Here is a 55,099-nt window from a genome sequence, read left to right as displayed (position 1 = left end):
CGGGTGCTGGAGCATGGGCTGCACTTCTGGTTCGGCTGCTACGACAACGCCTGGTCCATGCTGCGCGACGTCTACGAGGAATGGGAGAAGCCCGCGGGCTGCCCCTTCCAGACCGGGCTCGACGCCTTCGACGCGCAGGACTTCACCCCGCTCTGGACCCAGCAGGCGGACGGCAGCTGGGGCTTCTGGAACGTGACCTGGCCCACCAATGACGAACATCGCGGCAACGGGCAGGTCGAGCTGTCGATCCGGGGGATGCTGAGCGAGCTTGCGAGCCTGTTGAAGCTGATCCTCAAGAAGAGCGGGCGGGAGGATCACCCGGCCCACGCGACGCTCGACCGGCTGGAGGAGGATCTGCTGGCCGAGGGCGCGGCGCAGCGCCATCACGAGAGCTTCACCGATGTGCAGAACGCCTTCACCCCGCATCACGAGAAGAGCCTGCCGATGGGCAATCTCTTCCGCGACGTGCTGCATATCGGTGCGGCCTTCGCCGCCGGGATCGTCTGGGACGTGCTGGTCCGGCGCAAGTCGCTGGACGCGCTGAACGCCGTGGAGTTCCGCGAGTGGCTGAAGTCCCATGGCGGGAACGCGGCGATCGTCGATGGCTCCTCGGTCGTGCGGGCGATCTACGATTGCTGCTTCTGGTACCAGGAGGGGAGCCACGCGAAGCCCTCGGTCGGGACGGGGACGGCGGTGCGGGTGATCCTGCGGATCGTGACCACCTACAAGGGCCACGTCATGTACACGCTGAAGGCCGGGATGGCCGAGGCGGTGGTGGCCCCGATGTACGACGTGCTGCGCGCGCGGGGCATGAAGGTCCACTTCTTCCACAAGACGACTGGCCTGCATCTCGACGCGGACGGCAAGGGGATCGAGCGGATCACGTTGGCGAAGCAGGCGGTGACGCCCAACGGCTACGAGGCGACCACGGTGGTGGACGGCGTGCCGACCTGGCCGGTGGAGCCTTACTGGGACCAGCTCGAGAACGGCGCGGCGCTGAAGGCGGCGGGTGTGGATTTCGAGAACCACTGGTCCCCCCCCTACCCGACCGAGGATGTGGTGCTGACCCGTGGCACGGATTTCGATCACGTGGTGCTCGGCATCTCGATGGGCGGGTACAAGCCGCTCAATGATGCCGAGCCGAGCCTTGCGCAGGAGCTGATCGACGCGGGCGGACCGTTCGCGCGGATGGTCGAGGGGATCGGGCTGGTCCCGACGCTCGCGGCCCAGGTCTGGCTGCCCGAGACGACGGAGCAGCTCGGCTGGGACGCGCGGCCCGCGACGGTGGGCGGGCCGGAGGCCTATGACATCTGGGCCGACATGAGCCAGCTCAACGGGGTCGAGGGCGGCTCGGGCTCGGTTCACTACTTCTGCGGCGCCTATGCGACGACGGCCTACCGCGAACCGGCCTCGGCCGGCGACACGCAGAGCGCCGCGCTCGCCGATGTCACCGCGCAGTTCGGCGACTGGGTCGCGGCGAACGGCACGGTGAACTGGTGCGGGCGCGCTGCCGGGCCCGTCCCGCCGAACGAGAGCTATATCCGCGCAAACATCGACCCCGCCGAATGCTGCGTCGGCTCGGGCGTGGGCGAGGTCTCGCTCCGGCTCTCAGCCGACGAGACCGGCTTCGACAACCTCGTGCTCGCGGGCTGCTACGTGCGCACGGGTCTCAACACGACCTGCGTGGAATCCGCCGTGATGAGCGGGATGCAGGCGAGCCGCGCGATCTCGGGCTTCCCCGAGACCGTGCTGGGCGAACACTATCTTTGAGGACGGATGACATGACCGATGTGAGCAAGCTGCCGAAATACGTGGACCGGCTGGGGCATGGGGAGATCTGCTTTCCCCAGCCGCTGCAACTGAAGGGCACGACCTCCTACGCGTTTGCCGTCGCGGCGGACCGGGACGCGGTGCAGGCTTTCGTCGACAGCCAGCTCAACGCGGCCTGCGCGCCGGAGCTGCGCTACACCACCGTCACCGACACGGTGCTGCTGACCTATCTGGAGGTGGACGCCGCAACCTCGCTGAGCCAGACCATCGGGATCCAGGGGGACCGCGAGTGCATGTTCTGGGTGCCGCTGTGGGAATGGCGGGAGGGGCACACCTTCCCCCGGCTGACCTTCTGGGTGCCCTACCTGCTGATCAACGTGGACACCGGGCTGGTGGTCGGCCGCGAGATCTGGGGCTACCGCAAGGCCATCGGCGAGATTGACCTGCCCGCGACCGGGGAGAGCACGTGGGTCGCGCGCACGACGATCTTCCCCGAGTTCTCGGACACGCAGCGGGCCGTTGAGGGCGCGGAGCTCATCAAGGTGACCGCGGACGCACCGGTCGGCCGGCTGGAGACGGATTTCGAGGACATCAAGGGCCTGATCGCCACGCTCAAGGGCCAGATGCGCCATGGCGAGGGGCTGTGGGAGACGGTGGTGGAGGGCGCTGCCTTCCTCTGGGATCTCGGCAAGCTCGCCCATGACTTCATCGTGCCGGTGGTCAATATCAAGCAGTTCCGAGCGGCGGAGGACTGGACCCGCGCCTGCTACCAGGCGATCTGCGAGAGCCCCGCGCATCTCGATGCGGTGCATGGGGGCGGGCTCATGCCGGGGCGCTACCACTGCTCGGTCTTCGACTGTGCATCGCACCAGATCATCAAGGACCTCGGGCTGAAGGGTGAGATTAAGGACGGGTGGCTGACCACGGAGGCGCGGTTCGCGTTCTGGGTGAACTTCGACTTTACGACGCTGAACGGGAAGACGCTGTGGCAGGCGATGGGGTAACGGGCGCTCCGTGGCAGAGAGGGCCGCGCCCGACCTGGAGGGCGCTTAAGGGACCGTGGTTCGACGTGGTCGCCCTCAAGCATCCAGGTCGCTTGCTCGATGAACGGCATCTCCTACGCGCCCTCCTGGGGGAGGGTGATCCGGCTTCCCGGAAACTGTCCAGCGGACAGTTTCGCCGGATCGCGGGCGGAGCCCCGGGCGGGCGCGGCCCGGCCTATCAGCCGGGCGAACCACCATCCCCTCCTCCCGCGGGGGGGATGGTTAGGGAGGGGGGGCAGCCCCGCGCAGGGCACTCACTTAAAGCAGTTACCGCCCCGGACTTGATCCGGGGCCTTGCGGACCGGAGTGCATTGCTACGCAGCGGTCCCGGCTCCGCGGCCGGGACGGTAGAGAGGGGTTCACGGTCGGGCTTGACCCGGCCATCTCGCAATCGCGGAGATCCTCGGGTCGAGCCCGAGGATGACGGGTCCGAAAACCAACGTCACGCAGAACCAACCTGACTAAAGCTCAAACTACACCCAGCTTCGCCGCCAGTGCGTCCCCGGCGGTCTTGCCGGACTCGATGGCGGCCTCGGCCGAGCCACCGTTGATCGAGCTCAGCGTCCAGTCTCCGGCAAGGCTCATGTTCGCCACACCGTCCCAGTCGGGCGGCAGGCGGTCCTGCACGGTGCCGGGGGGCGTCCTAACGTAGAGCTCGGAGGGCGCGATGTTGACGTGGTCGTAGGCGGTGACCACCGCACTCTCGTCGAAGACCCCATTCTGCACAAGCGCGGGCCACGGACCCGCGGCATGGGCGTTAAGCCACGCCTTCGTGTCCGCCTGCCCCGCCGCATTCGCGGCCTCCTGCACCTGCGGGTCCTGCGTCCCGGGGGGCGGCAGGTCGGGCAGCGGGGTGACGCTGACGAGGTACTGGCAGCTCATCGCCTCGGGCATCGGCCAGTCCTCGTCCTTCAGAAGGTGGCTCATGTCGGCCCAGGTGCCGAGCGCGGGGGCGTAGGCGCCCGACACCGTGTCGGGCTGGCTCCACCCCGCCGCGCGCGTGGGCCGGTCGAACCAGAGCTGGGCCGAATGCGTGGCGACCGACGCGCCAGCCAGCGTTGAGACCATCCGGGTCCAGTCGGCATTGTCGAGGCCGGTGACGAGGTGCTGCGCCGCCGCGGGCGGGATCGCGAGCACCACATGGTCGAAATCGGTCCCGGCTTCCAGCACCTCCTCGCCGACATGGGTGGTGTCCCACGGGTTCTCGAAGTCGGCGCGGGGGGTGTCCGGGGCAAGGCGATCCCAGATCGGCTCGGATGGCCAGCAGTCGAGGCCCTTCACCCGGATGAAGGGGTCGTAGGTGGTGCCTGCGGGCCGGGCCTGCACCTGCATCTTCACGCGGGCAACGGCGCCGTTCTCGACCTCGATCGCGGTGATGCGGCGGAAGAGGCGGATCTCGCCGCCCGCCTGCTCCACGCATTTGACGAGCGGGGTGAAGATCGTGTCGCCCATGCCCGCATTCATCCGCCACATCGGCGCGCCGCGATAACCGCCGACGAGATCGAGGATCAGCTTGAGACAGGCGCCCGCCGCGATGTCGGCGGTGCCCGGTCCGGTCCCCTCCCCGTCGCGATAGGCGAAGGCGAGGTCGTAGATGACGCGAACGCTCTCCGACCAGGCAGCGGTCTCGCTCGCCCCATGGGAGATCAGCCAGACGCGGAAGTCGTGGCCGTTGATCGCATTCCAGGCGTTCCAGCCATGGGGCAGGATGTCGGTGAAGTAACCGCGCAGCACCGCGCCGCCGATCTCCAGGAGGTCGTAGAGGACATGGAGGCCCAGCGCAGCCTCCGCCCGCAGCTCCTTCAACCGGTCGAGGAAGGAGCCGAGCGCCTTCGGTTCGGCATCGAGATGCGAGTGGAGTTCGGTGAGGCCGTGGGCGGCGGAGTGATGGCGGAGCAGCCCGAGGATCCGCTGCGGCGCGCCGCGCAGATCTTCCTCCGTCCCCTGCCATGGCACGCCGGGCCAGCGCGGCATGGGCAGGGTGAAGTGCCGCCAGTCGCCACTGCCGCCATTGTCGGGCGAGACCCAGAGCGTCACGTCGTGCTGCGGTGTGAAGGCGTCGGCGACCGACGGGTAGACCCCGTCCGCCGCGCCGCCAAGCCGGCCATAGGCTTGATCCAGCAGGGAAAACGCGGTGCGGTAGAAGCCGAGGAAGATGTGCAGCCCATGCTCCTCGATCCGCATGGAGTGGGCGGCGTTGCGTCCGCTGGCACCTTTGCCGCCGATGCGCCAACCTTGGCTCACCACCGTCACGTCGAAAGCCGCCTGCCGCGCCGGATCGGCCGTCAGCGCATAAGCGGCGGCCATTCCGCCGCAGCCTCCACCCAGAATGAGTACCCGCGTTTTGCTTGCGTCGCCCATGGCCCTGCCCTACCAATCTGCACCCTGCACGAGTTAAAGCGTGCCGCGACACACCTGAACAGTGCGCTTTCGCACGTTCCGCAGCGCCGGAGGCCGTTGCCGATGACCACCCGACCCGATCTTGCCACGCGGCTTGCCTCGATCCCCTTGCTGGAGCCGTTGTCGGACGACACGCGCAAGCGGCTCGCGATGCGGGCGGACCCGGTGAAGGTGCAGCGCGGTGCGCTCGTCGTGCAGCACCAGGAGGTGAGCGACGACGTCTATTTCGTGCTGTCGGGCGAGCTGACCGCGATCCTGATCTCGGGGCGCGGGCGGGAATTCGCGCTTGGGGAGATCAAGGCAGGGCAGTATTTCGGAGAGATCGCGGCCTTCTCCGACGGGGAGCGGTCGGCGACGATCTATGCGCGGACCGATGCGGAGCTGGTGCGGGTGCCAGGCAAGGCGTTCCGCACCCTCGTGGAGGAGGAGCCCCATGTCGCGCGCACGCTGATCGTCGACATGGTCGGGCGCATCCGGCAGCTCACCCAGCGCAGCTTCGAGCTGACGGCGTTCAAGCTCGCCGATCGGCTGGCGCTGTTCCTGTTGCGCGCTGGGCTGGAGGCCGGAGTGTTCGAGGCGGGCGGCGAGCTTAAGCCGGCGCCCACCCATGCCAACATCGCGGCACGGGTCGGTGCGAACCGGGAGGCGGTGAGCCGGGAGCTGAGTGCCTTGGGCCAACAGGGCGTCATCGCCACGCGCCGCGCTGCCATCACCTTTCTGGACCCGGAGGCCCTTCTGGCACTGGCGCGCGACGCGGACGAGGCCTGAGAGCCCCTTGGAGGGTCGCCGGGACGCAGGCGGGGGGCCGACCCACGTCCCGACTGAGCCGCCGGATCCGAAACGTCTCTCGGGCGACGGCCTGGCGTTGAAAGGGGCGAGCCGACCTGCGAGGTGGTTCTGCAGAAACCTGGCCCACAACCGAGCCCGCCTGCTTCCTCACGCAGTGGGACTGCCGTGATCCGCTCCTTTCGACACCAACGTGATGCCGCGATTCGGGGGATCGGTTCCGTGCGCTAGCGCACCAAAGGCTCAGGTTCCGTAGCGGGACAGGAAGGTGCGCACCGCCTCGTCGGCAATCCGGTCGAGCTCGGTCACCGGAACCGCCGCCTCGAGGCCGAGGATGCGGGGCAGGAAGTGCTTGGCATGGCAGAGCTCGGCGAACTGACCGGCCGCCAGCTCCGGATCGTCGATGGCAAGCTCACCCCGGGCGATGCCGGCCTTCAGCACCTCGATGAGGCTGTCCATCATCAGGCCGGGACCGGATTCGTAGAAGCGGCGGGCAAGCTCCGGGAAACGCGTGACCTCGCCCACGCAGGTGCGGAAGACCTGCAGCGCGATGTCGGTGTCGAGGAAGCGGACGAAGTCGCGGGCGATGCGGGTCAGCACCTCCTCGCTCGGCCCGTCTGCGCGGCTGGGGGAGAAGGTCGCCTCGGCCTGGCGGCGGCACTCCTCGGCGATGACCTCGCTGAAGAGGAGGCGCTTGTCGGGAAAGTAGCTGTAGAGCGTCGCCTTCGAGACACCGGCGGCGCGGGCGATGTCATCGACGCTCGCCCCCTCGAAGCCCTGCTCCAGAAAGATCAGGCGCGCACCGTCGAGCACCTGCTCGTACTTGCGGCCCTTGCGGGTGGGCTGGCTCTGGGTGGACGGCGCGGCGGCGTTGGCCATGTTCGCTCCCGAACGGTCGTGTAATCGGACGATACCGTTCAGTTCACTTGTGTCAATTCTCCCCTCCGCGCCGGTGATTTGCGCGGAGGGAAGGTCCGCGGCGCTCAATCTTCCGCTTCGTTCTTTTCGAGGGCGAGGCCGCCGAGGCTGCGCGTGCCGCACTCCGCCCCGCGGATGCCCATCTGCATCTCGAGCTGGGTGCACTGGACCGTGGGCTCCGGGTCCGGATTGCGGGTGGTCTGCTGCTGCGCGAGTGCAGGCATGGCGAGGGTCGCGGCGAGGGCGGCAATCAGGAACGTCTTGAGGGTCATGTCTTGGTCCTCCGATAAATGAACCGAACCGTTCAGTTCATGACCAGCCGTATAAACCAAACGGTTCAGTTCACCAAATCGACACTGCGTTTCCGCAAGTGAACCAATCGGTTCAGTTCAGACCGCCTCGATGGCGAGCGCGACCCCCTGCCCCACGCCGACGCACATGGTCGCCAGCGCCTTGCCGCCGCCGCGGGCCTGCAGCTCCAGCGCCGCGGTTCCGGCGAGGCGCGCGCCGGACATGCCGAGCGGATGGCCCAGCGCGATGGCCCCGCCGTTGGGGTTCACGTGGGGCGCGTCGTCCGGCAGGCCGAGATCGCGCAGTACGGCGAGGGCTTGGGCGGCAAAGGCCTCGTTCAGCTCGATCACGTCGAAACCGGCGGGTGTAAAGTCGAGCTGCGCGCAGAGCTTGCGCGTCGCGGGCACCGGTCCGATCCCCATCACCGCGGGCCGCACCCCGGCCGAGGCGCTGCCGAGGATCCGGGCGATCGGCCTGAGGCCATGGCGCTCTACCGCTTGCCCCGACGCGATGAGGAGGGCCGCCGCGCCGTCATTGACGCCGCTCGCATTGCCCGCGGTGACGGAGCCGCCCTCGCGGAACGGCGTGGGCAGCGTGCCGAGTTTCTCCAGCGTGGTCGCGCGGGGATGCTCGTCGCTCTCCACCACGATCGGATCGCCCCGGCGCTGCGGGATCTCGACCGCCACGATCTCTTGGCCCAGCCGCCCGTTCGCCTGCGCTGCCGCCACCCGCTCCTGCGAGCGCAGGGCGAAGGCATCCTGGTCAGCGCGGGAAACCTGATGCTCGGCCGCGACATTCTCCGCCGTCTCGGGCATCGAGTCGGTGCCGTACTGCTTCGCGAGCGCCTTGTTAATGAAGCGCCAGCCGATGGTGGTGTCGTGGATCTCCGCATGGCGGGAGAAGGCGGTCTCAGGCTTCGGCATCACGAGAGGCGCGCGGCTCATGCTCTCCACCCCGCCCGCGATAGCGAGGTCGATCTCGCCGAGGCGCACCGCGCGGGCGGCGGAGGCGACGGCGTCGAGGCCGGAGGCGCAGAGGCGGTTGAGCGTGTGGGCGGGCACCTCCTCCGGCAGCCCTGCGAGGAGCGTGGCCATGCGCGCGACGTTGCGGTTGTCTTCGCCCGCCTGGTTGGCGCAGCCCAGCACCACCTCCTCCACCGCGTCTGGGGCGACGGTGGTCCGGGCGACGAGTTCCCGGATCACATGGGCGGCCATGTCGTCGGGCCGGACCGGGGCGAGTGCGCCGCCATAGCGGCCGATCGGCGTGCGGATATAGCCGCAGATGAAGGCGTCGGGCATCGGGGCCTCCGTTCAGTCGAGGGTCGTGAGGAAATCGGCGATCAGGGCGGCGAGCGCCGCGGGCTGCTCGATGCAAGGCAAGTGGCCCGCACCCGCAATCACTTCGAAACGGGCACCGGGAATGAGGCCCGCAAGCTCCCGCACCAGATCGGGCGGGGTGGAGCCGTCATGCTCACCCACGACACAGAGGGTCGGGACGCGCAGCGCGCGCGTGCTCTCGCTAAAGTCGCTGTCGCGGATCGCGGCGGAGGTGGCTAGGTAGCCCACCTGCGGCGTCCGCGTGAGCATCTGGCGCCACCCGGCAAGCTCGATCGTCCGCGTCTCGCGAAAGGTAGGGGAGAACCAGCGGGCGAGGATGCCATCGGCGATGGCCTCGATGCCGTGCTCGGTGACCGCGGCGATGCGGTCGTCCCAGAGCTCGCGCGTGCCGATGAGGTGGCCGGTGTCACAGAGGATCAGCGCACGGACCAGATCGGGCCGCGTAGCCGCAAGCCCCTGCGCGATCATCCCACCGACCGAGAGGCCGCAGATCACCGCCGGGCCAGTTCCCTGCCCCTCCATCAACGCCGCGACGTCGGCAACGTGGTCGTCCATCGAGACAGGCACCCCGGCGCTGAGCCCATGGCCGCGCTTGTCATGGCGCAGATGCCGCCCCGGCAGGGCTGCGGCGACGTCGTCCCAGATCCGGAAATCGGTGCCGAGCGAGTTGATGAAGACGATGGGCGCACCCTCGCCCTCATCCCGGTAATGCAGCGTGGTCCCGTTCGCGGCGGCGAATGTCAGCATGCGGCCCTCCCCTGATTTCGCGGGCAGAGTGGCACAGCGCGCGCACTGTCGCACGGGAAAAGCGAGGAGTACTCTCGCCTGAAAACCGTGATGTCAGAGAGGTTTGGCTCCGGCGGTAGGGTTCGAACCTACGACCAATTGATTAACAGTCAACTGCTCTACCACTGAGCTACGCCGGACCAGAGCCGCTTGGGCATGGCGTCATCTAGCAAAGCGGTTCGGGGGCTGCAAGGGGGATTTTCGGGGCCGTGACGGGGCGGAAATCGGCAGCCGTCAGCGGCCCGGTCGCCCCCCGAACTCGGCGGTGATATCCGCGGCGACGCGGGCCACCTGGTCGGCGAGCTCCTGCAACCGGTCGTCGGTCAGGCGCGCGGCGGGACCGGAGACGGAGACGGCGGCGACGGGCTGCCCGGTCTCCGACCAGATCGGAGCGGCGGCGCAGCGCAGACCCGCGGCGTGCTCCTCGTCATCGAAGGCGACACCGCGCTGACGCGCCTCGGCCAGTTCGCGCTCCAGCCGCTCGGGATCCGTGATGGTGTTGGGCGTCAGCGCGTCGAGCGGGTGCCCGCCCAGTACAGCCTCCCGCCGGTCGCGGCTCATGAGGGCCAGGAGGATCTTGCCCGAGCCCGAGGCGTGCATCGGCATGCGCCCGCCCACTTGCGTGATGGCGCGCATGGTGTGGCGGCTCTCGGCCTGGTCGAGGCAGACGACCTCGCCCCCGTTCTCCACCAGGATATTCGAGGTCTCGCCTGTCAGGTCGACGAGGCGGCGCAGGTAGGGCTTCGCGAGCATCAGGAGGTTGCGGGTGCGCACGAAGGCCGATCCGGTGACGAAGGCCGTCACCCCGATCTGCCAGGTACCGGCGGCGACGTCGTAGCGCACGAAACGCTCGCTTTCGAGCGTTGTGAGCAGGCGATGGGTGGTCGATGGCGGCAATCCGGCGCGCTCGGCCACCTCGGTCAAGGTAAGTCCCGGCCCCTCGGCCGCCGCGATCTCCCGCAGGAGGGTCATGGCGCGAACCACCGCGCGCACCTGCCCGGTCCGGTCGCCCTCACCCGGGGCGAGGTGCTGTGAATCCCTCGACATGAACGGGACTTAGAGCGCGTGAAGCGCAAGGCGAGCCACGCAGGTACGGAACCCAAGCGATGCTTGCAGGCGGGCCACGAATGGGGAAACCTGCCGCCCATCCGGCCCGGCGATGGAGGTCCTTCGCGATGAGTTTCACCCCGTTCGACAGCCCGCTGGCGCGGGAGCTGTTCGGCGACACCGAGCTTGCGGCCCTCTTCACCGATGCGGCCGAGATCCGGGCCATGCTGCTCTTCGAAGGGGCCTTGGCCGAGGTGCAGGGCGACATGGGGCTGATCCCGGGCGACAGCGCGTTCTTCATCAAGCGCGCAGCGATGGAGGTGCAGGTGGATGCCGCGGCGCTCGCGCCGGGCTATGCGGCGGCTGGCGTGCCGGTGCCCGCGCTGGTCGAGGCGTTCCGCAAGGCGATGGACGCGCCGGATCACGCGGCCTGGGCCCATTTCGGCCCCACCTCGCAGGACGTGATCGACACGGGGCTGGTGTTGCGGCTGCGCCGGGCGCTGGAGATGCTGGAGGGGCGGATCGAGGGGCTTGCCGGGACGCTGGGGGTGCTGGCCGGACGCGAGGCGGAGACGGTGATGGCCGCACGCACCCGCCATCAGCCCGCGACACCGACGACCTTCGGCGCGCGGGCGGCGACGTGGCGCGCACCCCTGCCCCGCCATCTGGAGCGGCTGGCGGCGTTGCAGCCGCGGCTGCTGGTGGTGAGCCTCGCGGGGGCCGCGGGAACGTCGGCGGCGCTCGGCCCCCGGGCGGCGGAGGTGGAGGAGAAGCTGGCCGCCGCCCTCGGCCTCGGCGTGGCGGAGCATCCGTGGAACGCCACGCGCGATGGGATCGCGGAGCTGAGCCACTGGCTCGCGCTCGTCGCCGGGGCCTGCGGCAAGATCGCGACGGACGTGCTGCAGATGGTGCAGATGCAACCCGCGGGAATCCGGCTGGGCGCGGCGGGCGGCTCCTCGACCATGCCGCACAAGCAGAACCCGGTGGCCGCCGAGAGCATCGTGGCACTGACGCGGCACGTGGTGCAGCTTTCCGGCGGGCTGGGACAGGCGCTGTTGCAGGAGGGCGACCGCGACGGTGCGACCTGGGCGCAGGAATGGCTGACGCTGCCGCAGATGATCTGCGCGACCGGCGCGGCGCTGCGGCTGACGGCCGGGATGGTCGAGGGCCTGCAGGTCGATGCGGCCGCCCTGCGCGCGGAACTGGACGCGACGCGGGGGCTGGTTTTTGCCGAGGCCGTGACCTTCGCCTTGAGCGCCCACATGCCACGGCCCGAGGCGGCGGCGCAGGTAAAGGCCGCCTGCCGCACCGCGATCGACGAGGGGCGTGAGCTGCGGGACGTGCTGGAGGCCGACCCGCCCGCGCCGCTCGACTGGAACACGCTCTTCGATCCGCTCGCCCAATCGGGCCGGGCGGTCGAGCTGGCACGGAGGGCCGCCACATGACGCCGCAGGACATCGTCGAGATGCTGGAGCTCCAGCCCCACCCCGAGGGCGGCTGGTATCGCGAGACCTGGCGGGCGGAGGCTCCCGAGGGGGAGCGCGCGGCGGGCACCGCGATCTACTACATGCTCGCAGCCGACCAGATCTCCTACTGGCACCGGGTCGACGCGGCCGAGATATGGCACTGGTACGCGGGCGCACCGCTGGTGCTGTCGATGAGCCCGGATGGGCACGACGCGGAGGCGCATATGCTCGGGCCGCATCTGGAGCAGCGCCAGCGGCCGCAACTCGTGGTGCCGGATGGGTGGTGGCAGAGCGCTGCCTCTGTAGGCGCGTGGACGCTGGTCGGCTGCACGGTGAGCCCGGGCTTCACCTTCGACGGCTTCGAGATGGCGCCGCCCGACTGGCGACCGGTGCCGCGGGGCTGAGGCGTGCGCCTCCGGCGGGGATATTTTGGTCAAGGTGGAACGGGAAGAGCGCGGAGGATGAAGGCGGCGCGCTCGGCCGGGGTGGCGCGGGGGACTTCGATGAGGTCGTAACCAGCGGCGGCATAGGCGGCGACGTTCGCCTCGTAATCGGCGCGGGCGGCGGCGAAGTCGTGCCGGCGCTCGGCGTCCCGGCGGTAGATCTCGGGCCAGGGTGGGCAGACGAAGACTGATTGCGCGAAGCGGCGGGTGCGGGCCGCGTGCTGCATCTCGTCGGGGACCGGAGCGCCGGTGCTGCGGGACCAGGCGATGGCCTCGATGAAGGTCCGGTCAAAGAAGACCAGGCCCGGGCGCTCGGCGGCCCAGCTGTCGTAGGCGGCGACGGAGCGGTGGAAGAGCAGGTCTCGGAAGGCCACGGGCCGCGTCCATGGCAGGGCGCCGTCGGGCATCTCCTCCCGCACGATCATGCGCCCGATCTCCGGCTGCACGGCGTGACCGCGGGCGGCGAGCGCGTCTAGGATCGTCGACTTGCCGCCGCCGGAGGCTCCGGTGATAGCGATGAAGCGGTTTGGGTCCATGCTGCTCTCCTACGCATGGGTCTAGCGGGGGATTGTGACGCCCCGCGCACTGGTCTAGATGTCCGCCACTTGGACAGGAGGACCCCGCATGGCCGAGACCGACGCGCCGCAGCTCTATCTCGTGACGCCCCGGCGCTTCGAGCTGAGCGCCTTCGCGCCGCGGATGGCCGCCGTTCTGGACGCGCGGGAGGTCGCCTGCGTACGCCTGCGGCTCGACGCGCCGGCGGATGCGATCGCGCGGGCGGCGGACGGGCTGCGCGACATCTGTCACGCGCGGGATGTGGCCTTCGTCATCGAGGATCACTGGAAGCTGGTGGGGCCGCACGGCCTCGACGGTGTGCATCTGAGCGATCCGAGGAGCCTGCGCGACGTGCGGAAGGAGCTCGGCAAGGATGCGATCGCGGGGGTATTCTGCGGGACCTCGCGCCATGCAGGGATGACGGCAGGCGAGATCGGGGCGGATTACGTTAGCTTTGGTCCCGTGACCTCCGACCCGATGCTGGGCAACGGGGAGCTGGCGGAGGCGGAGCTCTTCGAATGGTGGTCGCAGATGATCGAGGTGCCGGTGGTGGCCGAGGGCGGGCTGACGGCGGAGACGGTGGCGGAGCTGAGGGCGTTCGCCGATTTCCTCGCGGTGGGTGACGAGATCTGGTCGGCGGATGACCCGGTGGCGGAGCTGGGCGCGCTGCTGGGGTGAGGTTTTGGTGGCTTCCGAGGCCGATCGGTAGGCTGTCTTGAGATCGCCCTCGCCGTATAGGCAGAGCCTTCTGTTTTGGGGCCGTGTACGGTGGGCGCCGGTCTAGACGGCTCCATCCAAGCAAATCAAACCGTTCTGGCCGGAGTGTGGGGTCGTTTTGTGCGGCCGGCCGTGGGGATGTGAGCGGCCCCGGATCAAGTCCGGGGTGGTCGTTTTTGTTGAGGCCGGCCGCACGCCACCCGACCGTCCCGGCCGCAGAGCCGGGACCTTTCTATTCGACGCGCCGCGAGATTTCGGAGCGGCCCCGGATCGAGCCCTGGGGCGGTTTCTCAGTCGTAGCTGCGCTGGTCGTCAATGACCTTGCCGTCATTGGGCAGGGTGCCGGGGGCGACGATCTCGATCTCGCCGGCGAGCTTGAGGGTGTCGCGGACGCTTGCGCCCACCGCAGCGGCGTCGAGGCCTTCGCCCTCCACCTGCACGGTCATCACGTCGCGCTCCTCCGCACGGGTGGCGATCACGCGGGCCTTGGTGAGGCCGTCATGTTTGGCCACCAGCGCCGCCACCTGTTCGGGGCGGACGAACATGCCCTTGATCTTCGTCGTCTGGTCGGCGCGGCCCATCCAGCCCTTGATGCGCATGTTGGTGCGGCCACAGGGGCTCGCGCCCTCCATCACCGCCGAGAGGTCGCCCGTGGCGAAGCGCACCAGCGGGTAGTCGCGGTTGAGCGTCGTGACCACGACCTCACCCACCTCGCCGTCGGAGACGGGATCGCCGGTGCCGGGGCGCACGATCTCCACGATCACGCCCTCGTCGACGATCATGCCCTCCATCGCCGGGCTCTCATAAGCGACGTTGCCGAGATCGGCGGTGGCGTAGCATTGCAGACAGGCGATGCCGCGGTCCGCGTATTCCTGACGGAGCGACGGGAAGAGGGCGCCGCCGCCGACGACAGCCTTGGTGATCTGCGTCTTAAGGCCCGCGGCATCCGCAGTATCAAGGATGACCTTTAGGTAGTCCGGCGTGCCGGCATAGGCGGTGACGCCGAGATGCGCGGCTGCCTGCGCCTGCATCTCCGTCTGGCCCGTACCGGCGGGAAAGACGCGGGCGCCGACCGCGGCCGCCCCGCTCTCGAACATCATGCCTGCGGGCGTCATGTGATAGGAGAAGCAGTTCTGCACGAGGTCGTCCGCCCCGAGCCCCGCAGCGAAGAGGAAGCGGCCCATGCGATACCAGTCCGCCCCCGTGCCGCCCGGCTCGTAGATCGGGCCGGGGCTCTGGAAGACGTGGTGCGTGCGCCCCGCATCGAAGCCACCGAAGGGCGGATGCTCGCCCTGCGCCGCGCCGAGATCCGACTTCCGCAGCACCGGCAGCTTCGCGAGCGTCGCGCGGTCGGTCACCGCGTCCGGGTCGATCTCGCCGAGATGCGCGGCGAGGCCCGGCGCGTATTCCATCGCGTGCCGCAGGAGAGCGGAGAGCGCCGAGCCCTGCTGGGCGGCGCGCTCATCGGCGCTTCGTGTTTCGAGCGCGTCGAAGTGGGTGGTCATTCAGGGTCCTGTCCGTTTGAGCGCGGGATGTCCGTGCTCTTCGGTGTCCCCGATCTTGCCCTCTTCGCGCAAGGTTTTTGCGATGGCCTGCACCTTGGCGGGCCAGTCGGCGACGTGCCTCCGCTCCTCGGGCGGAATGGCGACGGCGGCGGGCAGTTCATCGACCCGCACCGGACCGCTGTCGAGCAGGGTGAGGATGCGGTCGCGGATCGCGCCGTCCACATCCTGTGCTTTGAGTTCCGTCATGGTCGTCCTCCGTACAGGTGTGAGGTAGTGCGGCCTCAGGCGGCGTCCCACACCTGCTCGGACGGGCCATCGAGGGCGGCGCGCGTCAGGGCCGCCATCAGGCGGACGAAGCGCTCCCGGCTGCCGGCGAGAGCGGCGAGCTCCTGCGGGTCGGTCGGCAGGCCGAGATCCTTCGCCGCGTCGAGAGCCGGGCCATCGGCACGCGGATAGAAGACGTCCCAGACGAGCTGGACCTCGCGGGCGAAGATATCGGCGCCGACATCGCCGATGCCCTTCACCTCCTTGATGCGAGCGATGACCTCGTCCGGGTCGTCCGACTTCATGCCGCGCAGGTCGTCGTCGTAGCGGTCGCGGACCATCTGCGCCGCGTCCTTGATGTACTCGGTCGTGACGGTGTCATAGCGCTTGTAGCCGTTGTGGCGCAGCACGGCGACCATGTCCCATTTGTCGATGGCGAGGATCTCATCGATCTTGTGGAGCTTCTCCGCGCGCAGGGCCTGCGCGGCCTCGATGGCCTGCGCCGTGGCGATGCGGGCGGAGAGGAGGATCGCACCCTCCAGCCAGTGAAAGAGCTCCTGCGGCGTATCGCGGGCGATGTTGGCGCCCATCTCCTCGGAGAAGAGGGTGCCCTGGCTGTCGATGAGGGCGTTCACGATGTCCTTGTGGCTCATGGAAGTCTCCTTTCGGGGAGACAACGTGCGGCGGCGGCGCGAGGTCCTGCGGCGTTTCGCCGGGGCTGTTCATGGCGACGAGGGTCGCGCCCGACCTGGAGGGTGCGCGTGGGACGGAATTGAAAGGTCCGCGCCGTCAAGCATCTAGGTGGAAAGTTCGATATCCGACATCGCCAACGCGCCCTCCGCGGGGAGGTCGGGCGCGGCCCGGCCTGTCAGCCGGGCAGGAAGGGGCTTCAGATTGATACCGCCCCGGACGTGATCCGGGGCCTTTCTGAGCGAGGTGCTTCGTTCGGAAAGGTCCCGGCTCTTCGGCCGGGACGGTTGGACAACCCATGCAAGCAGCCCCCAAAAAGCAACCGCCCGCCGCGGGGTGCGCAGCGGGCGGAGCGTTCGACAAACCGAGCGGATCAGCCGTTCGGGCAGCCGGTGCGCACGATGCCGTTGGCCGCCGCGAATGCTTCGGAGGCCGTCGCGATCTGCGGCTCGATCAGCGCGTCGTCGGGCTCGTAGTAGTCGGTGACCTGCACCCAGCGGCGCTGCTGCGCGTTCCATTCCTTGACCGCCACGAGGCCCGCGCCGCCGTGGTCCTCGCAAGTGATCTGCATGGGCGGGGTGAAGCCCTCCATGCCGAGCTCCTGAAAACGCTCGTCGTTCATCACGAGGTTCTCGAACCCGTCACGCACCATGTCCGGCGTGACGTCGGCCACGCCGTGCAGCTCCTGCGCCTTGCGGATCGCCTCGGTCGCATAGATCGCCGCCGCGATGCCGCGGTTATAAAGCACCTCGCCGATATTGTTCATCTGGCCGCGGGCCTTGCCGCCGAAGTAGACCAGCTCGTTGAGCTCGTTGAAGATCTGGAAGTTGTCGCCCACCGCGTGGAACGTCACGGCGCGGTAGCCGTCGGCGGCGTCGCGCAGCGGCTTCACGTCCCCTTCGGAGGCGGACCACCAGACGCCCATCATCTGCTCCATCGGGTAGCCGATGTCGCGCGCGCCTTCCAGGGCCCGGCGGTTCATGATGCCCCAGCCCCACAGCAGGATGTAGTCGGGCTGCTCGGCCTCCACCACGGGCCAGATCGCGGACTGGTCCTCGCCCGGATGGTCGATCGGTTGGAGGACCAGCTCGAAGCCCTCGCGCTCGGCCAGCGCCTCGAGCGTGGTGATCGGCTCGCGGCCATAGCCGGAGTTGTGGTGCATGTGCATGATCCGCAGCCCTTCGAGCGAGCCGCCGTTCTGCTCCTTGATGTAGCGGATCTGGGCGTTCGCCGCGTCCCAGTAGTGCGCCGGGAAGTTGAAGACGTACGGGTACATCCCGCCGTCCGACGCCGCGGTCAGGCCATAGCCCATGGTGTGGAGCACCACGCCGTCGCGCTGCGCCCGCTCGATGAGTTGATAGGTGAGGCCGGTGCTCATCGGCTGGTAGACGAGCGCGTCCTGCCCCACCGTCTCGTCATAGCAGGAGAGGCCCTGCTCGGTGTTGTAGCCGAACTCGCACTCGATGAGTTCGATCCGCTCCCCGCCGATGCCACCGTCGCGCTCGTTGAGCAGCGTCAGGTAATCGGCGAAGCCGTCGGAATAGGGAATGCCGGAGGGCGCGTAGGGCCCGGTCCGGTAGGTCAGGCCGACCAGTGTCAGATCTGCGAAAGACGGAGTCGCCGTCAGGGCCAGTCCGGCGAGGACCAGCGCACGAAGTGCTTTTGTCATGTCTCCCCCTCGAGACGCGCCCTGGTTGTTTTTGGTGGGCGCTTAATGGTGCTTAACTCAGCCAGCGCTTGCGGCGCCGGTAACTGCGCACATCCCGAAAGCTCTTGCGGCCCTCTTCGGACATGCCGAGGTAGAATTCCTTCACATCCGGGTTCTCCCGCAGGTCCGCGGCAGGCCCGTCCATGACGACACGTCCTGACTCCAGAATGTAGCCGTAATGTGCGTATCGTAGGGCAACATTGGTATTTTGTTCGGCGAGAAGGAAGCTCACACCCTCGTTTTCATTGAGGGACTTCACGATGCCGAAGATTTCTTCGACCAACTGTGGCGCAAGTCCCATAGAGGGTTCATCGAGCAACACCGTCTCGGGCTTCGACATCAGCGCGCGGCCGATGGCACACATCTGCTGCTCGCCGCCGGAGGTGTAGCCCGCCTGCGACTTCCGCCGCTCCTTCAACCGGGGGAAGTATTCGTAGACCATTTCGAGGCCCTGCTTGGCCTCGGCCGAGGACCGGGTGTAGGCCCCGGTCATCAGGTTCTCCTCAACCGTCAGGTGCTCGAAGCAGTGGCGGCCCTCCATGACCTGGATGACGCCGGATTTCACCAGCTCGTTGGGGCTGAGATCCTGCATCCGCGTGCCGCGATAGAGGATCGAGCCTTTCGTGACCTCGCCGCGTTCAGAGGCGAGAAGGCCGGAGATCGACTTCAGCGTCGTTGTCTTGCCCGCCCCGTTGCCGCCCAGAAGCGCGGTGATCCCGCCCTTGGGCACGGAGAGGCTGACCCCCTTCAGGACGAGGATCACATGGTTGTAGATCACCTCGATATTGTTGACCTCGAGGAGCGTTTCCTGGGTCTTGGCGGCGTCGAGCATCGGTCCCTCCGGTCGGTCAGAAGACCCCCGGCGCGCGTGGCGCCGGGGGCGGTGCGCATCACTCGCAGCGCGTCTCGGGCAGGTTGTTCTCCGCCGCGTAGGCGAGGCTGTCCTCCATGATCAACGGCTCGATCACATCGTTGTCCGGCGCCGTGAAGTCGGAGATCAGCGACCACGTCTCGGTGTCCGCGTCCCACTCCGCGATGGCGGAGTTGCCGGGGCCGCCGTGATCGGCGCAGCTCACGGCGAACTCGGGGCCGAAGCCCGGCAGGCCGAGCTCGGCCATGCGCTCCTCGGTGATCTCCAGCGCTTCCATGCCGTCGCGCATCATCGCGGGCGTGATCTCGGCGGTGCCGTGGATCTCCTGCGCGGTGCGGGCGGCCTCGGCGGCCAGCATCGCGGCGTAGAGGCCGCGGTTGTAGAGCACCGTGCCGACCTGGTCGCCTGCACCGGCGGCGAGGCCCGCATCGACGACGTATTGCTGGATGTCGTCGAACACCGGGTAGTCGTCACCGACGCCGTGGAACGTGACGGAGCGGTAGCCGTCGGCCCCCGCGCCGGCGGGCAGCACGTCGTTCTCCGAGCCCGACCACCAGACACCGTAGAAGTTGTTCATCGGGAAGCGGATGTTGGCGGCCTCCTGAATGGCGACCTGGTTCATCACGCCCCAACCCCACATGATGACGTAGTCGGGACGCTGGCGCCGGATCTCCAGCCACTGGGAGCGCTGCTCCTGACCCGGATGGTCGACCGCAAGCTCCAGCAGCTCGAAGCCGTGCAGCGCGCCGAGCTCGTTGAGCGTGCGGATCGGCTCCTTGCCGAAAGCGGAGTTGTGGTAGACGAGCGCGATGCGCTTGCCCGACATGTCGCCGCCGTTCTCCTCCAGCATGTGGTTCACGATACCGGATGCGGCCTGCCAGTAGTTGGCGGGGTAGTTGAAGACGTGGCTGAACACCTCGCCATTCGCCGCGGAGGTCCGGCCGTAACCCATGGAGTGGATCGGGATATCGTCCGCCGTGGCCTTGGGGATGAGCTGGTAGGTGATGCCCGTGGACAGCGGCTGGTAGACCAGTGCGCCCTCGCCCTTGGTCGACTCGTAGCACTCCACCCCGCGCTCGGTGTTGTAGCCGGTCTCGCAGGCTAGCACCCGGGCCGGAACGCCGCCGATGCCGCCGTCGCGCTCGTTGAGCAGCGTGAAGTAATCCGCATAGCCGTCCGCGAACGGGATGCCGCCGGCGGCGTAGGGACCGGTGCGATAGTCGAGCGACGGAAACACCAGTTCCGCGGCGGCGGGACCGGCCAGGATCGCGGTCGTGGAGGCCGCGAGGGTCAGGGTCTTCAGTTTCATGTCGGAATACCTCCCTTGGACATGATGTGCCCCGGTTCGCCGGGGTCTGGTTGCTGGTTTCGGGTTCAGTGCGGGAACGGCCAGAGGCGCAGCTTCTCCTTCACCGTGCGCCAGAGCGCGGCGAGACCGTGCGGCTCCACGATGAGGAAGAGGACGATCAGGCCGCCCGCGACGATGAAGTTGATGTGGGCCGCGATATCCGTCGGCCAGCCCAGCGTGTCCACGAAGAAGAGCTTCAGGAACACCGGCAGCAGCACCATGAAGGCCGCCCCCGCGAAGGAGCCGAAGACGGAGCCGAGGCCGCCGATGATGATCATGAAGAGAACCAGGAACGACTTCTGGATGCCGAACGCCTCCCCCACCTCGGCCGCGCCCAGATAGACCGCGAAGAAGAGCGAGCCGGAGATGCCGATGAAGAAGGACGAGATCGCGAAGGCCGAGAGCTTGGTCCTCAGCGGGTTCACCCCGATGATCTCCGCCGCGATGTCCATGTCGCGGATCGCCATCCAGCTGCGCCCGATGCGCCCGCGCGTGAGGTTCCGCGTCAGCCACGCGAGCGCGAAGACGAAGACGAGGCAGAAGAGATAGGCAACCCACGGCTCGGTCTGCGGGCCGGTGATCGGCTGGCCGAAGATCGTCCGCTCCGGTGCTGTGATCTGGCCGGAGGCCGAGTAGTTGTAGAACCAGGAGACCTTGTTGAACATCCAGACGAGGAAGAACTGCGCGGCCAGCGTCGCCACCGCGAGGTAGAACCCCTTGATCCGCAGGGACGGCAGGCCGAAGAGCAGGCCCACGACAGCCGTGATTAGCCCGGAGATGATCACGATGAAGAAAATGTTGAAGTCCGGGAACGCGGTCATAAGCTTGTAGGTCGAGTAGGCTCCCACCGCCATGAACCCGCCGGTGCCAAGGCTCACCTGCCCGCAATACCCCGTCAGGATGTTGAGCCCGAGAGCCGCGATCGAGAAGATCAGGAACGGCAGCAGGATCGCGTTCACCGTGTAGTCGGTGACGAGGAACGGCAGCACCAGGAAGATGACGGCGATCAGCCCGTAATATCCCCGCCGGTCGAAGGCGATCGGAAAGGTCTGGCTGTCATCCACGTAGGACGTCTTGAAATCACCCGCCTCACGATAGAGCATTGCGGTTCCTCCCGAGCCTTGATTGTGTCCGATGCGGCACGGCGCATCGCGTTGTTGTTGCTGGATCTTCCGGATCGTTGTGCTGCACCACACCTGAAGCAGGTGCGCTGCTGCCGACATCGGAGATCCGAATGAAAGATGACGCCATTTCAAAGCGGACCGGCACCGCGCCGTCTTTCTGGCGCTGCATCGGCCGCGAACTGCGCGACGGGCTGTACGAGGCCGCGTTCGAGATTGCCTGGCGCGCCGCGCTGCTGGCCGTTGGAACAGCAACCCTGATGGTTTTCTGGGCATGGGCTTCATCAAGGCGGCCGCGATTGTCATCGTACTGATGGGTCTCGTGGCCGGCATAAGCCACGCCTGCTGATCACGCTTCGCTTGAGCCAGAGAGATCATCCCCGCACCTCCGCCATTTCGGCGAAGCGGGCGTCCTGGGGCTTGACCACGCAGAAGCGGTGGCCGGTCGGGGCCTCCATCACGGTCCAGCCCTTGATGTCCGCGACGCGGGTGGCGCCGAGGGCTTCGAGCCGGCTGACTTCCGCGGCCTGATCATCGGCCTCAATGTCGAGGTGGACGCGCGGGTCGTGGTCCACGGCCTGCAGCAGCACCATCGGGCCGGCATTTCCCGAGAGCTTCGCGTACTTGCCGTCCGGGTCGACCTCGACCTCCGCGTCGTAGAGCCCGGCCCAGAAGCGCGCGGCCTCGGCCAGATCGTCGGTCTTGCAATCGATCACGATGATGCGCTGGAGAGACTTGTGGGTCATGCAGCACTCCACCGTCCCGGCCGCAGCGCCGGGACCGTCCGCCCCATGCGGCCCTGGACCCGGATCCGCGGCGGTTGCGCGTTATGAGACCGCTTCGCCATCACACCCGCTCGATGATCTTTTCGCCGAAGAGGCCTTGCGGACGGAACACCAGGAAGATGAGCGCCAGCACGTAGGCGAACCAGTTCTCCGTGGCACCGCCGAGGAACGGCACGCCGATCAGGTATTCGAAGAGCTTCTCGCCCACCCCGATGATCAGGCCACCGACGATCGCACCGGGGATAGAGGTGAAGCCGCCGAGCATCAGCACCGGCAGGGCTTTCAGCGCGATCAGCGACAGCGAGAACTGCACGCCGGACTTGGCCCCCCACATGATGCCCGCGACGAGGGCGACGAAGCCCGCGATGGACCAGACCATGATCCAGATGCGGTTGAGCGAGATGCCGACGCTCAGCGCCGCCTGGTGGTCATCCGCCACCGCGCGCATCGCCGTGCCCGCCTTGGTGTACTGGGAGAAGGAGGTAAGGGCCACGACCAGTGCCACCGCGATCACCGCGGCCCAGATGTCGAGCACGTCGACATACATGCCCCAGTAGTTCTCCCCCTCCGGCCCCCAGGCCGCGGTCACCTCCTCGATCCAGAAGGAGCCGCCCGAGGGCAGGCCAACGTCGAGGGTCTTGAGCTCGGCGCCCCACATGAGATCGCCGAAGCCCTCCATGAAGTAGGCAAGGCCGATAGTCGCCATGAAGAGAATGATCGGCTCCTGATTGACCAGTCGAACCATGATCTGGCGCACCACGACCCACGCGAAGAGGATCATCACGCCCGTCGTCAGCACGATCGACAGCAGCGACGGCAGGTCCCAGCCGAACGTGTGCACGTGGGTTCCGAAGACCGCGTTGATGAGGTGGGCGAAGGGCACAAGGCCGGTCTGGATCCCCACCAGCGTCTGCGCGGCGAAAAGCGCCATGACCCCTTGGGCATAGTTGAACACGCCCGAGGATTTGAAGATCAGCACGAAGCCGAGCGCCACCAGCGAGTAGAGCACGCCGGTCATCAGCCCGTTGATCGAGACCTCGATGATGTTGAGCAGCTCGATGGGCATCAGTTCCCTCCCAGGATGGAGTTGGTCCAGTCATTGGCCGGCAGGCGCAGCGCGTTGAGCACCGCGACGTTCTGGCCCGGCGCTGTCATGGCGAAGAGCATGGCGACCTCGCCGTCCCCGGCATCGGCGAGGAACCGGCGGGTGTCGCCCTCGCGCGGTGCCTCCACCATGCCCATCCCGTCGATCCAGCCGTCGATGGCGGCGAAGAATTCGGCCTGCGGCACGCCCGCGCCGAAGACGCCGCAGGAGGGCGCCCCCTCGTAGTCGAAGAGCGCGATGGCAGGATTGGCGGCGGTCCAGGCCCGCCCCGGCTGCCCGTCGAGCAGGCTGTCGGCGATCCCTTCGGAGGCGGGCTCCAGCGGCGGGTTCACCGCCGCATCGCTCTGGACCTTGGGCATGCAATGCGCCTCGAGCAGCGCCAGCATCTCCGCGCTTTCCTGCGCGGCGAGCGGCGTGGCCAGCATCGCCGTGGCGAAGGCGAGCGCCTTAATCATGGGAGACCCCCAGATAGGCGTCGATGACCTCGGGGTTCGAGCGGACCTCGTCCGGCGTGCCGTCCCCGATCTTCTTGCCGTAGTCGAGCACCACGACCCGGTCGGAGATGTCCATGACCACGCCCATGTCGTGCTCGATCAGCGCGATCGTGGTCCCGAACTCGTCATTTACGTCGAGAATGAAGCGGGACATGTCCTCCTTCTCCTCCACATTCATGCCGGCCATCGGTTCGTCGAGGAGAAGGAGTTTCGGCTCCGCGGCCAGTGCCCGGCCGAGCTCCACCCGCTTCTGAAGGCCGTAGGGCAAGCGGCCGACGGGGGTCTTGCGGATCGCCTGGATCTCCAGGAAGTCGATGATCTTCTCCACGACCTCGCGGTTCTCGATCTCCTCCTGCTCGGCCTGACCCTTCCACAGGGCCTGCGCCCAGATCGGCGCCTTCATGTGGGTGAAGCGGCCCGTCATGATGTTGTCGAGCGTGCTCATCCCCTTGAAGAGCGCGATGTTCTGGAATGTGCGCGCGATGCCCTGCTGGGCGATCTGGTAGGGCTTCATGGGGCCGCGTTTCTGCCCGCGAAAGAAGATCTCGCCCTCCTGCGGGTGGTAGAAGCCGTTGATGACGTTGAGCATCGAGGATTTGCCCGCACCGTTCGGGCCGATGATCGCACGGATCTCCCCCTCCCGAATGTCGAAGGAGATGTCCTTGATCGCCACCACGCCGCCGAAGCGCAGGGTGATGTTCTTCACCTCCATCATGACGCCGCCGATCGTGCGGCCGTCGGGGGTGGTGTAGCTGTCGGGGCTCATGTCGTTCATTTGGATGTGCCTCCGAAACTGAAATCGGCTTGGTTCAGCGCACTACGCTGAGGCCGGAGCCCGACCTCGGGTGGGTGCGGATGCGCCCTCCCGGGGGGGAGGTCGGGCGCAGGCCGGGCCTTCTGCCCGGCCGGAGTAGTATCTTGGAAAGCCCTACGCTTTTGAATTTCAAGAAGATCCAGCATCCAGCCCAACCTTTGACGTGAAGGCGCCGCCGGTGGTGCATTGGGCCTCTCATAGTCGTGCCCGACCGTCTCGCAGGATTGGTTAGCGACTGGAGTGGAACGATGACGATTAGCAAAGAAGCAGGTGACGATCAGCCCGATCTCTTTCGAGAAGGTGTGGAGAGATGCGATAGGTGCAGACGCATTCCAGTCAACGACACGGCCTTGTTTATCTCGCAGTGCTTTGGGGAGCCATTCGACAGCGTTGCCATTCGTCTGGCACAAGTGAACGGCTTGGCGCCTGAATTCGAGTGAACAGATCATTCCGCCGCCACCTTCTGCTCCTCGACCGGCACGGTCTCGACGTCGCGGATCTCCAGCGTGCCCTTCACCCGGCCCTTGCGGCCGTCCTCATAGGTAACTTCGGTGTCAGCAAAGACCGTGGCGGAGCCGTCGTAGAGCGCGGTGATCAGGTCGGCGTACCGCTCCTCGATGATGCGGCGGCGGACCTTCTGGGTTCGCGTCAGCTCGCCGTCGTCCGCGTCGAGCTGCTTGTGCAGGATCAGGAAGCGGTGGATCTGACAGCCCGCCAGCATCTCGTCCTGCGCGATGGAGCGGTTCACCTCTTCCACATGCGCCTGCAGCGTCGCCTGCACCTGCGGGTGCTGGGCGAGCTCCTGGTAGGAGCCGTAGGCGATGTTGTTGCGCTCGGCCCAGTTGCCGACGGAGCCGAGGTCGATGTTGAGGAATGCGGTGCAGTAGTCCCGCCCGTTGCCGAAGACCACGGCCTCCAGGATGTTGGGGAAGAACTTCAGCTTGTTCTCAACATATTTCGGGGCGAAGAGCGCGCCGGAGGCCATCTTACCGACGTCCTTCGCGCGGTCGATGATGCGCAGGTGGCCGCTGTCCTTCTCGATGAAGCCGGCGTCGCCGGTCGCGACCCAGCCGTGCTCATCCTTGGTCGAGGCCGTGCTCTCGGCGTTCTTGTAGTACTCAACGAAGGTTCCGGGCGAGCGGTAGAAGACCTCGCCGCTGTCATCGATGCGGATCTCCACCTCCGGGCTTGGCACGCCTACGGTGTCCGCCCGGACCTGCCCATCGGGCTGCTGGGTGATGAAGACCGACGCTTCGGTCTGGCCGTAGAGCTGTTTGAGGTTGATGCCGAGCGCACGGTAGAACTCGAAGATCTCCGGCCCGATCGCCTCCCCGGCGGTGTAGCCAACGCGGACCTTGGAGAGGCCCAGCGTGTTCTTCAGCGGGCCGAAGACGAGCGCGTTGCCGATAGCGTAGTTCAGCCGCTCGCCGAAGCTCAGCGGCTCGCCATCGAGCATCTTGGGCCCGACGCGCTTGGCCACCTCCATATAGTGGTGGAAGAGCTTCTGCTTGATCTTGCCCGCATCCTCCATCCGGATCATGACGTTGGTCAGCAACCCTTCGAAGAAGCGCGGCGGCGCGAAGAAGTAGGTCGGCCCCACCTCGCGCAGGTCGGTCTGCATGGTGTGCTGCGCCTCGGGGCAGCAGACGCAGAACCCGGTCCACTGCGCCTGCCCCATCGAGAAGATGAAGTCGCCGACCCAGGCCATAGGCAGGTAGGCGAGCACGCTGTCGGTCTGGCGCAGATGATCGAATTCGGCGGAGTTCTTCGCCGTCACCAGGATGTTCCGGTTGGAGAGCACCACGCCCTTCGGCCGCCCCGTCGTGCCCGAGGTGTAGAGCATGACGCAGGTGTCATCCGACCCCTTCGCCGCGATGGCGGTGTCGAGGGCGGCACCCTCCGCTCCCTCGGCCTTGCGCCCCTTCTCCAGCATCTCGTCGAGCGGGTGGAGGTGGGTGTGGTCGTATTTTCTCAGGCCCCGGTTGTCGCGGTAGATCACGTCGCGCAGGTCGGGCAGGCGGTCCTTCACCTCAAGCACCTTGTCGACCTGTTCCTGATCGTCGCAGAACGCCATCTTGGCCGAGCAGTGATCGAGGACATAGGCGATCTCGTCCGCCACCCCGTCCTGGTAGATCGGCACCGGCACACCCCCGGCGGCGGAGATCGCGGTCATCGCGATGTAGAGTTCCGGCCGGTTCGAGCCGATGATCGCCACGTGGTCACCGGGCTGCAGCCCCAGCTCCATCAGGGCGAGCGCGGTGGCGCGCATGTCCTTGTAGGCTTCGGACCATGTCCAGCCCTGCCATATGCCGTATTCCTTGACCCGGTAGGCGGGTGCGTCCGCAAAACGGCGCGCATTCTCCGCCATGAGCTTCGGAAACGTGTCGAGCGTGCCGAGATCGCTCTCGCCCATGCATGGCCCTCCCCATTGGACACCCCGCAGGTCGCTCGTTTGGATGGCGACAGAATCTTTCCGCTCGGGGTCCTTCTTGTTGTCAAAAAGGTTCCAACAGATTTGACGCTCCGTAAAGAGTGAAAAATGAACCATCGTTCAATTTTGCGGCGCACAACGGATTGAGGCAGTCGGTCGCGGGCCGGAACGGGCAGTGGAGCCGGGACGTTTCCACCCCAATGTTTCCTGATGAATTGGAGTATCGATGATGGATGTGAATGTTCTGATCCCGGGCCTCGCACTGGTGACGCTGATCGGCTTCTGCGTGCTTGCGCTGATGGGCAAGATCGCGGTCGTTGAGCGGCAGAAGGATCCGTCGGCGCCGAAATCGACGCTGGCCGCTGACAAGTCCAGCACGGCGGCCCCCGCCGACGTGTGATGCGGATGTCCGATGCAAAGGGGCCAGCAGATACGGCCCTTTTGCCCGCCTCAGGGCGTTGAAAGCCCCTCGAGCCGCTCGATCAGGTCGTCGCAGACCAGGATTGTGCGACTGTTTCGCGACCAGCTCGCGCCGCCCTCGCAATGATCGAAATGCAGCGTGATCTGCGAATGCCAGTCGAAGGCGGCGAGCAGGTCCTCCATCGTGTCAGGCAGACGGCTGCGTCGCAGCGCCTGCTCCCACGGTCCCTCCCCGACGATCACGCGCACCTCGGTGACCCGCGAGCCCTCCGGCATCCGGAGCGGCGCGACGATACGCCGCCACGCGCGGGCGATCTCGGGCACCCGGTCACGGCAGTCCGCCGCCTCCTCCCCCGTCATTCCATCCGCACGGGCCGCGGGTTCGAACCGGTCGGGATCAAGACCGTAGAGCAGGCACATTGCCTGCGCGGCCCGGCGCGCATCGCTCGGATGCTCGGCATAGAGTTGTTCGGCATCATTCTCGGCCCGCCATGCCGCGACGCGGGCGAGGATGATCTCTTCAATCCGGTTCGGCGTCGCCTCGTGCAGCGCGATGGTGGCGAAGGTGTCGGCCATCACCTCCTCGTTGCCGAGGATCGGCAGGTCGAATTCGCGGATCAGCGCGTGGCCGATCTCATGCGCGATGATGTGGGTGAGCGCCCGTTTCGTGCCGGACAACATCCGGTCCTGCGCGGCCGTAGGTAGGGCCGCAAGGAGCGCGAGAAAACTGACGATAAAACGCATGACACCCCCAATCACGAGTGTCGGCGGAAGCGGTCGATCCCGCAATGCCCGGACATGAAAAAGCCACCCCGCGTGGGGGTGGCTTCGATCCGTCGCGATGTCGGGCGATCAGGCCTCGACGGTGCCTTCGATGGCATTCGCGCCTTGGATCTCGATCCGGCGCGGCTTCAGCGCTTCGGGCACCTCGCGTACGAGGTCAATGTGGAGGAGGCCGTTCTCCGACCGCGCACCGGTGGCGCGCACATGCTCGGCGAGCTGGAAGCGCTTCTCGAATGCACGGGTCGCGATGCCGCGGTGCAGGAAGGTCCGCTCGGTCTTGTCCTCGGCCTTCTTGCCGGAGACGACGAGCTGGCCATCACGCGCCTCGATGTTCAGCTCGTCCTCGGCAAAACCGGCGACGGCGATCGTGATGCGGTAGGCATCCTCGGCGGTCTTCTCGATATTGTACGGGGGGTAGCCGGTCTGGCCGTTGTCGGCGACGCTGTCGAGCAGGTTGAACAGCCGGTCAAAGCCGACGGTGGTCCGGTAGAATGGCGAAAGATCTTGGGTCCGCATGTCGCATCCTTTCACAAAGCGATACTGTCGGGTCGGGCCCTCCATCCCGGACGGGCCCGTCGTCGCGCGGGACCCGGTTCCGGCATCCCGCATCGCTTATCTGGGGAGCGTTTTCGTGCGTTCAAGACCCCGTCGGAGAACGGCGATCAAGCGAGCATCCACCTGAACTCAAACGAGAATAGTGGCGTGCGCCCTACTGCCCGATGCTACTGAAGGTCGCGTCCTGCGCCGGCTGACGTCCCAACTGTTCGGAGATCGAGCCCCCGCCCAGCCGCCGCATGCCGCGATCCGCATCACCGTGCACCATGTCCCGCAGAACCGAGTCGAGCGCCCCGTCATCGAGCGCCGCGCCATAGGCCACCTGCTGGTCCGAGTTGCCCCGCGTCCCGATGGCCGACACCACGGAAGAGATCCGCGGTCGCCCGTTCCGAATGGTGAAGACCGGGGAGCCCGACGCGCCGAAGGTCACGTCGCAATCCATCACGATGAAGCGCCCGTCGACCGCAATGGTCTCGCACGGCTCCTGGATCGACGGCGCTTCGGGCCGGTCGCGGGCGTAAGACACCACGGCGATGTCATCGCCGGCGCGCGGCCGCACTTCCCGCTCGAAGGGGCGCACGTCGTGGATCGGCTCGGCAAGCTCCAGCACCGCGATATCGGCCATGATCATCTGCTGGCTGAGCTCGCGGCCCGGGTCGAAGCTGCGGTGGACCATGATGCGCCGGACTTGCCGGTGCGCGGTGTAGTCCTGCAAACGATAGCCCGCCACGAAATGCAGCCGGTCCGGGCGGTAGAGCCGCCGGGACACGTCGGAGAAGACGCAATGCGCCGCCGTCAGCACCTGGTCGGGCGCGATCAGTGCCCCGGTGCAGAACTTCTCCCCCGCGATGTTGACGCGGCCCACGGCCTGCCAGTCGCGGGCTTCCTCTTCGGTGAGCATCCGCCGACCCTCCGCCCACGCGGGAACGGCCAGAAGCATGGCAAGAAAGATGGCGCGCAGCATGTGATCCCCTCGATTGGAGAAGAGTGTGCCAGCGTGTTGCGCCCGGATCAATCAGACGTCGACAATGCGCGCGGTTTAGGACCACCTGTGGCCCAGTCGAGCAACTCTACCGTGTGGACCACCGGAACACCTGTGGCAGAGCCGATCTGCATCATACAGCCGATATTCCCGGCGGAGATCAGGTCGGGCTTGGTCTCATGCAGCGTTTCGACCTTGCGCGCCTTCAGCTCGCCGCTGATCTCGGGCTGCATCAGGTTGTAGGTGCCGGCCGAGCCGCAGCAGAGGTGGCTGTCGCGGGGCTCGACCACCTTGAAACCCGCCTTCTTCAGGAGCTTCTTCGGCGTGTCCTTGATCTGCTGGCCGTGCTGCAGGGAGCAGGCGGCATGGTATGCGACGCGCAGCGGCTCGGCCTCGCCCTCGATGCCGATCTGCTCCAACACTTCGGAGATATCCTTGGCGAGCGCCGAGACCCGCGCCGCATCCCCGGCCAGCGGATCGTTGCGGAACATGTGGCCGTAATCCTTCACCGTCGTGCCGCAGCCGGAGGTGTTGATGACGATGGCATCCAGCCCGTCACCCTCGATCTCCTTCGTCCAGGCGCGGATGTTGGCGGCGGCGGAGCCGTGGCTCTCGTCGGTCTTACCCATGTGGTGGGTGAGCGCGCCGCAGCAGCCCGCGCCCTTCGCCACCACCACTTCGATCCCATGGCGGCGCAGGATGCGGATGGTCGCGTCGTTGATGTCGGTGTTGAGCGCCCGCTGCGCGCAGCCGGTCATCAGCGCCACGCGCCCCTTACGCTCCCCCTGCGCCGGAAACACCTGCGGGCGGTCGTTGCGCGAGGGCGGTGGGATGTCCTTCGGCGCCATCTCCAGCATCGCGCGCAGGCGGGCGTCGGGCATGAGGCCCTTGAACGGCCGACCGAGCTTCGCCAGTCCCAGCGCCGCGCGGAAGCGGGTCGGATAGGGCAGGATCCGCGCCAGCGTCCAGCGCAGGAGCCGGTCCATCAGCGGGCGGTCGTAGTGCTCATTGATGTATTCCCGCGCGTGATCGACGAGGTGCATGTAGTGCACGCCCGAGGGGCACGTCGTCATGCAGGCGAGGCAGGAGAGGCACCGGTCGATATGCTTGACCGTCTTCTCATCCGGCTTGCGCTCGTTCTCCAGCATGTCCTTGATGAGGTAGATGCGGCCGCGCGGGCTATCGAGCTCGTCGCCCAGCACCTGATAGGTCGGGCATGTCGCCGTGCAGAACCCGCAATGCACGCAGGTCCGCAGGATCTCGTTGGAGCGCGCGACGGCCGGGTCCTTGAGCTGATCGGGCGTGAAGGTGGTCTGCATCGTCTCTTTCTCTTCGCCGGTCTTGCCCTCGCCGATCGGCGTGGATCAGCCCATGCGGCCGGGGTTCAGGATGGCGTGGGGGTCGAACTGGGCGCGCAGCTCCGCGGCGATTTTGGCGAGCGGTGCGGGTTCGGGGTGGAAGGCGGGCTGGCCGGCGCCGCGGATCAGCGTGGCATGACCCGGGATGCCGGTGAGGCGAGCGCGCAGGTCCGTGCCCGGCTCCGTCAGCAGCCAGACGAGGCCGCCCTGCCAGTCGTAGAAATGGGCCAGGGCTTTCGCGGCGTCGGCGACTTGAGGCCCGTCGGAGGGTTTGACGGAGACGCGCCAGACATCGCCGTCCTTGCCGGCGAAGGGCTCGGCATCGCGGACATGGCGCCACCCGGCGGCGGTGCGTTCCGGATCGGTCTCGATCCGCGGCGTGCCGTGCGCGCGCAGAGCCTTGGCGAGCGCTCCGGCGCGGTAGGTGACGCTCTCCGTCAGCCCTTCCAGCCGGATCATGGTGACGGGCGCTTCGTCGAGCCCAATCGGTAGATGCGCCGCGCCCGAGACGTCGAAGGGCGAGCCCATGGCCTCGGCCATGCAGATCGCCGCGTCGCTGTCGCTCAGCCCCTCGAAGAGCAGGACGGCAGTGGACTGCGGTCGCGGCAGCACCTTGAAGCTGACCTCCGTGAGGACGCCGAGTGTGCCGTGGCTGCCCGCCATCAGCTTCACGAGGTCGTAGCCGGTGACGTTCTTCATCACCCGGCCGCCGTTCTTGATCGCGTCGCCGCGCCCGTCGACGAAACGGACGCCGATCAGGCTGTCGCGGCAGGCGCCGACCTTGATCCGGCGCGGGCCGGAGGCGGCGGTCGCAACCACGCCGCCGATGGTGCTCTCGCCGGTCGTGCCGAGCAGGCTGTTCAGCCGCGGCGGTTCGAAGGGCAGCATCTGGCCCTCGGCGGCGAGGGCGGCCTCGATCTCGGAGAGTGCGGTTCCAGCCTGGGCGACAACAGTCAGCGCGCCGGGCTCGTAGAGGCTGATGCCGGTGAGGCTGCCGGTTTCGAGCGTGGCGTCGGCCTGCACGGGATCGCCGATGGGCCGGGTGCCGCCGCCGCGGATCTCCAGCTTGGTGCCGGAGGACGCGGCCTCGCGCACGGCGTCGGCAAGCTCCGCCTCGGAGGTCGGGCGCAGGGTGCGGTCCAGGGTCGTGGTCATGCGTGGCGCTCCGAAGGCCCCCTCCCTAACCCTCCCCCGCGGGACGGGAGAGGGGACGGGTGTTTTACGGGTTTGGTCAAATGGCGGGCGAACCCGGCTTGCTGTCTGCGGTCGGTTGCGGACCGCCCGGCGGCACCGCCGGACAGCGCCCGACCTCCCCCACGGGATGGCGCTTCACGCCCACCCGAGGTCGTGCGCGGCCCTCCACACCCAGGAATGAACGGTGATGTCATGCAGCGTTCCGCCGCGCTTCCGTCGCGTCCAGCGGGAACACCTTGGAGGGGTTCAGCAGCCATGCCGGGTCAAACACGTCCTTCACGCGGAGTTGCGCCTCCATGTCCTCGGGCGTGAACTGCACGCCCATCAGATCGCGCTTCTCCACGCCCACGCCGTGCTCGCCGGTCAGGCAACCGCCCACCTCGACGCAGAGCTTCAGGATCTCCGCGCCCAGCGCCTCGCAGGTCTCCAGATCCCCTGGCTTGTTGGCGTCGAACAGGATCAGCGGGTGCATGTTGCCGTCGCCCGCGTGGAAGACGTTGGCGACGTCGAGGCCATACTCCCCCGACAGCTCCTCTATCCGGCGCAGCACGCGGGGCAGCTCGCTGACCGGGATCGTGCCGTCGAGGCACATGTAGTCGTTGATCTGGCCCATGGCGCCGAAGGCCGCCTTGCGCCCGGCCCAGATCGCCTTGGACTGCGCCTCGGACGTGCTTTCGCGCATCTCCACCGGGTCGTGGCGGGCGGCGATCTCCTTGATCTTGGCGAGCTGCTCGTCGATCTCCGCATCGGAGCCCTCGACCTCCACGATCAGCAGAGCCTCACAATCGGGGTAGCCCGCCTTCGCGAAGGCCTCGCAGGCGCGGATGCAGGGGCGGTCCATGAACTCGATGGCCACGGGCAGGACGCCAGCGCGGATGATGTCGCTCACGCAGGCCCCCGCCACCTCGTTCGCATCGAAGGCGAGCAGGATCGGCCGGGCGCCCTCGGGCTTCGGCAGGATGCGCAAGGTCGCCTCCGTCACCACGCCGAGCTGCCCTTCGGATCCACAGATCAGGCCAAGCAGATCGTAGCCCGCGGGGTCGAGATGCGCACCGCCGATCTCGACCACCTCGCCCTCAATTGTGACCATGGTCACGCCCATCAGGTTGTTTGTGGTCACGCCGTATTTCAGGCAATGCGCCCCGCCTGAGTTCATCGCGATATTACCCGCGATTGCACAGGCGAGCTGTGACGACGGATCGGGAGCGTAGAAAAAATCCTCCATCTCCACCGCGCCGGTGACGGAGAGGTTGGTGCGCCCGGTCTGCACGCGGATGAAGCGGTTCTCATAGTCCGTCTCCAGCACCCCGTTCATCCGGGCAACGCCGAGGATCACCGCGTCCGCCGTCGGCAGCGCCCCGCCCGCGAGCGATGTGCCCGAGCCGCGGGGGACCACCGGCACCCGCTCCTCGTGGCAGATCTTGAGGACAGCCGCGACCTCCTCCGTCGAGCTGGGCAGCACGGCCGCGAGCGGCGGGCATTTGTAAGCGGTCAGCGCGTCGCATTCATACGCGCGCACCTCGTTGTCGGAGTGGATGACGGCGTCGTCGGGCAGCACCTTCTGCAGGCGCGCCACGATATGCGCCTTGCGGTCCAGGATCATCCGGTTCGGATCGGGCATCTGCATGGGACATCTCCACTCGACAGGGATTGGTTAGATTATATGACCAATTCCGGACAAGGCCAGCCCTTTTCGTTGCGCCGCGACGCCGCATTATGATCCGCGCGAAAGGAGCGCCCGATGACCTTCGACGAGGTGATGCTGACCGACCTGCTCGCCGCCCTCGGCTGGATCGACGGCGTGGCGCTCGCGCTCTTCGTCGGGTTGTGGTTCGCGACCACCTGGCGGATCGAGAAGGACGAGACGAAGCGGCCCTCCGTCCACGTGCTCATGAAGCGCTTTCGCTACCGCTGGATGAACGAGATGGCGGCGCGCGAGGTCCGTATCTTCGACAGCGCGATCCTGAACGGGATCCGGCAGAGCACGGCCTTCTTCGGCTCGACCACGCTGCTCGCCATCGGCGGGATCGCGGCGGTGATCGGCCAGCCGGAGCTCCTGCTCGGCGCAGGCCGCGGCATCCTGCCCGAGATGCCGGTGCAGGTGGTGCAACTCAAGCTGCTGCTGGTGCTCGCCACGATGGCCTTCGCCTTCCTGCGCTTCGTCTGGTCGAACCGGCTGTTCTCCTACTGTGCGATCGTGATGGCGGCGATGCCCAATGACGGCACGACGGAGGAGGCGAAGCGAACGGCGATCCGGGCGGCGCGGCTGAACTCCTTCGCCGCGCGCAGCTTCAACCGGGGGCTCCGGGCGATCTACTACGCGCTGGCAGCCCTGGCCTGGCTGCTTGGACCGGTGGCGTTCATCGTGGCACTCGCGCTGACGAATTGGGAGGTGATCCGGCGCGAGTTCTTCTCCGCCTCCCGCAAAGCGCTGCTGGCCGACTGAGGCTGGATCGGGCTGGAGCCCGCGGGCTCCAGCCCGATCGAGAGCGTATTTGGGCAAAGAAGAAGGGCTCAGCGGCTCTCCAGCCGCCAGGCGCCGATGATGCAGGCCGACGCGAGGAGCAGGACGAGCCAGGCGGGCGCGAGCGGGCTCAGGCGCACCTCACGCACCGTGTAAGCCTCCCGATCCGTCAGGCCGAGCCAGCCGCGCCCGGCGGCCCCGCGTCCCTCGCGCACGCGGCGCAGGTCGGGCACACCGTCGGTGATGCGCCAGGCGCCACCGCGGGTCTCGGTCAGCAGCGGGTCGAGCACGTCGGAGGTCGAGAGCGCGTTCTCGAACTCCCGCGGCGCGGCGGGGCCGACAGCGGCGACGCCGGTCACATCGCCATCGCGCAGGCGCCACAGGCCCTGCGGATCGGCGGGCAGCACCGCCTCCCACTCGCCCGGCGAGACCTCGTTCATCTCCGGCGTCAGGGTGCGGCCGTCCGGCGTCTGCACCTCGAGCTGCGGCGGCTCCTCGGTCAGCGTGCGGCGGGTGAGCACCAGCTCGCCGCCCGCGTCGTCACCGATCAGAACCTCCTCCTCCAGTTCCGGCTCCTGCATCAGCCAGTGGGCGAGGCGGCGCAGCATCTCCGTCTGCGGGCCGCCGCCCTCGTAGCCGCGCGACCAGAGCCAGGCGTTGTCGGAGGCGAGCATCGCGATGCGCCCTTCCTCCACCCGGTCGAGGATCAGGAGCGGGCGGCCGTCCGGCCCCTCCATCACCCGATCGCCGGAGGTCTGCGCCAGGTCGATCAGGCGGAACCAGCGGCCCCAGCCGGGCACACCGTCCTCCATGGGTCGAGGCGCGAAATCGGTGAGGCCCGAGGTCACCGGATGCCGCGCGCCCAGCTCGGAGATCGTGGGCACGTAAGGCTGCTCGATCACCCGCGCGGTCGGATCGGCCGGCAGCACTTCGGAGAGCGGCGTGCGCCACAGGCTCTCCACCCCCGCGAAGGCTGGGCCGGAGGCGACGAGCACGGCGCCCCCCTCCTCCACATAGCGGACGATGTTGGCGAGGTAGGGCGTCGGCAGCACGCCGCGCTTGCGGTAGCGGTCGAAGATGATGAGGTCGAACTCGTCGATCTTCTCCATGAAGAGCTCGCGCACCGGGAAGGCGATCAGGCTCATCTCGAAGACCGGAACGCCGTCCTGCTTGTCCGGTGGCCGCAGGATGGTGAAATGGACGAGGTCCACGGCCGGGTCGGATTTCAGCAGGTTGCGCCAGGTCCGTCCGCCCGCATGGGGCTCGCCGGAGACGAGCAGCACGCGCAGCCGGTCGCGGATGCCGTTGATCTCCACCAGAGCGGAGTTGTTGCGGTCGGTCAGCTCGCCGTCGGCTGGGGCGATCGTCAGCTCCAGCACGTTCAGCCCACCACGCTCGATCGGCACGTCGAAATCGATGGTCTCGCCCACGGGCAGCGGGATCGAGGCGACGACCTCTCCATCGATGGAGACGTTGACGGGCACGGCGCCGCCCGGGTCGGGCACGCGGCCGAGCTCCTCGACCCGCACCGACATCTGCACGCTCTCGCCGACGATGCCGAAGGCGGGCGCGCGTTCGACGACGAGGCGCCGGTCCCATTCACGCTCGGTCCCGGTCAGGATCAGGTGGAGCGGCGCGGGAAGTTCCGGCGCGTCGGCGAGGTCGTGGACCTGCCCGTCGGAGATGAGGATCGCGCCCGCGATCCGGTCGCGGCTGACGCCGGCCATCGCCTCGGTCAGCGCGGCCATCGCCTGCGTCCCGCGCTCGGCGGCGTCGCCGGCGCTGTTGCGCAACTCGATCCGGCGCCATTCCAGCGGCGCGTCCGGATCCGCTCCGATCTCGTCGAGCCGGGCGGCGAGCGTCTCCTCCGCCTCCGCGATCTGGTCGGGGCGCGGGGCGATCGACTGGCTGCCGGTGCGATCGACGATCAGGAAAGCGATGTCGGTGAGCGGTGCGCGGTCCTCCTCCTTCAGGCTCGGCCCGGTGAGGGCAGCAACAAGGATCAGCGCGCCCGCGCCGCGCAGCGCCCAGCCCGACAGGCGCATCCAGGCGGCGTAGAGGCACAGGACCACCGCGGCCCCGCCGAGCGCGGCCAGTGCCCAGATCGGCAAAAGAGGCGCGAAGACGATTTCCGTGCTCATGCGCCTGCCCTTTCGACTTCGCCCAAATACTCGATCATCGACACGCCGCTCACTGACCCAACCTTTCGAGCAGAGCCGGAACGTGCACCTGGTCCGACTTGTAGTTGCCCGTCATCACGTACATCACGAGGTTCACGCCGAAGCGCAGCGCGATCTCCCGCTGGCGCTCTCCGCCCACACCGCGGCCCACCGGGCGGATGAAGTTGCCCTGCTCGTCCATCGCCCAGGCACCCGCCCAGTCGTTGGCGCCAATCAGCACCGGGCTGACCCCGTCGTTGAGGGTGCGGAAGGGCACGCCCTCGACCTCCTGCGGGGCCAATGAGGCCTCGACCCAGACCGGCGGGCCGACATAGCGGCCCGGAAGCTGTTCCAGCAGGTAGAAGGAGCGGTTGAGCACGTGATCGTCCGGCACCGGCTCGAGCGGCGGCAGGTCGAGCCCATCGGCCAGCCGTTGCAACAGCGCCCCGTTCGGCCCGCCGCTGCGGCCCGCCAGATGCGCATCGCGCGTGTCGAAGAGGATCATGCCGCCACCGCGCAGGTAGGTGTTCAGCCGCTCCACCGCGTCGGGCGAGGGCGGCGATTGCGCCTCGGTCACGGGCCAGTAGAGCAGCGGGAAGAAGGCGAGCTCGTCCTCCTCCACGTTCACGCCGACGGGCGGCGCGGGCTCCACCGCGGTGCGGCGGGTCAGGGTGACCGACAGGCCGGTGAGGCCCGCGCGGCTGATCCGGTCGATCTCGCCATCGCCGGTCTCGACATAGGCGAGCACGGTCTCGGTCGCGGCATATAGCGCCTGGCTGTTCTCCAGTTCCTGCTGGGCGCGCGCCGTGCCCGGCAGCAGGATCAGGGCCAGCACAACACCCATCCCGGCCCGTGCGGCAGGCCGCAGGCGACCACCGAGGGCCAAGGTGGCGAGGATGTCGGTGAGCAGAAGCAGGACGGCGATGGTCAGCGCCGCGGGCTTCAGATCGCGCTCCGCCCGTTCGGTGAAGCCGGTGACCACGACGCCGGAGGGCAGGTCGAGTGCCACCATCTCCGCCGACGCGCTCGTCACGTTGATCGCCGCGCGCCGCTCGCCCGCCACGTAGTAGCCCGGCGGCGCGTCGGGACCGACCGGTTGCTCGGCCAGCCGCTCACCCTCGACGCCGGAGAGCCCGCGCGCCGGACCAAGCTGACCATAGCCATCGAGCACCTGATCGGCGGCCCAGACAGCGCCTGCCAGCGCGTCGCCCGCATCCTCGCCCACCTGAGCGGTGCGCACGATCCGTTCGAGCATGTCAAGGAACAGGCCAGAAAGCGGCAGGCTCGACCAGCTTGTCGTCGCAGTGACATGGAACAGGATCACCCGACCGCGATCGACGTCGCGCGCGGTTACGAGCGGGGTGCCGTCCTCCAGCGCCGCAAGCGTCCGCTCGGCCAGATCCGGGTCGGGCTGGGCCATCACCTGGCTCGTGATCTCCACCTCCTCTGGCGGGGTGAGCCCGTCGAAGAGCGTGCCGGCCGGGAACGGGCGCAGGCGCTTCGGCGCGCCCCAGCTCATCGTCCCGCCGACGGAGCGGCCACCTGCGCGCAGCCGCACCGGCAGCAGCGGATCACGCACGGTCTGGCCGAGGCCGCTCGCCGCGAGCCGGGGCCCCGCGAAGCGCACCAGCAGGCCGCCATTCTCCACCCACTCGGTCAGTTCCTGCGTCTCCAGGCTCGAGAGTGCGGCCACATCGGCGAGCATGATGACGTCCGGGTTGGTGTCGAGCACATCCGCCAGCGGCGGCTCCACCACGTCGGCGATCGGGTCGAGGGCGGAGCGCAGGTAGTGCAGCGGTGCCGTCAGGCGCAGCCCCTCCTGCCGCTGCGCCCCTGCGACGAGCGCCACGCGCCGCCGCTTCAGCCCATCATCGGCCAGCGCTACGGCGCCAGCGGAGGCGTTGATGCCTTGAAGAGCGGCGCGGGAGACGCGGTTGCGCACCTCCAGCGGCAGGTCGATGGCGACCTCCACTTCGGTCTCCCCGGCCGGCAGGACGACGGGAACGGCATCGAGCACCCGCTCGGTTCCGGTCGTGTCGGCGCCGATAACGTTGACAGTCGTGCTGCCTGCTCCGCTCGCCTCGGCACGCAGCACCGTGGTCAGGAGCTGCCCGTCCTCGAAGCGCAGCGGCGACAGCGCCATCGGCTCGCGCAGCGGCGGGACGACACGCACTGGCCCGCGGGCGAGGAGCGCTTCGGCAAGGCCGTCCTCGGCGCCGAGTCCGTCAGAGAGCCAGACCGTCTGGCCGAACTCCAGCGCGCCGCTCTCCACCACCTCGGCAAGGCGCGCGCGATCCGGCGCCCAGGCCTGGGGTTGCAGGGTTTCGAGCCGGTTGGCCCAGTCCTCCGCCGGGCGCGGCTCAAGGTCGGGATCGGGATCGGATAGCGAGACGAGGTGCACCGGCCGCCCGGTCCGCGCCGCCTGGTCGAGCAGCGTGCCGACCTCGGCCTGCCGGGTGGGCCAGTCGGGCGCACTTCCCCAGCCGCCATCCATCAGGATCAGGAGCGGCCCGTCGCCGTCCCCCTCCGCCGCCGGGTTCAGCACGGGGCCCGACAGGCCGATAATCGCGAACGCAACGGCGAGCATCCGCAAGAGCAGCAGCCACCACGGCGTACGGGCCGGCATCCGCTCCGGATCCTCCAGCCCCAGTAGCAGCGAGACCCCGGGAAAGCGCCGCCGCACCGGCGCGGGCGGGGTCGCGCGCAGCAGCCACCACAGCACCGGCAGCGCGATGAGCGCGGCCAGAAGCAGAGGTGCGGTAAAGCCGAGGGCGCCGAGGGTCCACATGAAATCAGGTCCTTGTACTCAACCGCCTCACCGCACGTCCCCCAGCGCGCCGTGAAGCCAGATCAGCGCCGCGCGCGGCGGCGTCTGCACATGATGAACATGGAACAGCCATCCGGCGCGGCGAGCAAGAGTTGCCAGGCGCCGTCGCCGCTCCTCGAGCTTGGCACGGTAGTCGCTGCGCAACGCCCGCGCGCGCTCGGTCTCGAACCGGACGGCACCGCCCATGGAGCGGAACTCGGTGCGGCCGTCGAAGGGGAAGGCTTCCTCGCTTTCGTCGAGGATCTGCACCAGAACGCCCCGCTCGCCCTGCCGCCCGATATGGGTGAGCCGCTCGAAGAGCTCCTCGCCCGGGGCCAGGAAATCGGAGAAGAGGACATGGGTCGACGTGCCCTGCGTGGCCGCCGGGGGCAGGCCGTAGTCGCAGCCGCCACCCTCGCGCCCCAGCAGCGCCGTGAGCCGGTCGAGCTGGATCCGACCCGTCGCCGGCCGCAGATCGGGGGCAGCATGCCCCACCCGCTCACCGCCCTGGTTGAGCAGGATCGCGAGCGCCAAGGCCAGGAGGGCCGCACGCTCCGCCTTCGTTTCCCCGGTCTCCGGATAGGCCATGGAGCGGGCGGCGTCCGACCAGAGCGTCACGGTCTGTGCCGCCGACCACTCGGTCTGCCGGATGAAGGTCGCGTCCGACCGCGCAGAGCGGCGCCAGTCGATGGAGCTTGCCGCATCGCCCGGAACCGCCTGGCGGTACTGCCAGAACTCCTCGCCCATGCCGGCGCGGCGCCGTCCGTGCTCGCCCAGAACGATGGTCGCCGCCAGCCGCTCGGCCCGGACCCGCAGGGCGGGCAGCGGGGCGGAGGTGGCATCGGCGCGGGCGCGCAGGGTCCGGGCGGCGGCGCTCAAGGACGCGTTCGCGCCGCTGACGCGGCGGCCTCCAGAGAGGATATTGGGACAGAGAAGAAGACGGCGCGCCTCATGCAGCCGCCTGCGTGCCGAGCCGCTGTTCCACCAGCCCGTCGATGAGCGCGCCGAGCGACACGCCCTCGGCCCGGGCGGCGAAGCCCAGTGCCATGCGGTGGGTGAGCGCGGGGCGCGCGAGGGCCGCCACGTCGTCGAGATCCGGCGCCAGCCGCTCGTCGAGCAGCGCGCGGGCACGCACGCCCAGCATCAGGGCCTGCGCGGCGCGCGGCCCTGGGCCCCAGGCGACGGCCTCGCTCAGCTCCGCGCCCGCCTCGTCGGTGCCGGGGCGCGCGGCGCGCACGAGGTCGAGAATCGCCTCCACCACCTGCTCGCCCACCGGCATCGCACGCAGGGTCTGCTGCATCGCAATCAGCTTCGGCGCATCGAGCACGGTGGAGATCTCCTCCATCTCCGTCCCGGTGGTGGCGAGCAGCACGGCCCGCTCCACGTCGCGCTCCGGATAATCCACGTCGATCTGGAAGAGAAAGCGGTCCAGCTGCGCCTCGGGCAACGGATAGGTCCCCTCCTGCTCGATCGGGTTCTGGGTCGCAAGCACATGGAAGGGCTGGGCGAGGTCGCGCCGCTCGCCCGCAACACTCACGTGACCCTCCTGCATCGCCTGCAGGAGTGCGGATTGCGTTCGGGGACCGGCCCGGTTGATCTCGTCCGCCATCAGGAGCTGCGTGAAGATCGGCCCCTCGATGAAGCGGAAGGCCCGTCCCCCGTCTGGCGTCGATTCGAGCACTTCGGCCCCGAGAATGTCGGACGGCATCAGGTCCGGTGTGAACTGTACGCGGTTGGCCGAGAGGCCCAGCACGGTGCCCAGCGTTTCGACGAGCAGGGTCTTCGCAAGACCCGGAGCCCCTACCAGAAGGCCGTGACCACCCGAAAGAATCGCCGCGAGCGCCAGGTCCACCACCTGTTCCTGACCGATGACGCGGCGCGCGACCATGCGGCGCACCTCGCCCATGGCGTGGCCCGCCTCCTCGATCTCCCGCAGCAGATTGTCACTCATGGCATCGTTCCCTGTCGTTGTCGGCCGCCAGCCTATTATATGAATGAGGTAATGTCGCCGGACAGAAAGGCACAGCTTGGTGAAGTCACAAAATGCAAAGCCTTCGGCAGATGGGCTGGCAAGCGCGGTGCGCCGGGCCGCCCCGAAAGGCCTGCCGCCCGTCGAAACATGGAACCCGCCCTTCTGCGGCGATCTCGACATGCGCATCGCGCGTGACGGGACCTGGTTCTACCAAGGATCGCCGATCGGTCGTAAACCATTGGTTAAGCTCTTCTCCTCGATCCTGAAAAAGGAGGGGGACAAGTTCTTCCTCGTCACCCCGGTCGAGAAGGTCGGGATCGTGGTGGACGACGCGCCCTTCGTCGCGACCGATTTTACGGTGGAGGGCGAAGGCGCGGCCGCGAAGATCACGTTCACGACCCATGTGGGCGACAGCGTGGTCGCCGGGCAGGCCCATCAGATCCGGGTGACGCGGGATGCGAAGACCGGTGAGCCCTCCCCCTACATCCACATCCGCCGCGGCCTCGATGCGCTGATCGACCGCAAGAGCTTCTACCGGCTGGTCGATATCGGCGAGGCGCATGGCGTGGAGGGCGAGGACTGGTTCGGCGTCTGGTCGGACGGCGTGTTCTTCCCCTTCATCCCGGTGCGCGAACTGGTCGGGGTGAGTTAGAGCCCATGCGCTGGCTGATCCTTGCGGCGGCGCTGGCCGCTTGCGCCCCCATGGCCGAGCCGGGCCGCGTGGTGCTCGCGCCTGACGGCCTCGTCGTCTCCGCCCCCGGACGGCTGGAACAGATCCCCTTCGGCACGCCGCGCGAGCAGGTGGAACAGCGGGTGAGCGAGACACTGGGCACCCGGCCCGTCCGGTCGAGCAATCCGGAGTGCGGCGGCGGCCCCGCAGAGCTCTCTCGCTGGGCCGGGCTGGAGCTGCTGTTCCGAGACGGCGCCTTCGATGGCTGGTTCACGGCCGCCTCCACCAGCCCCAGATCGCCCGAAGGCATCGGCGTCGGCGTGCGCGAGACGACCCTGCGCGAGGCCTACGCAACCGAAGTGCAGCCCACCTCATTGGGCCGCGAGTTCAGTGCCGAGGGCTTTTCGGGACTGATCGACGGCGGCGAAGTCAGCGCCCTCTGGGCCGGGACGCCCTGCCTCGCCCGCTAGCCCGCGAGATGCGGCGCGAACTCGCGCAACACCTGCGCATAGACCGGGCGCTTGAAAGGCACGATGGCGGCTTCCAGCTCGCCCGGGGTCATCCAGCGCCAGTCGGAGAACTCAGGATGCTCCGTCGCGATGTCGATGGCGTCGTCCCCGGCATTGAGGCGCAGCAGGAACCAGAGCTGCTTTTGCCCGCGCCACTTCCCCTTCCAGACCACGCCGATCTTGTCGCGCGGCAGGTCGTAGTGGACCCAGTCGGCGGTGCGGGCGATTTCCGTAACAGCCTCCGCGGGAACGCCCGTCTCTTCCCAGAGCTCACGAAGGGCCGCCTGCGCCGCGTCCTCACCCGGATCGATCCCACCCTGCGGCGCCTGCCAGGCAGGTTCAGCCATGTCCGCACGGGTGCCCGCGAAGACGCGCCCGCGCCCGTCCGTCAGCATGACGCCGACGCACGGGCGGTAGGGGAGCGCGGCAATCTCCGCGTCGGTCAGGCTCACCGGTTGGCGTAGACCGCGAGGCCGCGCAGCACGTCGAGCGCATAGGCAAGCTGGAAGTCGTCGTTGCGCAGCAGCGCATCGGCCTCCAGCCGTTCACGCTCTTCCTCGAGCTGGCGCAGTTCATCCTCGGTCAGGCTGTCATTGCTGATCGAGCCGCGCAGATCCGCTTCGGATCGCTGCGGGATCACACCGTCGTCCAGCTCCTCACCGGCGGCGCGCTGGGCGACAATGACGTCTGGCTCGATGCCGAGCGCCTGGATCGAGCGGCCGGACGGCGTGTAGTAGCGCGCCGTGGTCAGCCGCATCGCGCCATTGCCCTGCAGCGGAACGATGGTCTGGACCGAGCCTTTCCCGAAGCTCTTTTCCCCCACGATGATCGCGCGGCGATGATCCTGAAGGGCACCCGCCACGATCTCGGAGGCCGATGCGGAGCCGCCGTTGATCAGCACCACGATCGGCTTGCCCTCGGCAATGTCGCCGGGCTCGGCGTTGTAGCGGTCGCTCTCCGCCGGGGTGCGGCCGCGGGTCGAGACGATCTCGCCCTGCTCGAGGAACGCGTCGGAGACCCGGACCGCCTGGTCGAGCAGGCCGCCGGGGTTGTTGCGCAGGTCGAGCACGACGCCGGTGACGTTCTCCATCCCGCCGAGCTCGGCGATCTGCTCCTCCATCTCGGTGCGCAGGTTAGGGAAGGTCTGCTGGTTGAAGGTCGTCAGACGCAGCACCACCGCGTCGCCCTCCACCCGGCCACGGACGGCGCGGATCTGGATGGTGTCGCGCACGAGCGTCACCTCGAACGGATCCTCGCCCTCGCGCACTATGGTAATCACGATCTCGGAGCCCACGGGCCCGCGCATCAGCTCAACCGCCTCGTTCAGCGTCAGACCCAGCACGCTCTCGCCATCCACGTGGGTGACGAAGTCGTTCGCCATGATCCCGGCTTCCGCCGCGGGCGTGTCGTCGATCGGGGAGACGACCTTTACGAAGCCGTCCTCCTGCGTCACCTCGATGCCGAGGCCGCCGAACTCGCCGCGCGTCTGCTCGCGCATGTCGGAGAAGGCATCGGGCGGCAGGTAGCTCGAATGCGGGTCGAGCGAGGTCAGCATGCCGTTGATCGCGCTCTCGATCAGCTCACGGTCGTCGACCTGCTCCACGTAATCCGCGCGCACCCGCTCGAAGATATTCCCGAACAGATCCAGATACTCGTAGGTTGAGCGGGAGGACGGGCCGTCCTGCGCCAGAACCGGAGCGGCGAGTTGCGTCGTGACGAGAACCCCCGACAGCGTGCCCGCAAAGGCGGCCAGAAACATCTTGTTCATCGGGATTTACCTCGTCACCTGTTCTATGGTCCCACTTCGAACCAGCTCGCGGGATCTACCGGTACACCCCCCCGCCGCAGCTCGACATATAGCAATCTCTTAGGATTTGGGCTGGATTCGGGGTCGGGTTCAAGTGCAAAGCCCGCGACGCGGGCGCGCGTTTGCGTGATCCGTCCGACAGGCTCACCCTGAAGCACCACTTCGCCGGGGCTGCGCTGCACCTCGTCGAGCCCTCCGAGGATCAGCAGCCAACCCGGTGCCGGCTCCAGCACCGCGATGCGCCCGTAATCGAGAAACGGCCCGGTGAACCGCAGCGTAGCTGTCCAGGGGGCGACGACCTGCGTGACACCCTCGGCGGCCACGACAACGCCCTGCTGGATGGCACCATCGGGTGCGCGGGTGCCGAAGGGGGCCACGATCTCGCCGGGCAGCGGCAGCGTCAATCGGCCGCGCGCATCGTCGAAATCCGCGGCGTCCCCGGTGGGACGGGCCTGCCGCGCGAGCAGCCGGGCGAAGCTTTCGAGCGTACCGGCATCATCGCGCAGCCGGGTGAGCAGATCGGCATCCCCCGGCGCATCGGGCGCACCGCGCCCCTCCAGCGTCGCGGACAGCGCGATGCGGGCGCGGCGCACCCCCTCCAACCCGTCGCGCAGCACGCTTTCCGCCCGCTCCTGCTCGGTCGCGAGGATGTCGAGCTCGATCATCAGCGCGCGCAGCCCGTCCGCCTCAGCCTGGAGCTGAGGGACGACGCCGCCCAGCGCCTGGGCCGCGCGCGCCGCACCCTCCGGCCCCTGCGGATGGATCATCAGGAGCGGCCCGGGCGTGCGGACCACCTGGTGGAGCGCGCCGAGCACGGCGGAGAGGCGCTCCTCCTCCCGCGCCATCTCGGCCGCGAGCACGTCGCGGCGCAGGGCAAGATCGCGCGCCGCCTCGCGCTGTGCCGCAAGCCCCGCCTCATAGCTCTGCACGATCCGGCCAAGCTGGGCGAGGCGGTCGGCCCCGTCCCGCAGATCCTCCAGCGCCTCGGCCGCCCCTGCGATCTGCGCTGCGGCGGCCGCCGCACGATCGGCAGGGGCCTGGGCAAACGCCGGGGCCGCGAGCAGGGTCAGAACGAGGAGAAGCGCGCGCATCAGACAGAAAACAACGGCTTGCCGCTCATCTCGGCCGGCGGATCGAGCTCCATGAGCTTCAGGAGCGACGGCGCAAGGTCGGCCAGCCGCCCGTCGCGCATCACCGCTCCCTCCGGCCCGCCGATCAGCACCACGGGCACCGGGTTCAGCGTATGCGCAGTGTGCGGCCCGCCGGTCTCCGGATCGACCATCGTCTCGCAGTTCCCGTGATCCGCCGTCAGGATCATGGCGCCGCCCGCGCTCTCCAGCGCGTCGAACACCCGGCCGAGCCCGGCATCCACCGCCTCGCACGCGGCCTTCGCCGCCTCCAGGTCACCGGTATGCCCCACCATGTCAGGGTTCGCGTAGTTCACCACGATAAGGTCGTAGGTGCCCGAGCCGATGGCCTCGACCAGCCGATCCGTCACCTCACCGGCGCTCATCTCGGGCTGCATGTCGTAGGTCTTCACGTTGGGGGATTTCGGCATCGTGCGATCTTCCCCCTCGTTCGGCGTCTCCACGCCGCCGTTGAGGAAGAAGGTCACATGCGGATACTTCTCGGTCTCCGCGATGCGGAACTGGTGCTTGCCGTGCTTGGCCACCCATTCGCCGAGCGTGTTGGGGATGTCCTCCGCCGGGAACATCACCTCCATCCACTCGTTATGCCGGTCGGAGTACTCGACCATCCCGACAGACGTCGAGAGCTCCGGCGGCGTCCGCTCGAACCCCTCGAACTCCGGGTCGAGAAAGGCGGCGAGGATCTCCCGCGCCCGGTCGGCCCGGAAGTTGAGGAACAGGAGCCCGTCGCCCTCGGCCATCCCCCCATAGCCCTCGATGACCGACGGCGCGATGAACTCGTCGGTCTCGCCCCGGTCGTAGGCGGCGGCGATGGCGGTGTCGGCATTCTCGTAGGTCTCACCGGTGCCCGAGGCGATCAGCTCATAGGCCGCCTGCACCCGGTCCCAGCGGTTGTCGCGGTCCATGGCATAGAAGCGGCCGACCACGGTGCGCACGGCCGCCCCGCCCGGCAGCGCCTCCTCCAGCTCATGCAACTGTTCCCGCGCCGATTTCGGCGCCACGTCGCGCCCGTCGGTGAAGGCGTGGATCGCCACCGGCACCCCGGCGGCTGCGATAACCTCTGCCGCCCGCGCGATGTGCCGCTGATGCGCATGCACCCCGCCGGGCGAGGCGAGGCCCATAAGATGCGCCGTACCGCCGGTCTCCTTCAGTTTCTCGATCAGCCCGACCAGCGCCGGGTTGGTGTCGAACGCCCCCTCCGCAATCGTATTATCGATCTTCGGCAGGTCCATCCAGACCACGCGACCCGCCCCGATGTTGGTGTGCCCGACCTCCGAATTGCCCATCTGCCCGTCCGGCAGGCCCACATCGGCACCGTGGGCGGCGAGCTTCGCATTCGGGCACTCCGCCATCACCCGATCGAAGTTTGGCGTCTCCGCGAGAGCGACGGCATTCGCCTCCCGCTCGGCCCGCAGCCCCCAGCCGTCGAGGATGCACAGGATCACGGGACGGGGTGCGGACATGGGACTTCTCCTGCTCAGCCTTTCCGCAGACATAGGCGGTGCGCACGCCCTGCGGCAAGCATGCCTTCCAGCTTGTCCAAATATCCCCGCCGGAGGCCGCCACGGTTGCAACAGGCCGGGCCCTCCGCCTAGATGCGCGCCAACATCTTAGGAGGCCCCATGAACATCCTCATCCTCGGCGGCGGCGGGCGGGAACATGCGCTCGCCTGGGCGATCTCGCAGAACCCCAAATGCGACCGGCTGTTCTGCGCGCCCGGCAATGCGGGGATCGCGGATGTGGCCGAATGCGTGCGGCTCGACCCCGAGGATGGCGGCGCGGTCTGCGCCTTCTGCGCCGAGATGGCGATCGATTTCGTGGTGATCGGGCCGGAAGCGCCCTTGGCCGCGGGCGTGTCGGACGAGCTCCGCGCCGCGGGCGTCCTAACCTTCGGGCCGAGTGCGGCCGCCGCACGGGTCGAGGCGTCGAAGGCCTTCACCAAGGAACTCTGCGAAGCCGCCGGCGCGCCCACCGCCGCCTATGCCCGCTTCACCGAGGCGCAGACGGCGAAGGACTACGTGACCGCCCAGGGCGCCCCCATCGTCATCAAGGCCGACGGCCTCGCCGCCGGAAAGGGTGTGACCGTGGCGACGGACGAACCCACGGCCCTCGCCGCCATCGACGACATGTTCGGCGGCGCCTATGGCGATGCCGGCGCCGAGGTCGTGATCGAGGAATTCATGACGGGCGAGGAAGCCTCCCTCTTCGTCCTCACCGACGGTGAGGCGACGCTGGCGCTCGAAGGCTGCCAGGACCACAAGCGCGCCTTCGACGGCGACGCGGGGCCGAACACCGGTGGCATGGGCGCCTACTCCCCCGCCCCGGTCCTCACCGACGCCGTGCACGACCGCGCCATGGCCGAGATCGTGGAGCCCTGCCTCGCAGAGCTCTGCCGCCGCGGTACGCCCTATCAGGGCGTGCTCTATGCCGGTTTGATGATCGAGGACGGCGCCCCGCGTCTGGTCGAGTTCAACGCCCGCTTCGGCGACCCCGAATGCCAGATCCTGATGGCCCGCCTCGGCGCCCAGGCGCTCGACGCGCTGCTCGCCGTGGCGGAGGGACGGCTCGCCGACGCCCGCCTCAACTGGGCCGCGGATCACGCCGTGACCGTGGTGCTGGCAGCGAAGGGCTATCCCGGCAGCTACGCCAAGGGTGAGATCATAGGCCTGCCAGAGGTCACCGATCCGCTCGTGCAGATCTTCCACGCCGGAACGGCGGAGAAGGACGGCTGCACCCTCTCCAACGGCGGCCGGGTCCTCAACGTGACCGCCCGCGGAGCGACCCTTGCCGAGGCCCGCGACCGCGCCTACGGCATCGTCGACCGGATCGACTGGCCCGGCGGCTTCCACCGGCGCGACATCGGCTGGCGCGCCCTCTGATCTATCGGCGCGCTTGGCCCTGCCCGGCCTCCGGCGGGGATACTTGAAGCAAGAAGAAGGTACACCCTTCCTCCTTGTCCTAAATATCCTCGCCCGTCAGGGCGAAACCGTATCTGGAGAAGACCCGCACTACCCGCAGGCCAGCACGCGAACGAGGTCGTCAACCGGCCCCGCATCCTCAGTCTCGTAGCCCCGCGGCGTCCAGCGCGTCACCAGCACCCGCGACCAACCCGCATCCACAGTCACCATCTCGGGCCCGGGGCCGCAGTCCCGGATGCCGCCCGGAATGAAATCCTGCCCGATCCGGTGGTTGGAAAAGCCGGGCGCGGCGTACTCCTGCAGCAGCGCCCCCTCACGCAGTGTCCAGATCCGCAGGGTGCCCCCGATATGCGGCGTCTCGACATAGGCGATCTCCAGCCGTCCGTCCGCATCGAGATCCGCGATCCCCACCGGCGCGAGCCAGCGGAACGATCGCCCGATGAAGGGTGTGGCGGCGAGAAGCTCCGGCGCGCCCTCCTCCGGCAGCGCATAGACCGAGAGGCGGGCGCCCTGCCGCGTGTCGCTCTCCACCACCACCGCCTCGTCCCGCCCATCGCCGTCGAGATCGGCAAGCCGCGGCACGAGATCCTCGAAAACACGGTGCTCCGGCAACACGAAGCGCCCGCCGGGGCCGTCGAGCGCGGCCCATTCCGGCGTGTCGCCCAGCACCGCATGGCCGTAGCGCGCCACCGGCTCGGCGAAACAGACCGCCCCGTCGCAGGGCGCTTCCGCCGCCGCCGGCCCGGCCAGCAAAACGCCCGCCGTCAGCAATCCGCGGCGGGCGAAACGGTGCAAGGCGCGCATCGACCGACGCCGCGCTCCGGTCAGATCTGCTTTTCCGGCATCCGCACGACGAGCCCGTTGAGGTCGTCGCTCACCTTGAGCTGGCAGGTCAGGCGCGAGGTCGCGGGATCCGGCTGCCAGGCAAAGTCCAGCATGTCCTCTTCCATCGGGTCCTTCGCGGGCAGCTTCTCGACCCAGGCGGCATCGACATAGACGTGGCAGGTCGAGCAGGCGCAGGCGCCGCCGCAATCGGCCTCAATGCCGGGGATGTTGTTGTCGCGCGCGCCCTCCATCACGGTCAGGCCGTTGGCGACCTCAACCACGTGCTCGGTGCCGTTGTGCTCGATATAGGTGATGCGGGCCATGGGTCCTCTCGCGCCGTCTCTACAGGTGTTCAGCAGGTTTACTAGCCGGTCATACCCGTGGGCCACAATGCGATTCGTGTCGGGCCGCCAACCCGCGCTGAGAGGACGCACGTTAACCACGCGAACGAATAACGCGTTGTATTTTAGAGAAATGCGCCTCAATACCACCACAAAGGCAGTCGATAGGGTCAGCCATGGATCAGGGCGGATATCTTCACAACAGCGCGGGCAGCGTCGTGATCGACGAGGCCGGGCGGATCGTGGCGCTGAAGACGGCGTCGCCCGCGACCGTCTCGCTGGACACGCGGACCGTGCTGCGCTCGGACGTCGAGACCGGCCATGACGGCGCCTCCCGCATGAGCGGGCCGGACGAGATTGGTGAGACGCGTGCGGCGAACGCCGATGGGGAGCTGGAGGAAATCGACATCTCCCTCGACCTAGATGAGCCGGAATTCGTCTTCACGACCGACTCTGACGACCCTGTCGAGACCTTCGCTGCAGAGGAAGACGAAACCACGGCCGCACCCGAGCAGACCGCGGATGGCAGCGCCGAGACCCCGGTCGAGGAGCCCGTCGAGCCCGCCCTGCCCTGGGACATCGAGCCGATCTACGTGGGTCGTGAGCTGGTCTCGCCCGATCCGGACCTGCTCGACCGCGCCACCGGCGGCCGCCGCGGCGGGGAGGAGGTCGCGGGCACCACCGGCGACGACGTGCTGGAGGGGACGGATGGCGACGACATCCTGATCGCCCTGCGCGGAGACGACGCCATGACAGGCGGCGCGGGCGCGGATATCTTCGTCTTCGTCCAGTCGAGCAGCGGCCAGGACGTCATCAGCGATTTCGAGGCAGGCACCGATTTCATCTATTTCGGGCCGGAAACGATCTTCGACCTCGCGGAGCTTTCGATCACCCAAGATGGCGACGATGCAGTCGTGAGCTGGCACCGCGGCCGCTCGGAGGTCGTGCTGGAGGATACCGACGCCAGCGCACTGACGGCTGACACGTTCATTCTCGAAGCCTACTGAGGCGGCGACACGGGCGCCAAAGTGCCGAACCTGTTATGGGCGTCACAGCCAGCCGTGAGCTGAGATATTCGAGGCAGTCGGATGCTTTGTGTCATCGGTGCTGCGCTAGCCCAAATCGCAGCGGTCCACTCTGCGGGTTAGGCGACCTTAACGCGCAGTCGGCCGACTCACGAGAGCTTTCGAGCGCCAATACCCCTGACGACCTCCACACTCGCACATCGCATATCGCTGCTGAGAAAAGAAAAATGCCGGCGCGGGGTGCGCCGGCATCTTTGGTTCTCGGAGCTGTAGAGGGGCGCTTTGCCCTGCCCGTCAGCCGTTCGGGTCCAGCGCGACGAAGCGCGGTTCGCCGTTGTCACGGATCAGCATCAGGACCGAGTTGCGGCCCGCGTCGCCCGCGGCCTCTACGGCCTCCTGCACGTCGCTGGGGCTCGCCACGCTGCGCTGGCCGACCTCGACCACGACCTGGCCGGGACGCAGGCCCTTCTCCCAAGCCGCGCTCGTGCCGTCCACGTCGGTGATCACCACGCCGCGCACGTCGTCCGGGATGCCGAACTCCTCACGCAGCGCGTCGCTCATGGTCTCAAGCGTAAGGCCCGCGATCTCGGCCACCGAGGAGCCCTCGCCCGGGCCCTCGTCGGTCATGGAGGCCTCGACGACGGAGGTGTCCTCCAGCCGCCCGACGGAGACGTTGAGCGTCCGAGTGCGGCCCTCACGGAAGACCACGACGCGCACCGACTTGCCGACGGCGGTGTCCGCGACGACGCGCGGCAGCTCCCGCATCTCGCCGATTTCGGTGCCATCGAAGGTCAGGATCACGTCGCCCGCCTCGATGCCCGCATCGGCCGCAGGACCCGGCGGCACGTCGGCCACGAGCGCACCGCGCGCCTCCTCAAGACCCAGCGCCTCGGCGACGCCCTCATCGACAGGCTGGATGCGCACGCCCAGCCAGCCGCGGCGCGTCTCGCCGAACTCGCGAAGCTGATCGACGACGCCGGTGACAACGGCGGAGGACATCGAGAAGCCGATGCCGATCGAGCCGCCATTGGGCGACAGGATCGCGGTGTTCACCCCGATCACCTCGCCATCCATGTTGAAGAGCGGCCCGCCCGAGTTGCCCCGGTTGATCGCCGCGTCGGTCTGGATGAAGTCGTCATAGGAGCCCGAAAGCTCCCGGTTGCGGGCCGATACGATCCCGGCGGAGACGGAGAAGCCCTGCCCCAGCGGGTTGCCGATCGCCAGCACCCAGTCGCCGACGCGGGCCAGGTCGCTGTCGCCGAACTCGACATATTCGAGGGCGTCGTTGGGCTCGACCTTCAGCAGAGCGATGTCGGTCCGCGGGTCGGTGCCGATGATCTCGGCCTCCAGCTCACCGCCATCGAGGAACTCGACGAGGATCTCATCGGCCTGCTCGATCACGTGGTTGTTGGTGACGATGTAGCCATCGGCCGAGATCACGAAGCCCGAGCCGAGGGCCGTCGCGCGCCGTTGCCGCGGCTGGCCTGGCTGCCGTTCCATGAAGTCGCGGAAGAAATCCTCGAAGGGCGAGCCCTCGGGGATCATCGGCGAGAGACCAGGGTTCTGCTCGGTCACCGTCTGGCTGGTGGTGATGTTCACCACCGACGGGCTCAGCTGTTCGGCGAGCTCGGCGAAGCTGTCGGGCCGGCTCTGCGCCTCGACCGGCGCGGCATCGGCGGCGACCAGCGCCACGCCCAGCACGGCGGCGAGCGCCATCCGGGAAAATGCGGGGATGCGGGTGTTCACTACTCTTGTCCTCCTGTCATGCGTGGACCGCGCTGCATCGGGCGCAGCCCCTTATCTATCTGCGGAGCAACTGTTGCAGGTGCAACACGGCGCCGCTCGCGGCCCTTCACGCTTCCGTGACGATCTCACTCATATTGCCACCGGGTGGGGATGAAGCGATAGCCCTCCCCTGCGGCTGCGACATAGCCGACGCCGGGAAAGCCTATGTGAGCTCCCGCGATGAGCTGCCGGTCGGTCGCCACACGGTCGAGCAGTTGCGCCCGCGTGGCCGCCGCCTGCTCCGCATCGGTGTCGAAGGCGATGGTGACGGACGGGTCGGCGAACTGCATGGGTGGGACGTGGACGATATCGCCCCAGATCATCAGGCTCTCGCCGCCGTCCTCGATCATGTAGCCGGTATGGCCCGGCGTGTGACCCGGAAGCGGGATCGCCGTGATGCCCGGCGCGATCGAGGTCTCGCCCGAGAAGACCGTAGTGCGATCCGCATAAGCCTGCGTCACGCCGACGGCGAGGTCGAAGAAGCCGCGCGCCTCATCCGGCGCGCCGGCGCGGATGTCGGGATTGGTCCAGAAATCGAGATCCTCCTGCGCAACCACCAGTTCTGCGTTGAGGAACGAAGCCGCCCCGTCATCGACCGCGCCGCCGACATGGTCGGGGTGCAGGTGGGTGCAAAGGACATGCGTGATGTCGCCCGCGGCCACGCCCGCCGTCTGCAGATGCGTGTCGAGCTGGCCGAGATTGGGGCCCATCGCCGTGCCGGTGCCCGCATCGATCAGCACCGTGTTCTCACCGCTCTCCACCAGGAAGGCATTCACCGCTGCCAGGAACCGGGACGGGTCGAGATAAGCATCGGTCAGCGCCTGCTGCAGCCGTGCCTCGTCCGCACCGTTCAGCAGCGAGGCATCGAGCTGCAGGTAGCCGTCCGACAATGCGGTGACCGTGATGCCGCCGACCGTGAAGCGCTGGACCGCCGCGACCTGGCTCAGCCCTTGCGCGAGCAGCGGATGCGCGCTCAGCGTCAGACCGGCGGCGGGGGCGAATTTCAGAAACGTCCGGCGTTCCATGACCTGTCCTTTCGATGGTGGCATGGTCTGGCACGTAGCGCCGGGCTGGGGCCGGTCTAGGTTTTCAGCCCCGCAACCAGCGCCTCGAACGCCTCGCCCCGCGCCTCGAAGCTGGGGAACTGGTCGAAGCTGGCACAGGCCGGCGCGAGCAGCACGGTCTCACTGGGCTGCGCGTCGGCATGGGCGGCCGCCAGCGCCTCCGCAAGGGTGCCGGCGATGATGTGAGGGTGATCACCGAGTTGGGCCGCGAACGCCTCCGCCGCCTCGCCGATCAAGTAGGTCTTCTCGACCCGGTCCATCAGCGGGAGGAGGGAGGCGATCCCGCCCTCCTTCGCCCGGCCGCCCGCGATCCAGCGGATGCGCTCGAAGGCCTTCAGCGCCTGCTCCGCCGCATCGGCATTGGTCGCCTTCGAGTCGTTGACGTAGCGCACGCCGTCCACGTCGCCGACGATCTGGCAGCGATGCGGCAGCCCGGGATAGGAGGCCATGCCCGCCTCGATCGCGCGCGGGGCAAGGCCGAGGCTGCGGCACACCGCATAGGCCGCGCAGGCATTCTGATGGTTGTGCGCGCCGGGCAGCGCCGGCATCGCGCGCAGGTCGATCGAGGCGACCTGCCGCCCCTTGCGCCATTCCGCGAGGAAGCCCTTTCGGGCAAACACACTCCAGCCCGCCCCCTGCAGCTTCTGACCCGAGGAGATGCGGATCACCGGATCGCCGTTCTCCGCCTCCTCCCGCAGTTGCGCTGCGAGGAACCGCCCCTCGACCTCGTCCACCCCGATGATCGACCGCTCCGGCCCACCCTCGGCAAACAGCCGGCGCTTGGCCGCAAAATAGCCGCCCATGCCCCCGTGCCGGTCGAGATGGTCGGGGGAGAGGTTAAGGAACACCGCCACGTCCGGCGACAGCGCGCGCGAAAGCTCGATCTGGTAGCTCGACAGCTCCAGAACCACGATCATCCCGTCGCGGGCGGGCTCGAGATCCAGCACCCCGCGCCCGATATTGCCGCCCATCTGCACGTCGTGCCCGGCGGTGCGCAAAAGGTGGTCGATCAGCGCCGTGGTCGTCGACTTCCCGTTCGAGCCGGTGACGCAGACCACGCGCGGGGGGCGGTCGAAGCTCTCCCAATCCTCGGTCGCGAAGGACCGGAAGAAGAGCCCGATGTCGTTGTCGATCACCGCCCCATGCGCCTGCGCAGTGACGATCGCCGGGTGGGGCGCGGGATAGAGATGCGGAATGCCGGGCGAGGTAATCAGAGCGTCCATCCCCTCGCAAGCGCGATCCTTCGTAAGGTCCGCGATCTCGAACCCCTCGGCCTCAGCCGCTTTACGCGCGGCCTCGCCATCGTCCCAGCAGACCGGCACCGCCCCGCCTGCCGCCAGCGCCCGCGCCGCCGCCAGACCCGATCGGCCCAGCCCCAGGACGCCGACGCGCCGCCCTTCATAACCGCGCACCGGGATCATGCCGCTCTCTCTTCTTCCAATATCCCCGCCGGAGGCTCCCCTCCCCCGAACCGGGGGAGGGTCAGGGAGGGGGCAGCGCCGGTCATCCCGCTCCCCCGCAAACGGGGGAGGGTCAGGGAGCGGGCCGTCGCCACAAGCATCAGCGCAGCTTCAGCGTGGCCAGCCCGATCAGCGCGAGGATCAGCGCGATGATCCAGA

At 68.2% G+C, this 55,099-nt stretch carries 53 protein-coding genes and 1 tRNA gene (2 of these 54 running past the window's edge); 14 read left to right on the top strand and 40 right to left on the bottom strand.

Annotated elements, in window-relative coordinates:
* Both I0K15_RS14810 and I0K15_RS14805 read left to right on the top strand, forming a co-directional pair.
* Positions 1 to 1,770: the 3' portion of an NAD(P)/FAD-dependent oxidoreductase gene (locus tag I0K15_RS14810; RefSeq protein ID WP_196102273.1), read on the top strand. The gene continues 165 nt to the left of window position 1, outside the view; 1,770 of the gene's 1,935 nt are visible here — the last part of the coding sequence; its start codon lies off the left edge, out of view; it ends in the stop codon at positions 1,768 to 1,770.
* An 11-nt stretch (positions 1,771 to 1,781) separates the two neighbouring features.
* Complete coding sequence (locus I0K15_RS14805; RefSeq protein WP_196102272.1) at positions 1,782 to 2,774, top strand: hypothetical protein; 993 nt, start codon at positions 1,782 to 1,784, stop codon at positions 2,772 to 2,774.
* 507 nt (positions 2,775 to 3,281) lie between these two features.
* Here I0K15_RS14805 and I0K15_RS14800 read toward each other — a convergent pair.
* A complete protein-coding gene (locus I0K15_RS14800; protein WP_196102271.1) occupies positions 3,282 to 5,120 on the bottom strand; it encodes an FAD-dependent oxidoreductase in 1,839 nt (612 codons plus the stop codon).
* 156 nt (positions 5,121 to 5,276) lie between these two features.
* On the opposite strand from I0K15_RS14800, the gene I0K15_RS14795 reads away from it, so the two are divergent.
* Positions 5,277 to 5,981, top strand: a complete 705-nt coding sequence (locus I0K15_RS14795) for a Crp/Fnr family transcriptional regulator (protein ID WP_196102270.1) — start codon at positions 5,277 to 5,279, stop codon at positions 5,979 to 5,981.
* A gap of 261 nt (positions 5,982 to 6,242) precedes the next feature.
* Here the strand turns inward: I0K15_RS14795 and I0K15_RS14790 are convergent, their stop codons facing one another.
* From I0K15_RS14790 to I0K15_RS14765, 6 genes are all read right to left on the bottom strand, one after another.
* On the bottom strand, positions 6,243 to 6,878 hold the full coding sequence (locus I0K15_RS14790; protein WP_196102269.1) for a TetR/AcrR family transcriptional regulator: 636 nt from the start codon (positions 6,876 to 6,878) through the stop codon (positions 6,243 to 6,245).
* A gap of 104 nt (positions 6,879 to 6,982) precedes the next feature.
* Positions 6,983 to 7,189 (bottom strand): hypothetical protein, encoded by a 207-nt coding sequence (locus I0K15_RS14785; protein ID WP_196102268.1) that lies wholly within the window; start codon positions 7,187 to 7,189, stop codon positions 6,983 to 6,985.
* 117 nt (positions 7,190 to 7,306) lie between these two features.
* A complete protein-coding gene (gene pcaF / locus I0K15_RS14780; protein WP_196102267.1) occupies positions 7,307 to 8,506 on the bottom strand; it encodes a 3-oxoadipyl-CoA thiolase in 1,200 nt (399 codons plus the stop codon).
* Between the two features lie 12 nt (positions 8,507 to 8,518).
* Positions 8,519 to 9,292 (bottom strand): 3-oxoadipate enol-lactonase, encoded by a 774-nt coding sequence (gene pcaD, locus I0K15_RS14775; RefSeq protein WP_196102266.1) that lies wholly within the window; start codon positions 9,290 to 9,292, stop codon positions 8,519 to 8,521.
* 104 nt (positions 9,293 to 9,396) lie between these two features.
* Positions 9,397 to 9,471 (bottom strand) — tRNA-Asn (locus I0K15_RS14770).
* Between the two features lie 94 nt (positions 9,472 to 9,565).
* The gene (locus I0K15_RS14765) at positions 9,566 to 10,378 is read right to left on the bottom strand and encodes an IclR family transcriptional regulator (protein WP_196102265.1); all 813 of its coding nucleotides are present in this window, start codon (positions 10,376 to 10,378) and stop codon (positions 9,566 to 9,568) included.
* A 128-nt stretch (positions 10,379 to 10,506) separates the two neighbouring features.
* Here I0K15_RS14765 and I0K15_RS14760 point away from each other — a divergent pair, with 128 nt between their 5' ends.
* Positions 10,507 to 11,823 (top strand): class-II fumarase/aspartase family protein, encoded by a 1,317-nt coding sequence (locus I0K15_RS14760; protein ID WP_196102264.1) that lies wholly within the window; start codon positions 10,507 to 10,509, stop codon positions 11,821 to 11,823.
* Complete coding sequence (locus tag I0K15_RS14755) at positions 11,820 to 12,248, top strand: cupin domain-containing protein (protein ID WP_196102263.1); 429 nt, start codon at positions 11,820 to 11,822, stop codon at positions 12,246 to 12,248. Before I0K15_RS14760 ends, I0K15_RS14755 begins: the two co-directional genes overlap by 4 nt.
* A 29-nt stretch (positions 12,249 to 12,277) precedes the next feature.
* On the opposite strand, the gene I0K15_RS14750 is transcribed toward I0K15_RS14755, so the two are convergent.
* Positions 12,278 to 12,823 (bottom strand): AAA family ATPase, encoded by a 546-nt coding sequence (locus I0K15_RS14750; RefSeq protein ID WP_196102262.1) that lies wholly within the window; start codon positions 12,821 to 12,823, stop codon positions 12,278 to 12,280.
* Positions 12,824 to 12,911: 88 nt separating this feature from the next.
* Here I0K15_RS14750 and I0K15_RS14745 point away from each other — a divergent pair, with 88 nt between their 5' ends.
* Positions 12,912 to 13,520 carry a thiamine phosphate synthase gene (locus I0K15_RS14745; RefSeq protein ID WP_196102261.1) on the top strand — a complete coding sequence of 203 codons (609 nt, stop codon included), beginning with the start codon at positions 12,912 to 12,914 and terminating at the stop codon, positions 13,518 to 13,520.
* 329 nt (positions 13,521 to 13,849) lie between these two features.
* Here the strand turns inward: I0K15_RS14745 and I0K15_RS14740 are convergent, their stop codons facing one another.
* The 7 genes from I0K15_RS14740 to I0K15_RS14710 all read right to left on the bottom strand — a co-directional run bounded on the left by I0K15_RS14740 (position 13,850) and on the right by I0K15_RS14710 (position 21,048).
* Positions 13,850 to 15,064, bottom strand: coding sequence for a phenylacetate--CoA ligase family protein (locus I0K15_RS14740; protein ID WP_196102260.1), 1,215 nt, complete (start codon positions 15,062 to 15,064; stop codon positions 13,850 to 13,852).
* Positions 15,065 to 15,310: a hypothetical protein gene (locus I0K15_RS14735; protein WP_196102259.1), complete on the bottom strand. Its 246-nt coding sequence runs from the start codon at positions 15,308 to 15,310 to the stop codon at positions 15,065 to 15,067.
* Positions 15,311 to 15,345: 35 nt separating this feature from the next.
* A complete protein-coding gene (locus tag I0K15_RS14730) occupies positions 15,346 to 15,981 on the bottom strand; it encodes an HhH-GDP family DNA glycosylase (protein WP_196102258.1) in 636 nt (211 codons plus the stop codon).
* Between the two features lie 410 nt (positions 15,982 to 16,391).
* Positions 16,392 to 17,687 (bottom strand): ABC transporter substrate-binding protein, encoded by a 1,296-nt coding sequence (locus I0K15_RS14725; RefSeq protein ID WP_196102257.1) that lies wholly within the window; start codon positions 17,685 to 17,687, stop codon positions 16,392 to 16,394.
* Positions 17,688 to 17,739: 52 nt separating this feature from the next.
* Complete coding sequence (locus I0K15_RS14720; protein ID WP_196102256.1) at positions 17,740 to 18,558, bottom strand: ABC transporter ATP-binding protein; 819 nt, start codon at positions 18,556 to 18,558, stop codon at positions 17,740 to 17,742.
* Between the two features lie 58 nt (positions 18,559 to 18,616).
* Positions 18,617 to 19,906, bottom strand: a complete 1,290-nt coding sequence (locus tag I0K15_RS14715; RefSeq protein WP_196102255.1) for an ABC transporter substrate-binding protein — start codon at positions 19,904 to 19,906, stop codon at positions 18,617 to 18,619.
* A gap of 65 nt (positions 19,907 to 19,971) precedes the next feature.
* Entirely contained in the window at positions 19,972 to 21,048 is a 1,077-nt protein-coding gene (locus tag I0K15_RS14710; RefSeq protein WP_196102254.1) for a branched-chain amino acid ABC transporter permease, read from the bottom strand.
* A gap of 131 nt (positions 21,049 to 21,179) precedes the next feature.
* Here I0K15_RS14710 and I0K15_RS14705 point away from each other — a divergent pair, with 131 nt between their 5' ends.
* Positions 21,180 to 21,380, top strand: a complete 201-nt coding sequence (locus tag I0K15_RS14705; protein WP_196102253.1) for a hypothetical protein — start codon at positions 21,180 to 21,182, stop codon at positions 21,378 to 21,380.
* 60 nt (positions 21,381 to 21,440) lie between these two features.
* Here I0K15_RS14705 and I0K15_RS14700 read toward each other — a convergent pair whose 3' ends face one another.
* The 4 genes from I0K15_RS14700 to I0K15_RS14685 form a co-directional block, all read right to left on the bottom strand.
* A complete protein-coding gene (locus I0K15_RS14700) occupies positions 21,441 to 21,812 on the bottom strand; it encodes a VOC family protein (RefSeq protein WP_196102252.1) in 372 nt (123 codons plus the stop codon).
* A gap of 100 nt (positions 21,813 to 21,912) precedes the next feature.
* Positions 21,913 to 22,917 carry a branched-chain amino acid ABC transporter permease gene (locus I0K15_RS14695; RefSeq protein ID WP_196102251.1) on the bottom strand — a complete coding sequence of 335 codons (1,005 nt, stop codon included), beginning with the start codon at positions 22,915 to 22,917 and terminating at the stop codon, positions 21,913 to 21,915.
* Entirely contained in the window at positions 22,917 to 23,411 is a 495-nt protein-coding gene (locus I0K15_RS14690; RefSeq protein ID WP_196102250.1) for a hypothetical protein, read from the bottom strand. Before I0K15_RS14690 ends, I0K15_RS14695 begins: the two co-directional genes overlap by 1 nt.
* Positions 23,404 to 24,225: an ABC transporter ATP-binding protein gene (locus I0K15_RS14685; RefSeq protein WP_196102249.1), complete on the bottom strand. Its 822-nt coding sequence runs from the start codon at positions 24,223 to 24,225 to the stop codon at positions 23,404 to 23,406. The genes I0K15_RS14690 and I0K15_RS14685 overlap by 8 nt, the downstream gene beginning before the upstream one ends.
* 287 nt (positions 24,226 to 24,512) lie before the next feature.
* Between I0K15_RS14685 and I0K15_RS14680 the strand changes: the two genes are divergently transcribed.
* The gene (locus tag I0K15_RS14680) at positions 24,513 to 24,704 is read left to right on the top strand and encodes a hypothetical protein (protein ID WP_196102248.1); all 192 of its coding nucleotides are present in this window, start codon (positions 24,513 to 24,515) and stop codon (positions 24,702 to 24,704) included.
* Positions 24,705 to 24,709: 5 nt separating this feature from the next.
* Here I0K15_RS14680 and I0K15_RS14675 read toward each other — a convergent pair whose 3' ends face one another.
* Positions 24,710 to 26,677, bottom strand: coding sequence for an AMP-binding protein (locus I0K15_RS14675; protein WP_196102247.1), 1,968 nt, complete (start codon positions 26,675 to 26,677; stop codon positions 24,710 to 24,712).
* 247 nt (positions 26,678 to 26,924) lie between these two features.
* Here I0K15_RS14675 and I0K15_RS14670 point away from each other — a divergent pair, with 247 nt between their 5' ends.
* Positions 26,925 to 27,095, top strand: coding sequence for a hypothetical protein (locus I0K15_RS14670; protein ID WP_196102246.1), 171 nt, complete (start codon positions 26,925 to 26,927; stop codon positions 27,093 to 27,095).
* Between the two features lie 50 nt (positions 27,096 to 27,145).
* On the opposite strand, the gene I0K15_RS14665 is transcribed toward I0K15_RS14670, so the two are convergent.
* The 6 genes from I0K15_RS14665 to I0K15_RS14640 form a co-directional block, all read right to left on the bottom strand.
* Positions 27,146 to 27,859 carry a DUF4344 domain-containing metallopeptidase gene (locus tag I0K15_RS14665; RefSeq protein ID WP_196102245.1) on the bottom strand — a complete coding sequence of 238 codons (714 nt, stop codon included), beginning with the start codon at positions 27,857 to 27,859 and terminating at the stop codon, positions 27,146 to 27,148.
* Positions 27,860 to 27,967: 108 nt separating this feature from the next.
* Entirely contained in the window at positions 27,968 to 28,414 is a 447-nt protein-coding gene (locus I0K15_RS14660) for an Hsp20 family protein (RefSeq protein ID WP_196102244.1), read from the bottom strand.
* A gap of 193 nt (positions 28,415 to 28,607) precedes the next feature.
* Entirely contained in the window at positions 28,608 to 29,417 is an 810-nt protein-coding gene (locus tag I0K15_RS14655; RefSeq protein ID WP_196102243.1) for a trypsin-like serine peptidase, read from the bottom strand.
* A 47-nt stretch (positions 29,418 to 29,464) separates the two neighbouring features.
* Entirely contained in the window at positions 29,465 to 30,754 is a 1,290-nt protein-coding gene (glcF, locus tag I0K15_RS14650; RefSeq protein ID WP_196102242.1) for a glycolate oxidase subunit GlcF, read from the bottom strand.
* 45 nt (positions 30,755 to 30,799) lie between these two features.
* Positions 30,800 to 31,924 carry a glycolate oxidase subunit GlcE gene (glcE, locus tag I0K15_RS14645; RefSeq protein WP_196105487.1) on the bottom strand — a complete coding sequence of 375 codons (1,125 nt, stop codon included), beginning with the start codon at positions 31,922 to 31,924 and terminating at the stop codon, positions 30,800 to 30,802.
* Between the two features lie 253 nt (positions 31,925 to 32,177).
* Complete coding sequence (locus I0K15_RS14640; RefSeq protein WP_196102241.1) at positions 32,178 to 33,614, bottom strand: FAD-linked oxidase C-terminal domain-containing protein; 1,437 nt, start codon at positions 33,612 to 33,614, stop codon at positions 32,178 to 32,180.
* Between the two features lie 114 nt (positions 33,615 to 33,728).
* On the opposite strand from I0K15_RS14640, the gene I0K15_RS14635 reads away from it, so the two are divergent.
* Complete coding sequence (locus tag I0K15_RS14635; protein WP_230374138.1) at positions 33,729 to 34,433, top strand: DUF599 domain-containing protein; 705 nt, start codon at positions 33,729 to 33,731, stop codon at positions 34,431 to 34,433.
* A gap of 68 nt (positions 34,434 to 34,501) precedes the next feature.
* Here the strand turns inward: I0K15_RS14635 and I0K15_RS14630 are convergent, their stop codons facing one another.
* From I0K15_RS14630 to I0K15_RS14615, 4 genes are all read right to left on the bottom strand, one after another.
* Positions 34,502 to 36,592, bottom strand: a complete 2,091-nt coding sequence (locus tag I0K15_RS14630) for a hypothetical protein (RefSeq protein WP_196102240.1) — start codon at positions 36,590 to 36,592, stop codon at positions 34,502 to 34,504.
* Between the two features lie 49 nt (positions 36,593 to 36,641).
* On the bottom strand, positions 36,642 to 39,398 hold the full coding sequence (locus I0K15_RS14625) for a DUF4159 domain-containing protein (protein ID WP_196102239.1): 2,757 nt from the start codon (positions 39,396 to 39,398) through the stop codon (positions 36,642 to 36,644).
* A 27-nt stretch (positions 39,399 to 39,425) separates the two neighbouring features.
* On the bottom strand, positions 39,426 to 40,295 hold the full coding sequence (locus I0K15_RS14620; RefSeq protein WP_196102238.1) for a DUF58 domain-containing protein: 870 nt from the start codon (positions 40,293 to 40,295) through the stop codon (positions 39,426 to 39,428).
* Positions 40,296 to 40,365: 70 nt separating this feature from the next.
* Positions 40,366 to 41,367, bottom strand: coding sequence for an AAA family ATPase (locus I0K15_RS14615; RefSeq protein WP_196102237.1), 1,002 nt, complete (start codon positions 41,365 to 41,367; stop codon positions 40,366 to 40,368).
* A gap of 127 nt (positions 41,368 to 41,494) precedes the next feature.
* On the opposite strand from I0K15_RS14615, the gene I0K15_RS14610 reads away from it, so the two are divergent.
* On the top strand, positions 41,495 to 42,040 hold the full coding sequence (locus tag I0K15_RS14610; RefSeq protein ID WP_422393985.1) for a DUF1285 domain-containing protein: 546 nt from the start codon (positions 41,495 to 41,497) through the stop codon (positions 42,038 to 42,040).
* 5 nt (positions 42,041 to 42,045) lie between these two features.
* Positions 42,046 to 42,528 carry a hypothetical protein gene (locus I0K15_RS14605; protein ID WP_196102235.1) on the top strand — a complete coding sequence of 161 codons (483 nt, stop codon included), beginning with the start codon at positions 42,046 to 42,048 and terminating at the stop codon, positions 42,526 to 42,528.
* Here I0K15_RS14605 and I0K15_RS14600 read toward each other — a convergent pair.
* Genes I0K15_RS14600 through gpmI form a run of 4 tightly spaced genes read right to left on the bottom strand, consistent with a single transcriptional unit; the run spans position 42,525 to position 46,985 of the window.
* A complete protein-coding gene (locus I0K15_RS14600) occupies positions 42,525 to 42,962 on the bottom strand; it encodes an RNA pyrophosphohydrolase (RefSeq protein WP_230374410.1) in 438 nt (145 codons plus the stop codon). The two genes, I0K15_RS14605 and I0K15_RS14600, sit on opposite strands and share 4 nt — an antisense overlap.
* Before the next feature lie 53 nt (positions 42,963 to 43,015).
* Positions 43,016 to 44,335 (bottom strand): S41 family peptidase, encoded by a 1,320-nt coding sequence (locus tag I0K15_RS14595; RefSeq protein ID WP_196102234.1) that lies wholly within the window; start codon positions 44,333 to 44,335, stop codon positions 43,016 to 43,018.
* A 23-nt stretch (positions 44,336 to 44,358) separates the two neighbouring features.
* Positions 44,359 to 45,465 (bottom strand): murein hydrolase activator EnvC family protein, encoded by a 1,107-nt coding sequence (locus I0K15_RS14590; protein WP_196102233.1) that lies wholly within the window; start codon positions 45,463 to 45,465, stop codon positions 44,359 to 44,361.
* Positions 45,465 to 46,985 carry a 2,3-bisphosphoglycerate-independent phosphoglycerate mutase gene (gene gpmI / locus I0K15_RS14585; protein ID WP_196102232.1) on the bottom strand — a complete coding sequence of 507 codons (1,521 nt, stop codon included), beginning with the start codon at positions 46,983 to 46,985 and terminating at the stop codon, positions 45,465 to 45,467. Before gpmI ends, I0K15_RS14590 begins: the two co-directional genes overlap by 1 nt.
* A gap of 159 nt (positions 46,986 to 47,144) precedes the next feature.
* Between gpmI and purD the strand changes: the two genes are divergently transcribed.
* A complete protein-coding gene (gene purD, locus I0K15_RS14580; RefSeq protein ID WP_196102231.1) occupies positions 47,145 to 48,401 on the top strand; it encodes a phosphoribosylamine--glycine ligase in 1,257 nt (418 codons plus the stop codon).
* A 129-nt stretch (positions 48,402 to 48,530) separates the two neighbouring features.
* Here the strand turns inward: purD and I0K15_RS14575 are convergent, their stop codons facing one another.
* Complete coding sequence (locus I0K15_RS14575) at positions 48,531 to 49,244, bottom strand: FG-GAP repeat domain-containing protein (RefSeq protein WP_196102230.1); 714 nt, start codon at positions 49,242 to 49,244, stop codon at positions 48,531 to 48,533.
* Positions 49,245 to 49,264: 20 nt separating this feature from the next.
* Positions 49,265 to 49,588, bottom strand: a complete 324-nt coding sequence (locus I0K15_RS14570; RefSeq protein WP_196102229.1) for a 2Fe-2S iron-sulfur cluster-binding protein — start codon at positions 49,586 to 49,588, stop codon at positions 49,265 to 49,267.
* A gap of 194 nt (positions 49,589 to 49,782) precedes the next feature.
* Between I0K15_RS14570 and I0K15_RS14565 the strand changes: the two genes are divergently transcribed.
* Positions 49,783 to 50,613: a calcium-binding protein gene (locus I0K15_RS14565; protein WP_196102228.1), complete on the top strand. Its 831-nt coding sequence runs from the start codon at positions 49,783 to 49,785 to the stop codon at positions 50,611 to 50,613.
* Between the two features lie 312 nt (positions 50,614 to 50,925).
* Here the strand turns inward: I0K15_RS14565 and I0K15_RS14560 are convergent, their stop codons facing one another.
* The 4 genes from I0K15_RS14560 to mraY all read right to left on the bottom strand — a co-directional run.
* A complete protein-coding gene (locus I0K15_RS14560; RefSeq protein WP_196105484.1) occupies positions 50,926 to 52,347 on the bottom strand; it encodes a DegQ family serine endoprotease in 1,422 nt (473 codons plus the stop codon).
* Positions 52,348 to 52,502: 155 nt separating this feature from the next.
* Positions 52,503 to 53,441: an MBL fold metallo-hydrolase gene (locus I0K15_RS14555; protein WP_196102227.1), complete on the bottom strand. Its 939-nt coding sequence runs from the start codon at positions 53,439 to 53,441 to the stop codon at positions 52,503 to 52,505.
* Between the two features lie 56 nt (positions 53,442 to 53,497).
* A complete protein-coding gene (gene murD, locus I0K15_RS14550; RefSeq protein ID WP_196102226.1) occupies positions 53,498 to 54,901 on the bottom strand; it encodes a UDP-N-acetylmuramoyl-L-alanine--D-glutamate ligase in 1,404 nt (467 codons plus the stop codon).
* Positions 54,902 to 55,040: 139 nt separating this feature from the next.
* A protein-coding gene (gene mraY / locus I0K15_RS14545) for a phospho-N-acetylmuramoyl-pentapeptide-transferase (RefSeq protein ID WP_196102225.1) crosses the window boundary here: on the bottom strand, positions 55,041 to 55,099 show its final stretch. It continues 1,027 nt past the right edge of the window; 59 of the gene's 1,086 nt are visible here — the last part of the coding sequence; its start codon lies off the right edge, out of view; the stop codon is at positions 55,041 to 55,043.

Origin of the sequence: Pontivivens ytuae (assembly GCF_015679265.1) — a bacterium.
Taxonomy (GTDB): Bacteria; Pseudomonadota; Alphaproteobacteria; order Rhodobacterales; family Rhodobacteraceae; genus Pontivivens; species Pontivivens ytuae.
Note: the sequence above shows the minus strand (reverse complement) of the source record. Positions and strands in the feature narration are given on the sequence as shown.

Coding starts and splice junctions, on each gene's coding strand:
- I0K15_RS14805 (WP_196102272.1), top strand. CDS start 1,782: ATGACCGATGTGAGCAAGCTGCCGAAATACGTGGACCGGCTGGGGCAT.
- I0K15_RS14800 (WP_196102271.1), bottom strand. CDS start 5,120: ATGGCCGCCGCTTATGCGCTGACGGCCGATCCGGCGCGGCAGGCGGCT.
- I0K15_RS14795 (WP_196102270.1), top strand. CDS start 5,277: ATGACCACCCGACCCGATCTTGCCACGCGGCTTGCCTCGATCCCCTTG.
- I0K15_RS14790 (WP_196102269.1), bottom strand. CDS start 6,878: ATGGCCAACGCCGCCGCGCCGTCCACCCAGAGCCAGCCCACCCGCAAG.
- I0K15_RS14785 (WP_196102268.1), bottom strand. CDS start 7,189: ATGACCCTCAAGACGTTCCTGATTGCCGCCCTCGCCGCGACCCTCGCC.
- pcaF (WP_196102267.1), bottom strand. CDS start 8,506: ATGCCCGACGCCTTCATCTGCGGCTATATCCGCACGCCGATCGGCCGC.
- pcaD (WP_196102266.1), bottom strand. CDS start 9,292: ATGCTGACATTCGCCGCCGCGAACGGGACCACGCTGCATTACCGGGAT.
- I0K15_RS14765 (WP_196102265.1), bottom strand. CDS start 10,378: ATGTCGAGGGATTCACAGCACCTCGCCCCGGGTGAGGGCGACCGGACC.
- I0K15_RS14760 (WP_196102264.1), top strand. CDS start 10,507: ATGAGTTTCACCCCGTTCGACAGCCCGCTGGCGCGGGAGCTGTTCGGC.
- I0K15_RS14755 (WP_196102263.1), top strand. CDS start 11,820: ATGACGCCGCAGGACATCGTCGAGATGCTGGAGCTCCAGCCCCACCCC.
- I0K15_RS14750 (WP_196102262.1), bottom strand. CDS start 12,823: ATGGACCCAAACCGCTTCATCGCTATCACCGGAGCCTCCGGCGGCGGC.
- I0K15_RS14745 (WP_196102261.1), top strand. CDS start 12,912: ATGGCCGAGACCGACGCGCCGCAGCTCTATCTCGTGACGCCCCGGCGC.
- I0K15_RS14740 (WP_196102260.1), bottom strand. CDS start 15,064: ATGACCACCCACTTCGACGCGCTCGAAACACGAAGCGCCGATGAGCGC.
- I0K15_RS14735 (WP_196102259.1), bottom strand. CDS start 15,310: ATGACGGAACTCAAAGCACAGGATGTGGACGGCGCGATCCGCGACCGC.
- I0K15_RS14730 (WP_196102258.1), bottom strand. CDS start 15,981: ATGAGCCACAAGGACATCGTGAACGCCCTCATCGACAGCCAGGGCACC.
- I0K15_RS14725 (WP_196102257.1), bottom strand. CDS start 17,687: ATGACAAAAGCACTTCGTGCGCTGGTCCTCGCCGGACTGGCCCTGACG.
- I0K15_RS14720 (WP_196102256.1), bottom strand. CDS start 18,558: ATGCTCGACGCCGCCAAGACCCAGGAAACGCTCCTCGAGGTCAACAAT.
- I0K15_RS14715 (WP_196102255.1), bottom strand. CDS start 19,906: ATGAAACTGAAGACCCTGACCCTCGCGGCCTCCACGACCGCGATCCTG.
- I0K15_RS14710 (WP_196102254.1), bottom strand. CDS start 21,048: ATGCTCTATCGTGAGGCGGGTGATTTCAAGACGTCCTACGTGGATGAC.
- I0K15_RS14705 (WP_196102253.1), top strand. CDS start 21,180: ATGAAAGATGACGCCATTTCAAAGCGGACCGGCACCGCGCCGTCTTTC.
- I0K15_RS14700 (WP_196102252.1), bottom strand. CDS start 21,812: ATGACCCACAAGTCTCTCCAGCGCATCATCGTGATCGATTGCAAGACC.
- I0K15_RS14695 (WP_196102251.1), bottom strand. CDS start 22,917: ATGCCCATCGAGCTGCTCAACATCATCGAGGTCTCGATCAACGGGCTG.
- I0K15_RS14690 (WP_196102250.1), bottom strand. CDS start 23,411: ATGATTAAGGCGCTCGCCTTCGCCACGGCGATGCTGGCCACGCCGCTC.
- I0K15_RS14685 (WP_196102249.1), bottom strand. CDS start 24,225: ATGAACGACATGAGCCCCGACAGCTACACCACCCCCGACGGCCGCACG.
- I0K15_RS14680 (WP_196102248.1), top strand. CDS start 24,513: ATGACGATTAGCAAAGAAGCAGGTGACGATCAGCCCGATCTCTTTCGA.
- I0K15_RS14675 (WP_196102247.1), bottom strand. CDS start 26,677: ATGGGCGAGAGCGATCTCGGCACGCTCGACACGTTTCCGAAGCTCATG.
- I0K15_RS14670 (WP_196102246.1), top strand. CDS start 26,925: ATGGATGTGAATGTTCTGATCCCGGGCCTCGCACTGGTGACGCTGATC.
- I0K15_RS14665 (WP_196102245.1), bottom strand. CDS start 27,859: ATGCGTTTTATCGTCAGTTTTCTCGCGCTCCTTGCGGCCCTACCTACG.
- I0K15_RS14660 (WP_196102244.1), bottom strand. CDS start 28,414: ATGCGGACCCAAGATCTTTCGCCATTCTACCGGACCACCGTCGGCTTT.
- I0K15_RS14655 (WP_196102243.1), bottom strand. CDS start 29,417: ATGCTGCGCGCCATCTTTCTTGCCATGCTTCTGGCCGTTCCCGCGTGG.
- glcF (WP_196102242.1), bottom strand. CDS start 30,754: ATGCAGACCACCTTCACGCCCGATCAGCTCAAGGACCCGGCCGTCGCG.
- I0K15_RS14640 (WP_196102241.1), bottom strand. CDS start 33,614: ATGCAGATGCCCGATCCGAACCGGATGATCCTGGACCGCAAGGCGCAT.
- I0K15_RS14635 (WP_230374138.1), top strand. CDS start 33,729: ATGACCTTCGACGAGGTGATGCTGACCGACCTGCTCGCCGCCCTCGGC.
- I0K15_RS14630 (WP_196102240.1), bottom strand. CDS start 36,592: ATGAGCACGGAAATCGTCTTCGCGCCTCTTTTGCCGATCTGGGCACTG.
- I0K15_RS14625 (WP_196102239.1), bottom strand. CDS start 39,398: ATGTGGACCCTCGGCGCCCTCGGCTTTACCGCACCTCTGCTTCTGGCC.
- I0K15_RS14615 (WP_196102237.1), bottom strand. CDS start 41,367: ATGAGTGACAATCTGCTGCGGGAGATCGAGGAGGCGGGCCACGCCATG.
- I0K15_RS14605 (WP_196102235.1), top strand. CDS start 42,046: ATGCGCTGGCTGATCCTTGCGGCGGCGCTGGCCGCTTGCGCCCCCATG.
- I0K15_RS14600 (WP_230374410.1), bottom strand. CDS start 42,962: ATGCTGACGGACGGGCGCGGGCGCGTCTTCGCGGGCACCCGTGCGGAC.
- I0K15_RS14595 (WP_196102234.1), bottom strand. CDS start 44,335: ATGAACAAGATGTTTCTGGCCGCCTTTGCGGGCACGCTGTCGGGGGTT.
- I0K15_RS14590 (WP_196102233.1), bottom strand. CDS start 45,465: ATGCGCGCGCTTCTCCTCGTTCTGACCCTGCTCGCGGCCCCGGCGTTT.
- gpmI (WP_196102232.1), bottom strand. CDS start 46,985: ATGTCCGCACCCCGTCCCGTGATCCTGTGCATCCTCGACGGCTGGGGG.
- purD (WP_196102231.1), top strand. CDS start 47,145: ATGAACATCCTCATCCTCGGCGGCGGCGGGCGGGAACATGCGCTCGCC.
- I0K15_RS14575 (WP_196102230.1), bottom strand. CDS start 49,244: ATGCGCGCCTTGCACCGTTTCGCCCGCCGCGGATTGCTGACGGCGGGC.
- I0K15_RS14570 (WP_196102229.1), bottom strand. CDS start 49,588: ATGGCCCGCATCACCTATATCGAGCACAACGGCACCGAGCACGTGGTT.
- I0K15_RS14565 (WP_196102228.1), top strand. CDS start 49,783: ATGGATCAGGGCGGATATCTTCACAACAGCGCGGGCAGCGTCGTGATC.
- I0K15_RS14560 (WP_196105484.1), bottom strand. CDS start 52,347: ATGGCGCTCGCCGCCGTGCTGGGCGTGGCGCTGGTCGCCGCCGATGCC.
- I0K15_RS14555 (WP_196102227.1), bottom strand. CDS start 53,441: ATGGAACGCCGGACGTTTCTGAAATTCGCCCCCGCCGCCGGTCTGACG.
- murD (WP_196102226.1), bottom strand. CDS start 54,901: ATGATCCCGGTGCGCGGTTATGAAGGGCGGCGCGTCGGCGTCCTGGGG.